Raw genomic sequence first — 52,725 nt, forward strand, 5'->3', positions numbered from 1 at the left:
CCGTCCATGTCGCTGATGTCGTCGGTGGCCACGTTGCCGGTGACCAGCTTGGTCACCGCCAGGTTCACGCCCTGCAGGATCAGGAAGGTGCCCAGGGTGATCAGGAAGCTGGGCAGGCCGGTTTTGACCACCATCCAGCCGTTGAAGAACCCGATCGCGAGCGAGACGACCAGGGCGACGATCACACCGACCCAGACGTTCAGGGTCAGCTGGTAGCTGAGCATGCTCGCGGTCAGTGCGGAGGTGATCACGGCGACACCGGCGGAGAGGTCGAACTCGCCGCCGATCATCAGCAGGGCCACCGGCAGGGCCATGATCCCGATGGTCGAGGACTGGTACAGGATCGTCGCCATCGAGCTGCCCTGGCGGACCGTGGGCGCGACGATCAGGAAGAAGACCAGTACGGCGGCGGCGCCGAGGAAGACGCCCACCTCGGGGCGGGCCAGCAGCCGCAGCGCCAGCGGGCGGCGCGCGGTGCGGCCGTCGCTGTGCCCGGGACCGGACGCCGGCGGCCTGCCGAGGGCCGGTTCAGCCTGCTGGGCCATGCTCATCACCGGGTGCCCTTCGCGGCGAACTCGGCGACCTTGTCGACGTTGGACTTGTCGACGAAGGCCGGGCCGGTCAGGACCGGCTGGACCCCGCCGCCGCTGTAGTTGCCGTTGTTCTTGTAGAGCCACAGCGCGTCGACCGCCAGGTAGCCCTGCAGATAGGGCTGCTGGTCGACGGCGAACTCGATCGAGCCGTTCTGGACGGCCTTCACCAGGTCTTTGTTCAGGTCGAAGGTGGCCACCTTGGCCTTGCTGCCCGCGTCGCCCACCGACTGCACCGCCGTGAGGGCGAAGGGGGCGCCGAGGGTGACGACCGTGTCGATGGAGCCGTCCTGCTTGAGCTTGGCCGTGATGGTCGACTTCACCGACGGCATGTCGGTGCCGTTCACATACAGCGTCTCAGTGGTGCCCTTGAACGTCTTCTTCACCCCGTCGCAGCGCTGGGTGAGGCCCACGTTGCCCTGCTCCTGGATCACGCAGACGACCTTCTTGGCGCCGGTGGTGTTCAGCTTGTCGCCGAACGCCTCGCCCGCCACGCTCTCGTCCTGCCCGAAGAACTCCAGCAGCCCGAGCTTCCGCCAGTCGCTCAGACCCGAGTTCAGGCCCACCACGGGTATGCCGGACTGCTCCGCCTTGCCGATGACGCTCTTCATCGCGTCCGGCTTGGCCAGGGTGACCGCGATGCCGTCGACCTTCTGGTCGATCGCGTTCTGCACCAGGTTCGCCTGGTTGCCGGCGTTGGGGTCGGCGGAGTAGACGAGCTTGACGTTGTCCTTGGCGGCGGCGGCCTCGGCGCCCTTGCGGACGGTGTCCCAGAAGGTGTCGCCGGGCGCCTGGTGGGTGACCAGCGCGACGGTCATGCGCGGGGTGTTGGCCTTGCCCGCCGAGGCGTTCTGCGCCGCCTCCTCGGCCTTCTTGCCGCCGTGGCTGCTGGCGCAGCCGGCGAGGGTCAGGGCCGCCGCGGCGGCGACCGCCACGACCGGGGCCAGTCTCCGGGAGCGGGAGGGGGAAGAGCGGTCCATCTTTCCTGCACCTCACTGTGCGTGCGACGGGGGAAGGGACGCTGTTGCGTTGGGACGCGATCCAAGTCCCTGGGACGCCCGCTGTCAATACTTTGTTAAGACATCATTTCACAAGCAGGTTCGAATGTAAGTACAAACCATTGACACTTGCGGCTTCCGGGACCTACACCTGAGAGGCATGAGCCCAGTACACCGCACCCCGCAGCGAACGGCACCGGGTGATCGCGCGGTCGACGCCCTCAGCTTCGCCCTGGACCGCACGAGCCCGGTGCCGCTGTACTACCAGCTCGCCCAGCAGTTGGAGGCGGCCATCGAACACGGCGCGCTGGCCCCGGGCAACCTCCTGGGCAACGAGGTCGACCTGTCCGTGCGCCTCGGGCTGTCCCGGCCCACCGTGCGCCAGGCGATCCAGTCCCTGGTCGACAAGGGACTGCTGGTGCGCCGCCGCGGAGTGGGCACGCAGGTCGTGCACAGCAAGGTCAGACGGCCGCTGGAGCTCAGCAGCCTCTACGACGACCTGGAGTCGGCCGGCCAGGGCCCGACCACCCGGGTGCTGCGCAACGAACAGGTCCCGGCGAGCGCGGAGGTGGCCGCCGCCCTCGGGATCGCGGAGGGCGCCGAGGTCACCGTGCTGGAGCGGCTGCGCAGCACCCACGGCCAACCGGTGGCGTTCCTGTGCAACTACCTGCCGGCCTCACTCCTCGAACTCCCCACGCAGCAACTGGAGTCGACGGGTCTGTACCGGATGATGCGATCCGCCGGAATCGTCCTGCACAGCGCCCGCCAGTCCATCGGCGCCCGCAGCGCGACGGCCGAGGAGGGCGCCCTGCTGGACGAGAAGGAGGGCGCGGCCCTGCTCACCATGCGGCGCACCGCGTACGACGTCACGGGCCGCCCGGTGGAGTACGGCAGCCATGTGTACCGGGCGTCGCGCTACGCCTTCGACTTCCAACTGCTGGTCCGCACCTGAAGCGCTGGTCAGCACCCGAAGCGGAACCACCCGTGTTCACACAGCCCCCACGGCCGCACGCGCCCTGGGGGCTGTCGGCTCTACGCCCCGGTGAACACGCAGGTAACGGTGACGATTACGTTTCGGGCAAGAGACAGCTCAAGAGGAGCCGACCTATTGACTCATGAGCGGACATGGGGCTGTTATTACGCCCACGATGTTCGGTCGAGTTGATTTCTGATCGGTTTCGAAGACCTTCGGGGATCAACTCATCCCCTTGACCGAGCCCTGTATTCCTCAGGAGCCGCCATGCGCCTCTCGCCCTCCGGTCTCTCCGTCCCGGGTCCCAGCCGTCGTTCGGTGCTGCGCGGTGCAGGCAGTGCCGCCGTGCTCGCCGGTGCCGGCATACCCCTGCTGTCCGCCTGCGGAGGCAGCAGTTCCGCCTCGGACCCGAAGACCGTCACCCTCGGCTCCAACGCCTCGGACGCCGTGCCGAAGAAGGCCTTCGAAGCCGTGTACGCCGACTTCAAGAAGCAGTCCGGCATCACGGTCGATGTGAACACCAAGGACCACAACACCTTCCAGGAGCAGATCAACTCGTATCTGCAGGGCACGCCGGACGACGTGTTCAACTGGTTCGCCGGGTACCGCATGCAGTTCTTCGCGGCGAAGGGTCTGGCCTCGCCGATCGACGACGTGTGGGCCAAGATCGGGGACAACTTCCCGGACGCGATGAAGAAGCTCAGCAAGGGCGAGGACGGCAAGTACTACTTCGTGCCGCTGACGACGTACCCCTGGGCGATCTTCTACCGCAAGAGCGTCTTCCAGCAGCACGGCTACAAGGTCCCCGCCACCTGGGACGACCTCGTCGCCCTGTGCAAGCAGATGAAGAAGGACGGGCTGGTCCCGATCGCCTTCGGCGACAAGGACGCCTGGCCGGCGATGGGCACCTTCGACCAGATCAACTTCCGCCTCAACGGCTACGACTTCCACGTCCAGTTGATGGCGGGCAAGGCCTCCTGGACCGACGCCAAGGTGAAGGCCGTCTTCGACCACTGGAGCGAGATCCTCCCCTACCACCAGGACGGCTTCATGGGCCGTACCTGGCAGGACGCCGCGCAGTCGCTGGTGTCCAAGAAGGCTGGCATGTACCTCCTCGGCTCCTTCGTGGCCCAGCAGTTCACCAACAAGGCCGACCTGGACGACCTCGACTTCTTCCCCTTCCCGGTCATCAACTCCGCGTACGGCCAGGACACCGTCGAGGCGCCGACCGACGGCTTCATGGCGAGCAAGTCCCCGAAGAACCACGACGGCGTGGTGAAGCTGCTGGAGTACCTGGGCACCCCGGCGGCCGAGGAGATGTACCTCAAGACAGACCCGAGCGTGGTGGCCGCCTCCAGCAAGGCGAGCACCTCCGCCTACTCGGCGCTGCAGAAGAAGGCGTTCGACATGATCAGCAACGCCAAGACGCTCACCCAGTTCATGGACCGCGACTCCCGGCCCGACTTCACCTCCACGGTGATGCAGCCCGGCCTGCAGAAGTTCCTGCAGAACCCCAAGGGCGTGGACAGCCTGCTGTCGTCCATCGAGCGCCAGAAGAAGACGATCTTCGCGTCCCAGTGAGCGGCCCGATGACGACCGATACGACCACGAAGAGCCCGGAGGCGGCCGCCGTGCCGCCTTCGGGCGCCTCGCCCGCGCGTACGCGGGCCACGCACGGCCATCGCCGTCTGCTGACCCGCCGTGACCGGTTCACGCTCGCCCTGATGGCGGGCGTGCCGACGATCCTGCACGTGCTCCTGGTGTGGGTCACGGCCATCGCCTCGATCTTCCTCGCCTTCACCACCTGGGACGGCATCGGGTTCGACTCGATCAAATGGGTGGGCCTGGACAACTTCAAGCAACTCTTCAACGACAACCCGCAGTTCTGGCCCGCCGTCCAGCACAACATCATCTGGTTCGTCGTCCTGATCCTGATCCCGACGCCGTTCGGCCTGTTCCTGGCCGTGCAGCTGGACAAGCGGATCCGTTTCAGCCGGGTCTACCAGACCGCGTTCTTCCTGCCGGTCGTCATCTCGATGGCCTGCATCGGCTTCGTCTGGCAGCTGGTCTACAACCCGGACACCGGCCTGATCAACAGCATCATCGGGGCCAACAAGCCCGGCCACTACATCGACTGGATCGGCGACCCGCACCTGAACCTGTGGGCGGTCCTCATCGCCGCTTCCTGGCGGCACACCGGCTACATGATGATCCTGTACCTGGCCGGCCTGAAGAGCGTCGACCCGTCGCTCAGGGAGGCCTCCGCGCTGGACGGCGCCAACGAGTGGCAGACGTTCAAGAGCGTCATCTTCCCGACCCTGCGCCCGACCAACACCGTCGTGCTGGTCGTCACGATCATCGAGGCACTGCGCGCCTTCGACCTGGTCTTCGTCTTCAACAAGGGCGCCCAGGGCACCGAGTTGCTGTCGATCCTGGTCACCAACAACATCATCGGCGAGTCCAGCCGCATCGGTTACGGCTCCGCCATCGCCGTCGTCCTGCTGGTGATCTCCCTCGCGGTGATCATCCCGTACCTGATCGCCACCTTCCGGAAGGAGCGGCGCGCATGAGCAGCACCACTCTGCCGCTGAAGCGGCGCGCCCCGATCCGCCCGGCCCGGGTCCTGCTGCACGTCTTCCTGGCCGGTACGGCGCTGGCGTGGCTGGCGCCGCTGCTGTGGGCGATCTTCTCGGCCATGCGGCCGTACAGCGAGACCAGCGCCAAGGGCTATGTCTCCTGGCCGGACAAGCTGACGTTCGAGAACTTCACGAACGCCTTCAAGCAGTCCGACATGCTCCACTACTTCGGCAACACGCTGGTCATCGCGATCCCGGCCGTGCTGCTGACGCTGTTCCTGTCCTCCTGCGTGGCGTTCTACGTCGCCCGGTTCGACTTCCGGCTCAATCTGGCCCTGCTGCTGGTGTTCACGGCCGGCAACCTGCTCCCGCAGCAGGTCATCATCACCCCGCTGTACCGGCTGTACCTGCTGACGAACCTGCCGGGCATCACGGCCAGCGGCAAGCTGTACGACTCCGCCCTCGGCCTGGTCCTCATCCATGTGGCGTTCCAGTCCGGGTTCTGCGCGTTCGTGCTGAGCAACTACATGCGCTCGCTGCCGCACGAGCTGACGGAGGCCGCGCTGGTCGACGGCGCCTCGGTGTGGCGGCTGTACTGGCAGATCACCCTGCCGCTGTGCAAGCCGGCGATGGCGGCTCTGGCGACCCTGTTGTCGATCTGGATCTACAACGACTTCTTCTGGGCGCTGGTGCTGATCTCGACGGGCCAGAACATGCCGATCACCTCGGCCCTGAACAACCTCTCCGGCCAGTACTTCACCGACCCCAACCTGGTCGCCGCGGGCTCCCTGCTGACCGCGATCCCGACCCTGGTCGTGTACTTCGCGCTCCAGCGCCAGTTCGTCAGCGGCCTGACCCTGGGCTCCAACAAGGGCTGAGACGCCCGCACGTGAAAGAGAACGACGTGAAGCGCACCCTGTCCGTCCCCGGCCTCGCCTACGGCGGCGACTACAACCCCGAGCAGTGGCCCGAGGAGGTGTGGGCCGAGGACATGCGCCTGATGCGCGAGGCCGGGGTGAACCTGGTCAGCGTCGGCATCTTCTCCTGGGCGCTGCTGGAGCCGGCCGAGGGCGTGTACGACTTCTCGCGCCTGGACAAGGTCCTCGGTCTGCTGCACGAGAACGGCATCGCCGCCGACCTGGCCACGCCCACGGCGGCGCCTCCGGCGTGGTTCTTCCGCGCCCACCCGGAGGCGCTGCCGGTCGAGCGCGACGGCCGGATCCTCTCCTACGGCAGCCGGCAGACCTTCTGCCCGTCCTCGCCCGCCTACCGTGAGGCCGCGCTGCGGATCGCGGGCGCGCTCGCCGAGCGGTACGCGGACCACCCCTCGTTGCGCATGTGGCACGTGCACAACGAGTACGGCTGCCACAACGCGGCCTGCTACTGCGACACCAGCGCGGCATCCTTCCGGCGCTGGCTCCGGGCCCGCTACGGCGACGACCTGGCGGCGCTCAACGACGCCTGGGGGACACGGTTCTGGAGCCAGTGGTACTACGACTGGGAGGAGATCCTGCCGCCGCGCGCCACCGGCGCCGTACCCAACCCCACCCACCAGCTGGACTGGCGCCGGTTCTGCTCCGAGGAGCTGCTGTCGCTGTGCACGGCGGAGCGGGACGTGCTGCGGGCGGCGGCGCCGTCGATCCCGGCCACCACCAACTTCATGGTGATGTTCAACTTCGACGCGCTCGACTACTGGCGCTGGGCGCCGGAGCTCGACATCGTCTCCAACGACCACTACCTGATGTCCGCGGACCCCGAGTCGGAGATCGACATCGCGCTCAGCGGCGACCTGACCCGTTCCCTCGCGGGTGGCCCGTGGCTGCTGATGGAGCACTCCACCGGCGCGGTGAACTGGCAGCCGGTCAACCGGGCGAAGAAACCAGGTGAGTTGCGCCGCAACGCCCTCGCGCACGTGGCACGCGGCGCGGACGGGATCGCGTACTTCCAGTGGCGGCAGTCGAAGGCGGGTGCGGAGCAGTGGCACTCCGCGATGGTGCCGCACGCGGGCACCGACAGCCGGATCTGGCGGGACGTGGTCCGACTGGGCGCGGACCTGCGGGCGTTGGCGGAAGTGCGCGGCAGCACCTCGCCCGCCGAGGTGGCGATCGTCTGGGACTGGGACGCCCGCTGGGCCCTGGAACTGCCCTCGCAGCCCAGCGGCGAGCTGCGCTACGCGGACCTGGTCCGGGCCTGGTACGAGCCGCTGTGGCGGACGGGCGTGGCGGCGGACTTCGTACGTCCGGGGGCCGACCTGTCCGCGTACCGCCTGGTGCTGGTCCCGAACCTCTACCTGGTCGACGACGAGGGAGCGGCGAACCTGTCGTCGTTCGCCGAGCGCGGCGGCACCCTCGCCGTGGGCTTCCACAGCGGGGCCGTGGACGAGAACGGCCATGTGCGGCTGGGCGGTTACCCGGGCGCGTTCCGCGAGGTGCTCGGCGTCCGCTCGGACGAACCGTTTCCGCTGCTGCCCGGTGAGCAGGTCGCGCTCTCCGGCGCGGTGCCGGAGGGGGCGGCGGGCACGCTGTGGTCGGAGCGGCTGCGGCTGGAGGGCGCCGAGGCGGTCGCGTCGTACGCCGACGGCCCCCTGGCCGGCGTCCCCGCGGTGACCCGCCGCCCGCACGGCACGGGCGCCGCCTGGTACCTGGCCACGCTCCCGGACCCGGCCACCCTGGCCGCGCTGCTGGACCGCGTCCGCAGCGAGGCGGGCGTGGAGCCGGTGCGCACGGCCCCGCCCGGCGTGGAGGTGGTCCGCCGGCGCGGCCCGGAGGCGGACTACCTGTTCGTCATCGACCACGCCGGCCGGGGCGCCGAACTCCCCGTGGCTGCGGGCTCCTCGGAGCTTCTGACCGGCAAGGAGACGGCAGGCACGGTCGTCGTCGCACCGGGCGACGTGGCGGTCGTACGGGAACCCCGGTGACCTTCACCGGGACTCCGCTTCCGTGAGCAGGACCGCCAGGTGGTCGGCGAGGGCGATGAGCCGATCGAGCCGCACCCCCTGGCGGGCCCTGCGAAATCCATCGGGGCCGCGGGCATCCGGAAACAATCGAGAGCCCTGTCTCGCTGATGCGAAACAGGGCTCTGACCTGCGACTACGAAGCAGGCTTCGTGTCGGGACGACAGGATTTGAACCTGCGACCCCTTGACCCCCAGTCAAGTGCGCTACCAAGCTGCGCCACGTCCCGATGCGCTCACTCGCGGTGACCCGCTTGATCGCGCGGACAGCACTTTACCCCACCTTCGGGGGTGGGCCGAAGAGGGCCCGGGGTGAGCCGGGGACAATCGGTCGTATGACGAACGCGGGCGCATCGGATGCCAGGGACCGGGACCCGGAGGGGCGGGCACGCAACGCGCGCCCCCGGGACGGGCTCGGCCGGCCGCTGCCCTACGGCACGGAGGGGGTCCCCCGGCAGCCGGAGGGTGTCGTACGGCGGCCGCAGGAGACGGTCGCCGAGGCGCAGGCCCTGCTGGACGCCGGAAAGCCGTTCCATGCGCACGAGGTGTTCGAGGACGCCTGGAAGTCGGGGCCCGAGGAGGAGCGCGCGCTGTGGCGGGGGCTGGCCCAGCTGGCGGTGGGCCTCACGCACGCGGCGCGCGGGAACGCCGTCGGCGGGGCACGGCTGCTGCGGCGGGGTGCGGCGGCGCTCGGGGACTGGGAGACGGAGCAGGGCGAGGACCGGCCGTACGACATCGATCTCGCCGGCCTCGCCCGGTGGGCGCGGGAGCTGGCGGGACGGGTGGAGAGCGGGGACGGGGGCGGGCCCGTGGACGCGACGGTCGAGGCGCCCCGGCTCCGGTCCTGACGGGTCCGAGTGCCGTCGCAGGGTGTGCGGACGCGGTGCACCCACTGTCAGTGGCATGCGGCAGACTCGGGGCGTGCGAAAGATTCATGTCATCGGTATCGGCGCGGGCGACCCCGACCAGCTGACCCTGCAGGCGGTCAAGGCGCTGCGGAGCACGGACGTGTTCTTCCTGCTCGACAAGGGCGAGGTGAAGGGCGATCTCACCCAGCTCCGCCGGGACATGCTGGACGCGCATCTGCCCGAGGGCTCGTACCGGGTGGTGGAGGCCCGCGATCCGGAGCGGGACCGGAAGGCGGGCGGGCCGGCGTACTCGCCGGCGGTGGAGGACTGGCGCAGCGCCCGCGCCGGGATCTACGAGCGGCTGATCGCCGAGGAGCTGGGCGAGGACGGCACCGGCGCCTTCCTGGTGTGGGGCGATCCGGCGTTGTACGACAGCACGCTCGGGATTCTGCAGGAGGTGCTGGAGCGCGGCGCGGTCGCGTTCGAGTACGACGTGATACCCGGTATCAGCAGTGTCTCCGCCCTGGTCGCCCGGCACCGCACGGGCCTGAACCGGGTGGCCCGCCCCGTGCAGATCACCACCGGGCGGCGGCTGGCCGAAGGGTTCCCGGAGGGCGTGGACGACGTGGTGGTGATGCTGGACGCCCATCAGGCCTTCCGGCAGTACGCCGAGCAGGACATCGACATCTACTGGGGCGCGTACATCGGCACCCCGGACGAGCTCCTCGTCTCCGGCCCGATCGCCGAGGCCGGTCCACGCATCGAGCGGGTGCGGGCGGAGGCGCGCGAGCGCAAGGGCTGGATCATGGATACGTATCTGCTGCGCAGAAACCCCGGCGATCAGTAGCTGCGCCGGCCCCCGGCCGGGGACGCGGTCGTATGAGGCCGGAAACCGGGTGAGCCGGGCACTGGGTGCCGGTCATACTCAGGCCATGTCCGGCTCTCCCGTCCGTTTCCGCGATCCGCGCTGTAGGGAGTACGACTTCCTGGACTCGCTCCTGGTCCACTGCCCGCGCTGCGACCGCATCGCCCGCGTCCAGCGGCAGCCGGATCCCGGAGAGCGGCCGCTGTTCGCGCCCCGGCGACTGATCTGCCGGTCGTGCGGTCTGTCCCGGACCTGGACCGGCCGGGGCGTCGGACTGCGGGCCGGTTCGGGGGGACCCGCGGTGGACCCGTACTTCGGTGTCCGTCTGTGGCTCCAGCGGGAAACCCGGCACGGCCGGCTGTGGGCCTACGACCTGCGGCACCTCGACCTGATCCGCCGCTACGCCGCCGCCGGTCTGCGCGAGCGCGCCCCCTGGTACGACACCGGGCAGAAGACGATCCTGGTCGCCCGGCTGCCGGTGTGGATCAAGTCCGCCAAGAACCGGGACGAAGTGCTGCGTACCGTCGACCGGCTCCGGAAGTCGGTCCTCACGCAGGGCTGAGGCCCAGCCACCGCAGTACGCCCGTCACGTCGGACACCGCCGCCACGCCCCGCGGGAGCGGGGGGCGCCTCACCACGACGACGGGCAGGGCGAGTTCCCGTGCCGCCGTCAGCTTCGCGGCCGTGGCCTCGCCGCCGCTGTCCTTGGTCACCAGCACCTCGATGCGGTGGGTGCGTAGCAGCTCTGTCTCGTCGGCGACGGTGAACGGGCCGCGCGCGAGGACCAGTTCGGTGTCCGGGGGCATGGGCGGCTCGGGCGGGTCGACGGACCGTACGACGAAGTGCAGATCCGTCAGGTGGGCGAACGCGGCCAGGCCCAGGCGTCCGGTGCTGAGGAAGACCCGGCGGCCGAGGCCGGGCAGCGCCGCGGCGGCGCCGGCCAGGGACGGGACGTCGTGCCAGCGGTCGCCGGGGCCCGGCCGCCAGCCGGGGCGGCGCAGGACGACCAGGGGAACCTCCGTGGCCGCCGCCGCGTGGGCCGCGTTGGCCGTGATCGTCTCGGCGAAGGGGTGGGTGGCGTCGACCAGGGCGTCCACGTGGTGCACGCGCAGCCAGTCGGCCAGGCCCTGAGCACCGCCGAAGCCGCCGATCCGTACCTCGCCCGCCACCGCTGCCGGCCGCGCGACCCGGCCGGCCAGGGACGTGGTCACCCGGACGCCGGTTCGGGCGGCGAGGCCGGCGGCGAGGCGGCGGGCCTCGGTGGTGCCGCCGAGGATCAGGACGTGCGCGGGCATAGGGGTGAGCGTACGAGGTCGTACGGGACGGTCCGCGGTGCGGGTCGCTACCGTCGAGCCATGCAATCCGTGCAGTCCGTACGTGCCGTGCTGATCGACATCGACGGTGTCCTCACCGTCTCCTGGAAGCCGCTGCCGGGCGCGGTGGAGGCGCTGCGCGCGATCCGCGCGGCGGGGCTCGGCGTGGCCCTGGTGACCAACACGACGTCCCGGACGCGGGCGTCGATCGCCGGGACGCTGAGCGACGCCGGTTTCGAGGTGCGTGCCGAGGACGTCCTCACCGCGCCCTCCGTCACCGCCGCCCATCTGGCCGAGCACTTCCCGGGCGCCCGCTGCGCGCTGCTCAACAGCGGGGACATCGCGGAGGACCTCGGCGATGTCACCCTGGTGGACGACGATCCCGAGGTGGTCGTGTTCGGCGGTGCCGGGCCGGAGTTCGACTACGCCTCGCTCAACCGGGCGTTCGGGTTCCTCCAGCGGGGTGCGCGGCTGGTCGCCATGCACCGGAACCTGTACTGGCGGACCGATGCCGGGCTGCAGCTGGACTCCGGTGCCTTTCTGCTCGGGCTGGAGCAGGCGGCGCGCACAGAGGCGGAGGTGACGGGCAAGCCGTCCCGGGCGTTCTTCGAGGCGGCGCTGGCCCGGCTGGCGGTGGACGGCGGGCAGGCGCTGATGGTGGGCGACGACGTGGAGTCGGACGTGCTCGCGGCCCAACGGGCGGGGCTCACCGGGGTGCTGGTGCGCACCGGGAAGTTCCAGCAGGAGACCCTGGACGGCGCGAGCGGCACCCCGCACCACGTCCTGGACTCCTTCGCGGACCTCCCGGCGCTGCTGGGCCTCACCCGGGACACCGGGAGCTAAGAGCCATCACGTAGTGCGGGCCGGGGCCTGCTGACCCGCGAGGGGTGCTTCGTTTACTGGATGTCGATCTTGAGGTTGTGGAGTGCGGCGACGCCAGCGACGGCGTGGTTGACCGCCTCACCCCGACGCCTGCATTGGCGGAGGATCTGGTGGTCTTTGAGCCGGGCGATGGCACCTTCGACCCCGCCGACGGCGATGTAGAGGCAACTCGAATAGAGCCCAGCGACGCGGAGCTTGCCGCGCTGGCGAAAGCCCGCCGCAAGTGCCGCGGCCGAAAGCGTGCCCTCGACCGCTCCCGCCGAGCGTCCAACTCCGGCCAGTACCGGCCGTCGAAACGCCAACAAGCCCGGGCCGAACGGCGCCAGGCCGCGGGCCTGCCCGCACGGACCATCGAAACGCCCGGCGGGGCGAGGGCAGCGAACAAGGGCGGGGTGCCCAAGCAGGCCTACCGCCGGGACAGCCTGATCGAAACGCCCGGCGGGGCGAGGGCAGCGAACAAGGGCGGGGTGCCCAAGCAGGCCTACCGCCGGGACAGCCTGTCGGCCGGCTATCGGCTCAACCGGGCTCGGCTCGCCGAAGCCGCCGCCACCGCCGCCGCGGCCAAAGACCACCGCGCCAGGCGGATAGCCGAGGAGATCATCACAGGCCACGGCGCGAACCTCGTCGTCGAGGACTGCGACATCCGCACCTGGTACCGCAGGTGGGGCAAAGCACTGCAAGCCACCACGCCCGGACGGCTCATAACTGCCATCGGACGGGAGTGTGAGAAGACCGGCGGGCGGATGCTCCGGGCCTCCACCTTCACCACCAAACTGTCCCAGAGGTGCTTCTGCGGCGAGAAGGTCGTGAAAACCCTCGCCGACCGCATCCATGTCTGCACCGCCTGCGGGCTGACCGGCGACAGGGACGAGGTCTCCGGCGCCCTCTGCGCCCACGTCCACCTCACCGACCCCGACAATCCCAGCACCGCACGCCTGGACACCGTCCAGGCGCGGCATACACAGATTCTGTTCCATGAAGGGCTGCAAGAAGCCCTGTCGAGTCAACCGCAGCGCGGTGCCCGCCCCACCCGGGGCCGCACCCACGCGGCAGCCCACAAGCCGGATGCTTCCGGCCGCGGGCCTCTGCTCGACAAAACACCACCATCCAGTACCGGACTTACCCCGAATGAGACCCGACCCGCGAACAAGCGGCACAAAACCCACGTCGGAACAGCCAGCTGCACGGAGCCGACACGCCGCCCAGGCACGCCGGCCCCGTACAGGCACCGGGTGGGCATCACCTCATTACGTGATGACTCTTAGCGCAGGAGCAGTTGCACTCCGCCCACGATCGTCGCCGCGATCACGAGTTGTTCGAAGAGTCGCTGATTGATCCTGTTCACAGCCCACTTGCCGAACAACGCACCGGGCACGACGAACACCGCGAGCGCCGCGTCAAGGAGCAGCGAACGGCCGTCGATCAGCCCCAGACCCGCGCTGAACGGCACCTTCGAGACGTTCACGATGAGGAAGAAGAACGCCGAGGTGCCGAGGAAGCCGAGCTTGCGGAAGCCCGCCGACAGCAGGTACATCGACATCACCGGCCCGCCCGCGTTGGCGACCATCGTGGTGAACCCGCCGAGCACCCCGTAGGAGCGGGCTTTGGCGCGGCCGGCGCGCGAGGTGACCTCCGCCGGTGCCTTTCCGGCGTCCGCCGTGCGCCGCCGCCACAGCGTCACCCCCGCCATCAGCAGCAGGATCGCGCCGATCGAGGTCCGTACGATCCCGTCGTCGGCCCACACCAGGAACAGCGTGCCGACCACCACCCCGGCCGCGACGGCCGGGAACAGCCGCCACAGGGTGGGCCAGTGGGCGTGCCGCCGGTAGGTGAGGACGGCGAGCACGTCACCGGCGATCAGGACGGGCAGCAGGATCCCGGTGGAGGCGCGGGCGGGCAGGACCGCGGCGAAGATCGCGAGGCTGACCGTGTTGGCCCCGCTCACCGCGGTCTTGGAGAAGCCGACGAGCAGGGACGCGAAGGCGAGCGCCGCGAACCCCCAGCCGGATATGTGCCAGAGCGTCATCGTGTTCATGCGGGGACCGATGCTATGTCCGGACAAGTCTCCGGCGTAAGGACCGTCTCGCCAGGTGGCCCCTGCCGCGGCCTGTTCCGCCCGCTATGACCGTTGCGCGTACTGCGCCCGCAGCTCCCGCTTGAGCACCTTCAGGCTGGGCCCGAGCGGCATCGTGTCCGTGAACTCCACGCGCCGCGGGTACTTGTGCCGGCCGAGGTGCTCCTTCGACCACGCGGTGATCCCGGCGGCGTCGGGCGCGGTGCCCGGTGCCGGTACGACGACGGCGCAGACCTCCTCGCCGTGCAGCTCGTCGGGCAGGCCGATGACCGCCACCTGGGCGATGCCGGGATGGCGCATCAGCACCTCCTCGACCTCCCGCGGGTACACGTTGTAGCCGCCGCGGATGATGACGTCCTTCTTGCGGTCGACGATCCGCAGGAAGCCCTCGTCGTCCTTGGTGCCGAGGTCGCCGGTGCGGAACCAGCCGTCGACCAGGGCCTCGGCGGTGGCCTCGGGCCGGCCGAGGTAGCCGGAGAAGACGTTGTGGCCGCGGATGACGACCTCGCCCAGCTCGCCGGGCGGCAGCAGCTCGATGCGGCCCTCCAGCTCGGCGCGGGCGATCTCCACGTCGACGCCCCACAGCGGGTGGCCGATGGTGCCGGCCTTCGTGCCGAACAGCGGCTGGTTGACGGTGGCCGCCGGCGAGGTCTCCGACAGCCCGTAGCCCTCGTAGATCTTCGCCCCGAACGCCTCCTCGAACCGCTCCAGCACGGCGACCGGGAGGGAGGCCCCGCCGGAGACGCACACGCGCAGGGCGGGCAGCGCGTCGGCGTCCGGGGCCGCCGCCACGAGGGCGACGAACATGGTCGGCACGCCGTGGAAGGTGTTCACGCCCTCCTTCACCATCAGCTCGATGGCGCGGGCCGCGTCGAAGCGGGGCAGCAGCACGAGCGTGGCGCCCGCCCGCCAGGTGGAGTTCAGCGACACCGTCTGGCCGAAGGCGTGGAACAGCGGCAGCGCGCCGAGGGCGATGTCGTCGGCGCGGATGTCGTTGGCGTCGAAGGCGTTGACGGTCGCGTTCATCACGACGTTGAAGTGGCTGAGCACGGCGCCCTTGGGGACGCCCGTCGTGCCGCTCGTGTAGAAGATCACCGCCGGGTCGTCGGCGGTCCGGGTGACGTACGACGGCAGGGGCTCGGCCTCGGCGGCGAGCTTGTCGAACTCCTCGCCGAGCACGGCCACCCGGACTCCGGTGGCCTCGGCGGCGGCCCGGCCGGTCTCCGCCTGGGCCGGGTGGACGAGCAGCAGGGTCGCCCCGCTGTCCGCCAGCACGTGCTCGACCTCGCCGGCCGACAGCAGCAGATGTACGGGGACGACGACTCCGCCCGCCGCGGCGATCGCGTAGTAGGCGACCGGGAACTCGGCGGTGTTGGGGGCCATCAGCGCCACCCGGTCGCCGGGCCGGACACCGAGCCCGGTGAGCGCTCCCGCCCGGGCCAGGGCCTTCCGCCACACCTGGGCGAACGTGAGCCGCAGGTCCCCTTCGACGAGCGCGGTCTTGTCGGGGCGACGCCTGGCGTTCTCGGCGAGAATGGCGGCGACGGACAGGGTTGCCATGGAGTGCTGCTCCGTTTCCTTGCTGCGGCTCGACTGACCAGATCCCCCCGTCGGAAAAGCGCTAGTGCCTCTCGACCAGCACCGCGCTCCCCTGCCCGACGCCCACGCACATGGTCGCGAGGCCCCGCTCGGCGCCCGTGCGGCGCATCCGGTGCAGCAGCGTCGTCAGGATGCGGGCGCCCGAGCAGCCGAGGGGATGGCCGAGGGCGATGGCCCCGCCGGTGGGGTTGACCAGGTCGGGATCGATGCCCAGTTGGTCGACGCAGGCGAGGGCCTGGGCGGCGAACGCCTCGTTGAACTCGGCCTCCTGGACGTCGGTGACGTCCCAGCCGACCCGGGCCAGTGCCTTGCGGGTGGCGGGGACCGGGCCGATGCCCATCACATCGGGGTGGACGCCGGCGGAGGCGCCCGCGACATAGCGGCCCAGGGACTCGAGGCCCAGCTCGTTCAGGGCCTCCTCGCTGACCAGGAGCAGCCCGGCCGCGCCGTCGTTCATCGGCGAGGCGTTGCCCGCGGTGACCGTACCGCCCTGGCGGAAGACCGGCTTGAGGCGGGACAGCTTCTCCAGCGAGGTGCCCTCGCGGACGCACTCGTCCTGCTCGACCACGATGCCGTCCGGCCGCTGAACGGGCAGGAGTTCGTCGTCGAAGTGCCCGTTCTTGCGTGCGGCGGCGGCGAGTTGGTGGCTGCGCAGGGCGAACTCGTCCTGGCGCGCGCGGGAGACGCCGTAGCGCTCGGCGACCTCCTCGGCGGTCTCGCCCATGGACAGCAGGCCGTGCAGGTCCTTCATCGCGGGGTTGACCAGGCGCCAGCCGAGGCGGGTGTCGTGGGTCTCGATGCGCTGCGGCAGGGCCTCGTCGGGGCGGGGCAGCACGAACGGGGCGCGGCTCATGGACTCGGAGCCGCCCGCGATCACGATGTCGGCCTCGCCGGCGGCGATGGTGCGGGCGGCGGCGGTGACGGCTTCGAGGCCGGAGGCGCACAGCCGGTTGACGGTGGCGCCGGGCACGGTCTCGGGCAGCCCGGCGAGCAGAGCGGCCATACGGGCCACGTTGCGGTTGTCCTCGCCGGCCTGGTTGGCCGCGCCCCAGTAGACGTCGTCGATCCGGGCCGGGTCGAGGGCGGGCACGTCGGCCACCAGGTGGCGGATCACGGTCGCCGCCAGGTCGTCGGGCCGGACGCAGGAGAGGGCTCCACGCAGCTTGCCGATGGGGGTGCGGCGGGCGGCCGCGAAGTGGACGGGACGCACGGCTTCGACTCCTGACCTACGACCGATCGACGGCACTGTCGATCAGCGGACCACACGGGAACACTTAATTAGCACTGCTAGTTTTTGACTATAGACCGCCGACCGGCCCCCTGGGAAGATCCTCCCGAGGCTTCACCGACGTATCCGGAGGAGACATGCGCCACGTCCGCGGGCACACCCTCGACGGCACCCACGGTCAGGTCGCCGTACGCGAGTGGCCGCACCCGGCACCGCGGTATCTGGCTCTGGTGGTGCACGGCTACGGCGAGCACGCGGGCCGGTACGACGAGCTGGCCGCCGTACTGACCGGGCACGGGGCGGCCGTGTACGCGCCCGATCACATGGGCCACGGCAGGTCGGCCGGGGAGCGGGTGCTGATCGAGGACTTCGAGGACGTGGTCACCGATGTGCACTCGGTGGCGGACCTCGCCCGGGCGGCGCACCCCGGCCTGCCGCTCGTCCTGGTCGGCCACTCCATGGGCGGACTGATCGCGGCCCGCTACGCCCAGCGGTACGGCGCCGAGCTGAGCGCGCTGATCCTGTCCGGGCCGGTGATCGGTGCCTGGGAGCTGCCCGGGCGGTTGCTGGCCCTGCCGGAGATCCCGGACACCCCGGTGAGCCCGGCCGCGCTCTCCCGGGACCCGGCCGTCGGCGCCGCCTACGCCGCCGACCCGCTGGTGTGGCACGGGCCGATGAAGCGGCCGACGGTGGAGGCGTTCGCCCGGACCCTGCGCACCGTCGACCTGGCCGGTGACATCGGCCCGCTGCCGCTGCTGTGGCTGCACGGGGACGACGACCGGCTCGTGCCGCTGCCCGGCAGCCGCGTCGGCGTGGAGCGGCTGGCCGGCTCCGGGCTGACCGAGCGGATCTTCGCCGGGGCGCGGCACGAGGTGTTCCACGAGACGGACAAGAAGGAGGTCTTCGCCGAGGTGACCCGCTTCCTGGACCGGTCGCTGCCCCGTTGATCAGGCTTGTTTTGCTCCGCCGAGCGCTGGGCACCCGCCCCTTCGGACAGGACCGTGCACAGCCGATGAAAGGGGACGGACGCACCATGACGGTGATGAAGAGCACGCTGCCCGAGGAGGCACTCCGCGTCACCGGGACCGCCCTGCAGGAGACCCTCGTGGACCTGCTCGGACTGTCGCTGATCGGGAAGCAGGCGCACTGGAACATCGTGGGCCCGCGGTTCCGGTCGATCCACCTCCAGCTCGACGAGGTGGTGGCGACGGCCCGCGCCCACTCCGACACGGTCGCCGAGCGCGCCGCCGCACTGGGCGTGCCCCCGGACGGCCGGCCCGAGACCGTCGCCGCGACCTTCGCGCTGCCCGGCACCAAGGACGGCTGGCTGCGCGACACCGAGGTGGTGGAGCTGATGGTGTCGGCGCTCGAAGGGGCCGTGGGCCGGCTGCGCGAGCGGATCGCCGCCACGGAGAGGCCCGACCCGGTCACTCAGGACCTCCTGATCTCCGTCACCGCCGACCTGGAGAAGCAGCGCTGGATGTTCGAGGCCGAGAACCACCCGCGCGAGACCGCCTCCAGCTAGCACGACACCCCCGCACGGAAGGGGAGACCCATGGCCGACTCCCTCGAAACCGAAGCGCTGTGGCAGGACTTCCACCGCGTGGTGAACATGACCTCGGCGGAACTCGCGGCCTGGCTGCGGGTCCGGGACTCCGACGAGGACACCGAGCCGCTGCCCGACGAGGCGGGCACGGAGACCGGACAGCATGTCCTCGCCATCCTCCAGAAGCGCCGCACCGACCTCACCGACGACGACATCCGCGTGATGCACAAGGTCGTCGACACCGTCGGAGACCTGGTCGACATGGCGGACGAGCCGGAACCGGAGACGGCACCGGAGGACACCCGCCGCCGGCACCGGCTGATGACTCTGGGGCACGACCCGCTCAAGCCGTAGCCATGAACCGCGACGAGAAGGTCCTGCGCGAGCTGTTGTCCGCCCACGGGCAGACCTACGCCGAAGAGGCGGGCATCAAGCTGAAGGACAGCCCGCAGTCCCTCTACCGGCTGCTGGTGCTGGCCCTGCTGCTCAGCGCCCGGATCCGCGCCTCGGTCGCGGTGGCCGCCGCGCAGGCCCTGCACGAGGACCACCTGGACAGCCCGCGCCGCATGGCCGACGCGGACTGGCAGCAGCGGGTGGACGCGCTCGGCCGCGGCGGCTACCGGCGCTACGACGAGCGCACCGCCACCCAGCTCGGCGACGGCGCCGAGCTGTTGCTGGACCGCTGGTCCGGCGACCTGCGCCGGCTGCACGAGGAGGCGCACGGCGACACCGGGGAACTCAAGCGGCTGCTCCAGGAGGAGCCGGGGGTCGGTCCGGCCGGCGCCGACATCTTTCTGCGCGAGGCCCAGCGCGTCTGGCCCGAAGTGGCGCCCTACCTGGACGGCAAGGCGCTCTCCGGGGCACAGCGGCTCGGCCTGCCGAAGGACCCGGACAAGCTCACCGAGCTCGCCGGGAAGACCGAACCGGCCGTGCTGGCCGCCGCGTTGGTGCGAGCCGCGCTCGACAAGGAGGTGGCCGAAGACTGTCTGCGCCGCGCATCATGATCGTGTCAGACTGTTGCTCGCACCTCGGCGGGAGTGTAGGAGCAGCACGTGACGGGGACCGAGCCCGCCGCACAGTACATCGACACCACCCGGCCGCATCCGGCCAGGGTGTACGACTGGTTCCTCGGCGGCAAGGACAACTACCCCGTCGACGAGCGGCTCGGCCGGGAGATCGCGGCCCTGGACGGGGCGGCGCGCCGCGGGCCGCGCGCGCCAACCGGGCGTTCATGCGCCGGGCCACACGCGCACTCGCCGAGGACGGCATCCGCCAGTTCCTCGACATCGGCACCGGCATTCCGACCGAGCCGAACCTGCACCAGATCGCCCAGTCCGTGGCACCCGACGCACGGGTGGTCTACGTCGACAACGACCCGATCGTGCTGGCCCACGCCGGCGCGCTGCTGCGCGGCACCCCCGAGGGCGTGACGGAGTATGTGCAGGCCGACGCCCGCGATCCGCGCGCCATCCTCGAAGAGGCCGCCCACGTCCTGGACTTCGGCCGTCCGGTGGCCCTGTCCCTGATCGCGCTGCTGCACTTCGTCGCCGATGAGGAAGGCGCCCACGAGGTGGTGTCGACCCTGGTCGACACGCTGGCGCCGGGCAGCTGCCTGGTGCTGACGACGATGACGGCCGACTTCGAGCCGGAGAGCGTCGAGAAGGGCATCGCCGCGTACGCCGCCGGCGGAGTGACCCTGGTCGCGCGTACCCGCGACGAGGTGGCCGCCTTCTTCAAGGGCCTCGACCTGCTGGAGCCGGGCGTCGCACCGGTCGACGCCTGGCGCAGCGAGCGGTCACCGGAGGACGGGGGCCCGGTCTCGCTGTACGGCGCGGTGGGCCGCAAGCCCTGACGTGGCCAACGGTGCGCCCGGCCCCGGCGGGCGGGCGTTACAGGCCGAGCACGCGGGAGATGGTCCGCAGGACGCCGTTGTCGTTGTTGGACGGGGCGAGGTGGCGGGCCCGGCGGACGACTTGGGGGTGGGCGTTGGCCATGGCGAAGGACCACTCGGCGGCGTCGAGCATCTCCAGATCGTTGAGGTAGTCGCCGAAGACCATGGTCTGCGCCGGGGTGATGCCGAGCGCCCGCTGGAGACCGCGCAGCGCGGTGCCCTTGTTGGCGGTGCGGTTCATGACGTCCACCCAGTGCGCGCCGGAGACGACGACCTGGTGGGTGGCGGCGAACTCCGCGAGGGCCGGGGCGGTGGAGTGCTCGGCGGAGCCGAAGTCGAACAGCGCGACCTTGATCACGTCGTCCTCGACGGCGGTGACGTCCTCGACGATCCGGTGCTCGACGTAGTACTTGCGCACCTCCGCCAGGAACGCCTCGTCCGTCCGCTCGACGTACGCCGACCGCTTGCCGCACACCACGGCGCCGACGTCGACCCCGTCCGCGACCAGCCGTCGTACCGTGTGCGCCACCCCGGCGGCGACGGCCCCGTCCATCGGGTCGGAGCTCAGCTCCACGCCGTCGCGGACCACGTACGTGCCGTTCTCCGCGATGAACACCATGCCCTCGGCGACCTCGGCGAACTGCCGGGCCAGCGTGGCGTACTGGCGGCCGCTCGCCGGGCTGAAGAGCACGTCCCGCCGGCGCAGTTCGGCGAGCATCGGCCACAGCCCGTCGGGGATCCGCTTGGCGTCGTTCAGCAGCGTGCCGTCCATGTCGGTGACGATCAGCCGGATGTCGGCGGGGCCCGCGGGCAGACCGGGGACGGCGAGAAGGGGCATGGGCGTGGCGGGCATGTGCTGCTTCCGGTCGGGGGGCGGCGTACCGGACCAGTGTTCCTCATGCGCCGAAACGTCCCGGAACCGGCTCCTCTTACGCCGGAACGTCCCGAAATCGTCCCCTCGTGTACCGAAACGTCCCGGAGCCGCCGCGAACCGCCCACGGTGCGCGTTTCCCGGGACAGCGCGATCACCGGGCGGCACAATGACGGCGGAGAACCGAGAACCGGAGAAGGGCGGCGACGTGACCGAGGGCCACTCCCCGACGGCCGGACCGGAGAAGCTGAACACCTCCGTGGCGCACAACGCCCGGGTGTGGAACTACTGGATCGGCGGCAAGGACAACTACGAGGTCGACCAGCGGGTCGGTGACCACGTCGCCGGGATGTTCCCGGTGATCAGGGCGGTGGCCCGCGCGGACCGGGAGTTCCTGGCCCGGGCGGTGCGGTTCCTGGCCGCCGAGCGCGGGATGCGGCAGTACCTGGACATCGGCACCGGTCTGCCGACCGTCGAGAACACCCACGAGATCGCGCAGCGGATCGCCCCCGAGTCACGGATCGTGTACGTCGACAACGACCCGATCGTGCTCGTGCACGCCCGCTCGCTGCTCACCAGCTCACCGGAGGGCGTCACCGACTACGTCGACGCTGATGTGCACGACCCGGACGGCATCCTGCAGCGCGCCGCCGAGACCCTGGACCTGGGCCGGCCGGTCGCGCTGATGATGCTGGGCATCCTGAACTTCGTCCTGGACACCGACGAGGCCCGGGACATCGTTCGGCGGCTCATGGCGGCGCTGCCCTCGGGCAGCCACCTGGTCCTCACCCACCCGACCCACGACGCCGACGTGGGCGGCGAGGGCAACCGGGCCGCGATGGAGTTCTGGAACACCAACGCCACCCCGCCGATCACCGCCCGCAGCCGCGCCGAGATCGCCGGCTTCCTCGACGGCCTGGAGCTGATCGAGCCGGGTCTGGTGCCCTGCTCGCAGTGGCGCGCGGAGGCGGAGTCCGCGGCCGCGGTGCCGCAGTTCGGCGCCGTGGCCGTGAAACCCTGACGCCGGCACGGGCGGGCGGCCCGACGCGGGCACGGACGGACCGACGCCGAGGAGGACGCATGGCCGAGGAGGACGTATGACCACCCTTGCCGACCCGGTGCCCGGCGGGCGTCCGGAGGACCTGCGCCGGGTCGCGGGGCTCACCGCCGACCTCGCCGCGCGGGGCGTGCGCGGGATCGTGCTGGCCTATGTGGACACCGCGGGCGTCTGCCGGGTGAAGACGATCCCGACGGCGCGGCTGGAGGCCGCGGTCTCCTGGGGCGTGGGCATGTCCCCGGTGTTCGACACCTTCCTCGCCGGCGACTCGATCGTCACCACCGACGTCCTCGGCTCCCCGGACGGTGACCTGCGGCTCTATCCGGACCTGGACCAGCTGGTGGAGCTGGCCGGGCAGCCGGGCTGGGCATGGGCGCCGGTGGACCGGATCACCCAGGAGGGAGAGCGACACCCCGGCTGTGCCCGGACCTTTCTGCGCCGGATCGTCGCCGACGCCGCCGACCGGCACGGCCTCGCCTTCAAGGCGGCGATCGAGGTCGAGTGGGCGGTCGGGCTCGGCTCGGCACCGCCCGGGGAGTTCGTGCCGGCGGTGTCTGGACCGGCGTACGGCGCGATCCGGCAGGTCGAGCTGAGCGACTACACCGCCGATCTGCTGGCCGCGTTCGCCGCCCAGGACGTGCCCGTCGACCAGCTGCATCCCGAGTACGCGGCCGGGCAGTTCGAGGTGTCGGCGGGCGCGCTGGATCCGGTGGCGGCGGCCGACCGCAGCGTGCTGGTCCGGCAGACGATCCGGGCGGTCGCGCAGCGGCACGGCCTCAGGGTGTCGTTCTCGCCCGCGGTGTCCGCCGAGGGCGTCGGCAACGGCGGCCATGTCCATGTGTCCTGCTGGCGGGACGGCGTGAACCTGCACGCGGGCGGGGAGCGCCGGTACGGCATGACGCCCGAGGCGGAGTCCTTCGCGGCCGGGATCCTGGCCCGCCTGCCCGCGCTGACGGCGGTCACCGCGCCGAGTCCCGCCAGCTATCTGCGGCTCAAACCCTCCCAGTGGGCGGGGGTGTTCACCGCCTGGGGCCGGGAGACCCGCGAGACCGCGCTGCGGATGATCACCGGCTCGGCGGGCCGCCGGGACCAGGAGGCCAACCTGGAGGTGAAACCGGTCGACCTGGCCGCCAACCCCTATCTCGCCCTCGGCTGTGTCCTCGCCGCCGGCCTGGACGGGCTCGACTCGTCCCTCGCCCTCCCCGAGGAGATCACCGGCGACCCGGCCCGGTACGGCCCGGACGAGGCGGCGGCTCTCGGCGTACGACGGCTGCCGCGGTCGCTGCCCGAGGCCGTCCGGGAGTTCCGGGCGGACGAGGTGCTGCGGGCGGCGCTGGGCCCGGTCCTCGCGGACGCGGCGACCGCCGTACGGCTCGGGGAGGCGGCGGCCGTCCAGGGTCTGGACGACGCGCGGGTGGCGGCGGCCTACCGCTGGGTGTACTGACCGTGGCCGCGCCGGGACCGGTCCACGAGGCCCTCGCCGCGCTGGAGCTGGTGGACCACCACTGCCACGGCGCCGTGACGGCCGACCTCGCGCCCGAGGAGTTCGCCCCGCTGCTGACCGAGGGCGAGGCCTGGCCCGGCGTCTCGCCCTTCGACACCCCCGCCGGTGTGGCCGTACGCCGGCACTGCGCGCCCCTGCTGGACCTCCCCCGGCACGCGCCGCCCGCCGAGTATGCGGCCCGCCGCGCGGAGCTGGGCTGGCGGGAGGCCAACCGCCGCTTCCTGCGGGCCGCGGGAGCGGGGGTGTTCCTCGTGGACACCGGTTACGCCCCGCACCCGCTCACCTCCCCGGCCGAGCTGGCGCAGGCCTCCGGCGCCGCCGCCTTCGAGGTCGTACGCCTGGAGCAGGTGGCGGAGGCGGTGGCCGCGCGGGGCGTCGAGCCGGGCGAGTACGCGGCCCGCTTCCGCGCCGCCGCCGAGGAGGCCGTACGCCGGCCGGGCGTGGTGGCGGTGAAGTCGGTGGCCGCCTACCGCACCGGCTTCGCCCTGGACCCGGCGCGCCCGGCGGACGCCGAGGTCACCGGGGCCGCCCGGCACTGGCTCGCGGACGGCGGCCGGCTCACGGACCCGGTGCTGGTACGGCAGCTGCTGTGGATGGCCGTCGACCTCGGCCTGCCGCTGCAGCTGCACACCGGCTTCGGCGACGCCGACCTGCGGCTGCACCACGCCGACCCGGCGCTGCTGACCGACTGGCTGCGGCTGACGTCCGGCACGGTCCCGGTGCTGCTGCTGCACTGCTGGCCGTACCACCGCCAGGCCGCCTATCTCGCCGCGGTGTTCGAGCAGGTGTACCTGGACGTGGGCCTCGCCCTGCACCACACCGGCCCGGCCCGCTGCCGGGCGGTCCTGGAGGAGGCGCTGGAGATCACCCCGTTCCGCAAACTGCTGTACAGCTCCGACGCCTACGGGGTGGCCGAATTCCACCACCTCGGCGCCCTGTGCTTCCGGCAGGGGCTCGCCGATCTGCTCCAAACCCGCGTGGACGCCGACGAGTTGAGCCTGCCCGACGCCCTGCGGATCGCGTCCTGGACCGGCCGCGGCAACGCCCTGCGCCTCTACGGACCGCCCGTATCCGACCCGGCCCGCGATCCCAGCGGGCGCCCCACCCGGAAAGTATGATCAAGCAATGTCTGACATGACCGAGACGACTCCCGGCTGGCTGTCCACGGACGAGCTGGAAATGGCCAGGGCCCGGATGCCGATCCTGTACGTCGAGGCCGTACCCGTGCGCGTGGACGACAGCGGCGAAGTCACCAGCATCGGACTGCTGCTGCGGATCGGCCCGGACGGGACGGTCAGCCGGGCCCTGGTCTCCGGCCGCGTCCTGCACCACGAGCGGGTCCGCGACGCCCTGCTGCGCCACCTGGAGAAGGACCTCGGACCGGTGGCCCTCCCCCGTGTCCCCGCCTCCCTGCAGCCCTTCACGGTCGCGGAGTACTTCCCGACGGCGGGCATCACGCCGTACCACGACCCACGCCAGCACGCGGTGTCCCTCGCCTACATCGTGCCGGTCACCGGCGACTGCCGCCCCCGGCAGGACGCGCTGGACCTGGTGTGGTTCAGCCCGCAGGAGGCCGCCTCCCCGGCGGTGCAGAGCGAGATGCCGGGCGGGCACGGGGTGCTGCTGAAGCAGGCGCTCGCGCACGTGGGCCTGGCCTTCTGACGCCGGCGGCCGCCTGACCCGCCTGTGTATCAGGCCGGTCAGGCCGCCGACCAGGGGTTTCCCCGATGCGTTCAGGTTGCTTTCAGGTTCGCGACGGCCCGTGGCAACAGCTGCACCAGAAGCCCCAAAACAATGGCAAAGGGGGCTGGGGAAAAGCGAGTTGGGCGTGCGAGGGTGCGGGCCATGAGCACAGAGCACGTCCTGGACGACCGGCCCCGCGCTGACGCACGCGCGCGCATACGTGAGAGCGCGAACAAGGTGCCGGAGGTCACCGTCTACTTCTGGATCATCAAGGTCCTCACCACCGGCATGGGCGAGACCGCCTCCGACTTCCTCGCCCATCTGCTGGGCCCGATCCCGGCGGTGGGCCTCGGCGGCCTCGCGTTCACGGCGTCGCTCGTGCTCCAGTTCGCCGTCCGCCGGTACGTGGCCTGGATCTACTGGACGGCCGTCGTCATGGTCAGTGTGTTCGGCACGATGGCCGCGGACGTGCTCCACGTCGGCCTCGGCGTCCCGTACACCCTGTCCACCCCGCTGTTCCTGATCGCCCTGACCGCCGTCTTCGTCCTGTGGTACGCGTCCGAGCGCACCCTGTCCATCCACTCCATCCGCACACGGCGCCGCGAGTCCTTCTACTGGGCGGCCGTCCTCGCCACCTTCGCCCTAGGCACCGCCGCGGGCGACCTCACCGCGACGATCGGCCTCGGCTACCTGGGCTCCGTCGTCCTGTTCGCCGTGGCGATCTGCGTCCCGGCCGTCGCCCACCGCGCCCGCCTGCTGGGCGCGGTGACCGCGTTCTGGACGGCGTACGTCATCACGCGCCCGCTCGGCGCCTCCCTCGCCGACTGGATGGCCCTGCCGGGCACCCGCGGCGGCCTGGACTGGGGCCTGGGCCCGGTGACCCTGGCCTGGACGGTGGCCATTCTCGCGTTGGTCGGCTACCTCGCCGCGTCGCGTCAGGACGTGCGCACCGCCTGAAGCCACTCGCGGCGCGGGAAGCCGCCCGCGGCACGGGAAAGGGCCTCGCCCGGCAGCGCCGGCGAGGCCCTTCACCCGCGCTGCCGGCCGCCGTGGGCCGCCTGACCAGGGCGCCGATGCCACAATCGAAGGTGATGCCGCCGTCCCGCACCGACCGGGCCCGCGCCAGGAGGCCGCAATCGCGGGAGACGAGGCAGGAGGCCGCGATGGCGGGAGAGAAGGCAGGGAGACAGCCCAGCCGGCCGTACCTCCCCGACCTGCACATGCGTCTGCGGTCCGAGCTGGGCCGGATCGACGACCAGCTGCGCGCCCTGCTGTCCTCCATGGACCGGCTGCAGGGTCTGCTGGACGCGGTGGTCGCCATCAGCCGTGAGGTGGAACTGCCGGCGGTGCTGCACCGTATCGTGACGACCGCCATGGACCTGGTCGGCGCCCGCTACGGAGCCCTGGGGGTGCTCGACGAGTCCGGGCAACGGCTGGAGCAGTTCATCGCGGCCGGGCTGTCGGAACGGGAACGGGCCTCTCTGGCCGAGGCCGGACTGCCGCGTGGTCTGGGCGTCCTCGGCCATCTCATCCGCTACCCCGACCCCCTGCGGATCGACGACATCCCGGGCCATCCCGCCTCCGCCGGATTCCCGGCCGGCCACCCGCGCCTGCGCACCCTGCTCGGCGTCGCCATCACCGTGCGCGGCGAGATCTACGGCGACCTCTACCTCTCCTCGCGCTGGGGCCGTCGCTCCCGGCCGTGCTCGCCATCGCGGCGGGCAACACCGTCGCACCCGTCTGCTCCTACCTGCTGCTGCGCCGTACGGGATTCCATACGGACCTGGACCGGCTACGGGACGCGCTCGCGCTGATCTTTCTCGGTGCGTTCACCGGGATGCTGGTCAGCGCGACGACAGGCAGCGGGACCCTGTTCCTCGCCGGCGCACTGAGCCCACGCGACTTCTGGCCGACGTGGTCGGTGTGGTGGACCGGCGACGCGATGGGCGTCCTGGTGGTCACGCCGGTCCTGCTCGTCCTGCGCTCGGCACGCCCGCCCAGGCACGCGCGGCCCGCCCGATGGGCAGAGGCGCTGCTGCTCGTGGCGGCCACAGCCGCTGTGGGACTCCTCGTGACCAGTCACGTTCCGCTGCTGTTCGTCGGGTTCCCGCTGCTGATCTGGGCGGCCTTCCGCTTCCAGCTGGCCGGGGCCGCGCCGTGCGCACTGGCGGTGTCGATCTTCGCCGTCATCGCGGGGGCGAGAGATCAGGCCCGTTCGCCGGTCACGACCTGCTCACCAAGATGATCACCCTGCAGGCCTTCAACGGTTCCGCCGCGCTGACCGCGCTGCTGCTCTCGGCCGTCGTCAGCGAGCGGAACCAGGCCCAGCGGGAGATCGCCCGGGCCTGCGGGCAGCTCGCCACGATGGCGGCCAGGATCGCCGTCGGCGACCGCCTGCCGGCGCTTTCCGACGCGGAACGCGAGAACGAGGCCGACGCTCCGCACGCTCGGCAGACACGGCAGCACACACGACGGCAGACACGACAAAGGTCGTCTCCTCATCGCTGAGGAGACGACCTCCGACCGGCCGTAAAGCTGGTCGGGACGACAGGATTTGAACCTGCGACCCCTTGACCCCCAGTCAAGTGCGCTACCAAGCTGCGCCACGTCCCGGTGCCGTTTGACCTGGGGTTTCCCCGATCGAAACGCGCAGGGAAACAATACCGCACTCCGCTCGGTGATCGCGTATCCGTTTTCCGGTTGACCTCGAGTTTGGTTGAGGTTGCACGATCGTCGGCATGACGATCGCAACGGACGAGAACCGCGCGTACGGGTACGACGACCTGCCCGGTCTGATGAGCCTGATGACCGGCGACGAGAAGCACGGACCGGCGGCCACCTCCACCCTCGACGTGCTGTGGGTGCTCTACGACCGCGTGCTCCGGGTGACGCCGCAGCGGCGGGACGATCCGGCCCGCGACCGGTTCCTGCTGAGCAAGGGGCACGGGCCGATGGCGTACTACGCGGTGCTGGCCGCGAAGGGGTTCGTGCCGGTGGACTGGCTGCCCGGGTTCGGGTCGTACGACTCCCCGCTCGGGCATCACCCGGACCGGGTGCTGGTGCCGGGCGCCGAGATCGGCAGCGGCTCGCTCGGGCACGGGCTGCCGATCGCGGTGGGCAGCGCGCTGGGGCTGCGGGCGCAGGGGCTGCACGATCCGGCGGTCTGGGTGCTGATCGGGGACGCCGAGCTGGACGAGGGCAGCAACCACGAGGCGATCGCCTTCGCGGGGCCCGCCGGCCTGGAGCGGCTGCACACGGTCGTGGTCGACAACTCCTCCGCCAGCCACGCCCTGCCCGGCGGCATCGCCGCCCGGTTCGAGGCGGCGGGCTGGTCGGTGGTGACCGTCGACGGGCGCGATCACGAGGCGCTGTACGCCGCGTTCACCGCGCCGCATCCCGGGCGGCCGCATGTGGTCGTGGCCCGCGTCGAGCCCAAGAACGCCTGACTCCCGCCTCCTGGAAAGGCAGATCCTGATGGACACCATGCGTGACCGTTTCGCCCCCGTCGTCTCCCGGCTGCTGGACGAGGATCCGCGCGTCGCGGTGGTCCTGGCCGAGATCGGCAAGGACGGCTTCGACGAGGCCATGGCCCGGCATCCCGACCGGGTCGTCAATGTCGGCATCCGCGAGCAGCTGCTCGTCGGGGCGGCGGCGGGGCTGGCGCTGACCGGGCTGCGGCCCGTGGTGCACACCTTCGCCAGCTTCCTCGTGGAGCGGCCGTTCGAGCAGGTCAAGCTGGATCTCGGGCACCAGAACACCGGGGCGGTGCTGGTGAGCGCGGCCGCCTCCTTCGACTGGCCGGCCGGCGGCTACACGCACATGGCCCCGGGCGATGTGGCGCTGCTCGACACACTGGACGGCTGGACCGTGCACGTGCCCGGGCACCCGGACGAGGCCGAGACACTGCTGCGCCGCGCGGTCGCCGCCAGCGACGACAAGGTGTACGTACGGCTGTCCGTGCAGGCCAACCGGCAGGGGCGGCTGATCGACGGCGAGCGCTTCGCCGCGGTCCGCGAGGGCCGCGGCGGTGTGGTGCTCGCCGTGGGCCCGGTGCTGGACCCGGTCCTCGCCGCCACGGAGGGCCTGGACGTGACGGTCCTGTACGCGACGACGGTGCGGCCCTTCGACGCGGCGGGCCTACGCCGGGCCACGGAGTCGGCGGGCACCGATGTCGTGCTGGTCGAGCCGTATCTCGCGGGCACCTCGACGACCGCGGTGAGCGAGGCGCTCGCGGACGTGCCGCACCGCGTCCTGGGCCTCGGCGTCGGCCGCGGCGAGCTGCGCCGCTACGGGACGGTTGAGGAGCATGTGGCCGCGCACGGGCTGGACGCGGTGAGCCTGCGGGAGCGGATCGGGCGATTCGTGGAGCGCGCGTAGCTGCGGGCAGTCGTGCCGTTGGGCGGCACGGGGGCGCAGCGGCACCCTGCCAGCGCCGGTGAGCGACCCGGCCCCCGGACGGGACCGGCGCAGGGCGCAGGCGGCCTGCACGGATGTGCGCTCACCGCGCGGGCGCGTCCGCTCGGACCAGGTCGCGTATCGCGGGAACCGCGAGCAGTGCCGCAGCCACCGCCAGGCTGGTCGCGGCGGAGATCAGCAGGACGTGCCCGGCGCCGACCGCGTCGGCCGCGGGGCCCGCGAGGGCCTGGCCCACCGGCATCATGGCGAGGGAGCCGGCCACGTCGTAGGCGTGGATCCGGTTGAGGACGTCCGGCGGGACCTGGGTCTGCACGCTGGTCGCCCACATCACGCCCCAGAACGACATTCCGGCGCCCGCCACGGCCGCCCCGATCGCCATCGCCGGCACGCCGAGGCCCGCGCCGACGGCCGCGGGGAGGCCGAAGAAGGCGAACAGGGAGATCGCGCCGGCGCGGAGCATGCGGCGGGGCCGCAGCCGCAGGGCGAGCAGGCCGCCGACCACCGTGCCCGCGCCGAGGGCGGAGTTGACCAGGCCGTAGGCGCGCGGGCCGTGTTGCTGGACGACCTCCGTGGCCACGAGCGGGACGGTCGGCCCCCAGACCGCGATCATGTACAGGCACCAGACGGCGATCACGGCCCACAGCCAGGTCCGGGACCGGAACTCCCGCCAGCCCTGGACCAGATCGGCCCGGAAGGCACGCATCCCCCGGCCGGTGGCGGCACCGCTGCCCTCGGGGAGCGGGGGCAGCCGGAGCAGCAGCAGGCACAGGGCGCTCGTCGCGTAGGTGGCCGCGTGCGCGGCGAACACGGCGCCGGGCGAGGCGAAGCCGACCAGGAGACCGGCGACGGCCGGGCCGGCGAGCTGGGCGGCGGACTCGGCGATGCGGATCGCGCCGTTGGCGCCCTGGATGTCGGCGGCCAGCCGGGGCACCGTACTGGCCACGCCCGGCTGGAAGACCGCCCCCGCCACGCCGTTGACGAAGCCGATCGCGCAGATCTGCCACAGCACCACATGCCCGGCGAAGAACAGTCCTGCGGCGAGGGACTGGGTGACGAGCCGGACAAGGTCGGCGCCGATCATCAGCCTGCGGGTGCTGAACCGGTCGGCGATGACCCCGCCGAAGACGACGAGACCGGCGAACGCCGCCGCCGTCGAGGCCATGGCGAGACCGACCGCGCCCGCGCCGTACCCGTGCTCCAGCAGGCCGGCGGCGAGCGCCACGGGCAGCATGGTGTCGCCGAGCCGGGCGACGGCCCTGGCCACGAAGAACAGGGCGAAGTCCCGTGACCAGACGGCCCGCCCGCCGGCCTCGGCCCTGCCCGCCCCGCGCGTGCCGACGTCGTGCCGTGAGTCCGTGCCCGTCATCCCGGATGCTCCCTCCCCGCCGCGCCCTCGCGGTGCCGCGCCCGTCTGCGCCGCGCGGGATCATGCCACGCCCGGCTCGCGCGCACGGGTTATTTCCACTCCCCGGGCGGCAGCCCCAACTCGGGGTGGGCGTCGAGGAGTCGGGGCGGTGCGGCCTGCCGCCAGGAGTCGGCGAGGACGGCGCGTAGCTCGTCCTCGTCCTCCAGTGCGGCGAGTCTCGCTCTGACCCAGGCGAACTGGGCCTCGTGGTCGGCGATCCAGAACTTCTCCGGCTCGGCCAGCACCAGTTCGTCGCGCTCCTCCTTGGGGCAGCGCACGGCGATGGACGTCTCGTCCTCGGGCAGGGTCGCGAACATCTTCCCGGCCACCCGGAACGTGGGCATGCTCCAGGCGATCTTCTCCGTGGTGTCCGGCAGGGACAGGGCGATACGGCGTACGTCTTCGGCATCCGGCATGCAACGCACGGTAGCTCCTGCCACTGACAGTCACCCGGCCGGCGGCTCCAGGCGCTTGTAGTACAGGCTCGTCGGGCGCAGCTCGCCGCCCGGGCTCTCCGCGTAGTCGGGGATGACGCCGGCCCGGGTCCAGCCGGCCGAGCGGTAGAGGTGCTCGGCGGGGCTGCCGGTCTCGGTGTCGAGGTGGAGCAGGGTGATGCCGGCGGCCGCGGCGGCGTCCTCGGCGGTGGTGAGGAGCCGGCGGCCGAGTCCCTGCCCGCGCGCGCAGCGGTGCACCATCAGCTTCACCAGTTCCGCGCGGTGGCGGCTGTTCGGCTTGTCGGGGTGGACCAGGCTCACGGTTCCGGCCGGGCGGCCGGTGCCGTCCAGTGCCGCCCAGACGGCGAGCCGGCCCGCCGCGCTCGCCTCGGCCCGCTCCCGCCACCAGGCGGTGGCCTCCTCGTGCGTGAGCGCCGCGAGGAAGCCGACCGAGGCGCCACCGGCCACGGTGTCGGTCAGCAGATCCGCCAACTCGCCCGCGTGGTCCCGCAGTTGCGCGGCGTTCCAGCGCTCCACCCTCACGGCCGCACCACCGCCAGCACATACCGTGCCTCGACGGGGCCGGCGCAGCGGAACCGGGTGGGGCCGAAGACGCGCATCCGCAGGCAGTCTCCGGGGTCCAGGTGGTGGACCTGCTCCCCGTCGGTCACCTCCAGGGCGCCGTCGAGCACCCACAGATGCTGTTCCAGACCGGTCACGGGCGGGCGGTCGTAGGCGATGTCGGCACCCGGTGCGAGCCGGCCCTCGACCAGTTCGCCGCGGAGCCCGGCGTGCGGCGGGGACACCGACCGCCGGACGAATCCCGAGTCACGGTCCTCCCAGATCTGCTGGTCGGCGGCCCGGACCAGCGGCGCGGGTGCCGCCTCCACCTCGCTGAGCAGCTGGGACATGGTGCGGCCGTAGACATGGCAGAGCCGGTTCAGCAGGGAGGCGGTGGGGCTGATCTCCGCCCGTTCGGCGCGCGAGAGGGTGGACCGGCTCACCCCGCTGCGCTCGGCCAGCTCCCCCAGGGACCAGCCGTGCCCGGCGCGCAGCTCGGCGAGGCGGGCGCCGAGCCGGGCGTCGACGGGCTCCGGAGCCGGTGCGACCTCGCCCTGTTTCATATCAGGGATGTTATGCCATATCTGAGACAGACTCCAGGGCTCCGGAGTTCTCTTCACTGCCGCCCGCCGAACGCCGCGAGCGTCCGCTCCAGCATCGGCAGCGCCCGCACCACCCGGCGCGAGCGGATCAGCAGGTCCCAGGCGGGCTCGAACTTCTTCCAGCCGCCCGCGTAGGCAAGGTGCCGCAGCCGCTCGTGCCGGCCCGGCTGCGCCGCCGAGCCGCGCCAGATGCTGGACCAGCGGTAGAAGTCGCGGTAGGCCCGCCAGTAGCCGTCCTCCAGCTGACGCGGTGTCATGCCCTTGGGCTGGTAGACGACATGGCGGGTGTCGTACAGGTCCCAGTCGCGGTGCGTGATGCGTCCCTCGGACTCCAGCTGCCTCCACAGCCCGGTCGACGGATACGGCGTCATGATGTGGAAGGTCGCCGTCTCGATGCCCTGCTCGACGGCCCACTCCACGGTGCGGTCGAAGACGTCGGGGCCGTCCTGGTCGAGCCCGAAGACGAAGCTGGCGTTGACCATCACCCCGGCGTCGTGCAGGCGTCGTACCGCGGCCGCGTAGTCGGTGCCGATGTTCTGGTTCTTGCGCCGTTCGGCGAGGTTGGCGTCGTTGACCGTCTCGAACCCGACGAACAGGCTGCGCAGGCCCGCCTCCACCGCCCGCTCCAGCAGGTCCGGTTTGAGCACGGAGTCGACCGTGCCCGCCGCCTGCCACAGCCGGCCCATCCCCTGCATCCCGTCGAACAGGGCCTCGGCGAAGCGCCGGTTGCCCAGCAGGTGGTCGTCGAGGAAGTAGAGGTGACGGCCGGGCAGGCGGTCGATCTCGGCCAGGGCGTCGTCGACGGCCTGGGTGTAGAAGGACTTGCCGCCCTCGAAGAAGGCGTCCTTGTAGCAGAAGTCGCAGTGGTGGGGGCAGCCCCGGGACACCACGATCGAGTTGGGCACGAGGTAGAGGTGCCGCTTGATCAGGTCGCGGCGCACCGGAGGCAGTCCGGCGAGGGTGCGCCGGGTGGAGTCGTAGCGGCGGGCCGGTACGCCGTCGCGGAAGTCCTTCAGGAACAGCGGCCAGGTGTCCTCGCCGGGCCCGGTGAAGACGGTGTCGGCGTGGGCCGCGGCCTCGTCGGGCAGCGAGGTGACGTGCAGACCGCCCATGGCGACATGGACGCCCCGGGCCCGGAAGTGGTCGGCTATCTCGTAGCTGCGCCGGGCCGAGGTGATGTACGGCTGCACCACCAGGAGGTCGGGGGTGTCCAGGGCCGCCGGGTCGATGCGCTCCACGTGTTCGTCGTAGAGCGTGACCTCGTCGTCCGGGTCGAGGTAGCCGGCCAGGGTGGCCAGGCCCAGCGGCGGGAACAGCGAGTACTTGATGGGCCTGAACAGCGGGCTGGTCGCTTCGGTCAGGGCCGGGAGGATCATCGTCACACGCATGACCTCCCAGACTGCGTGCGGCCGATGGCCGGTTCCCTACGCCAGGGCCGCCTTCCGCAGCGCGTCCAGCACCGGGCGGATCAGCGGGTGCCCCTCGGCGCCGCGTCGTACGGCGGCGAAGACGCGGCGGGTCGGGGCCACGCCGTCGACGGGGCGTACGACGACGCCGGTGAGGTCCATGCCGTTCAGCGCGGAGCGCGGTACGAGCGCCACGCCGGCGTCGGCCGAGGCGAGCGCGACGACGGCGCGGAAGTCGTCCGAGGAGTGCTCCAGGCGGGGCTGGAAACCGGCGCTCTCGCAGGCCAGGACGACCACGTCGTGGCAGGGGTTGCCGGGGTACGGGCCGATCCAGGGGTCCTTGGCCAGCTCGGCGAGGGGAACCTCGGCGGCGTCCGCGAGGCGGTGGCCGACGGGTACGACCGCGTCGAACGGCTCGGCGTAGAGCGAGACGTGGGTGAGCCGGGGGTCGTCGGCGGGCGGGGCGCCCCGGTACTCCACGGCCACCGCCACGTCGACCTGCCGGTCCAGCACCATGGGCAGGCTCTCGTCGCCCTCGGCGTCCTGCACGCGGATGCGGATGCCGGGCGCGGAGTGGGCGAGCCGGGCCACGGCCGGGGCCACGACCTGCGCGATGCCGGTCGCGAAGGCCGCCACGGTGACCGTGCCCGCCTCGCCCGAGCCGTAGGCGGCCAGCTCGGCCTCGGCACGCTCCAGCTGGGCGAGGACCGCGTTGGTGTGGCCGAGCAGGATCTCGCCGGCCGGGGTGAGCCGTACGCCCTTGGCGCTGCGCTCGACCAGGCGGTGGCCGGTCTCCTGCTCCAGCGCCGTCAGCTGCTGGGACACCGCCGACGGCGTGAGGTACAGCGCGGCGGCCGCCGCGGTGACCGTGCGGTGGTCGGCCACCGCACGGAGGATGTGGAGCCGCCGTGCCTCGATCATGCGGTCAATTATCGCAAGGCGTCCGCCCCGCTCAGGCCGTCAGCTCGGCGCGGGCCGCGACGAAGGCGTCGACCGCGCGGTTGACGTCCTCGGTGGAGTGCGCGGCGGACAGCTGGACGCGGATGCGGGCCTGGCCCTGCGGGACGACCGGGTAGGAGAAGCCGATCACGTACACACCCCGCTCCAGCAGCAGCTCGGCCATGCGGCCCGCCTCGGCCGCGTCGCCGATCATCACGGGGGCGATGGCGTGGTCGCCGGGGAGGACGTCGAAGCCCTCCTCGGTCATCCGGCGGCGGAACAGCGCGGTGTTCTCGCGCAGCCGGACGCGCAGGTCGTCGGCGGACTCCAGCAGGTCGAGGACCTTCAGGGAGGCGGCGGCGATCACCGGGGCGAGGGTGTTGGAGAACAGGTACGGCCGGGAGCGCTGGCGCAGCAGGGCGACGATCTCGGCGCGGGCGGCGACATAGCCGCCGGAGGCGCCGCCGAGGGCCTTGCCGAGGGTGCCGGTGATGATGTCGACGCGGTCCATGACGCCGTGCAGCTCGGGGGTGCCGCGGCCGGTCGGGCCGACGAAGCCGACGGCGTGCGAGTCGTCGACCATGACCATCGCGTCGTAGCGGTCGGCGAGGTCGCAGATCTCGCGCAGCGGGGCGACGTAGCCGTCCATGGAGAACACGCCGTCGGTGACGATCAGGCGGCGCCGGGCGTCGGACGCCTCCTTCAGCTTCGCCTCCAGGTCGGCGAGGTCGCGGTTGGCGTAGCGGAAGCGGCGGGCCTTGGACAGGCGGATGCCGTCGATGATGGAGGCGTGGTTGAGGGCATCGGAGATCACCGCGTCCTCCTCGCCGAGCAGCGTCTCGAAGACACCGCCGTTGGCGTCGAAGCAGGAGGAGTACAGGATCGTGTCCTCCTGGCCGAGGAACGCCGAGAGCCGGGCCTCCAGCTCCTTGTGCACCTCCTGGGTGCCGCAGATGAAGCGGACCGAGGCCATGCCGTAGCCCCAGCGGTCGAGGGCCTCGTGGGCGGCGGCGATCACCTCGGGGTGGTCGGCGAGGCCGAGGTAGTTGTTGGCGCAGAAGTTGAGGACCTCGCCGGGACGGCCGCCGGCGGTGACGTTCACGGTCGCGGACTGCGGGGTGCCGATGACCCGCTCGGGCTTGTGCAGACCGGCGGCGCGGATCTCGTCGAGGGTGGCGCGCAGGTCGTCGCGGACGGTGTCGAACATGGGGAAGCTCCTGAAAGTGCTGGCGCGGCTGGGGATTGACGTCGCTTACGCGGTCCAGTCGAGGATGACCTTGCCGCCCTTGCCGCTCGCGGCGTCGGCGAAGGCCGCCTCGAAGTCGCGGTAGCCGTACCTGCCGGTGATCACGGGGGCGAGGTCCAGGCCGCCCTCCAGCAGCACCGACATCGCGTACCAGGTCTCGAACATCTCACGGCCGTAGATGCCCTTGATGGTGATCATCGAGGTGACGATCCGGGACCAGTCGACCGGGAACTCCTGGGCGGGCAGGCCCAGCATGGCGATACGGCCGCCGTGCGTCATGTTGGCGATCATGTCCCGCATGGCCTCGGGACGGCCGGACATCTCCAGGCCGATGTCGAAGCCCTCGCGCAGGCCCAGCTCCCGCTGTCCGTCGGCGATGGTGGACTCGGCGACGTTCAGGGCGAGGCTCACACCGATCTTGCGGGCCAGGTCCAGGCGCTCCTCGCTGACGTCGGTGATGACGACGTTGCGGGCGCCCGCGTGCCGGGCCACGGCGGCGGCCATCAGGCCGATCGGGCCGGCGCCGGTGATCAGCACGTCCTCGCCGACCAGCGGGAAGGACAGCGCGGTGTGCACGGCGTTGCCGAACGGGTCGAAGATCGCGGCGACGTCGAGGTCGACGGGGACCCGGTGCACCCAGACGTTGCCCGCGGGCAGGGCGACGTACTCGGCGAAGGCACCGTCCCGGCCGACGCCGAGGCCGACGGTGGCCCGGCACAGATGGCGGCGGCCGGCCAGGCAGTTGCGGCACTTGCCGCACACCAGATGGCCCTCGCCGCTGACCCGGTCGCCGATGCGGATGTCGCTCACGTCCCGGCCGGTCTCGACGACCTGCCCGACGAACTCGTGCCCGAGCACGAGCGGGGTCCGGATCGCCTGCTGCGCCCAGCCGTCCCAGGCCCGGATGTGCAGGTCGGTGCCGCAGATACCGGTCCGCATGACCTTGATCAGTACGTCACCCGGGCCGATCTCGGGCTCCGGGACGTCCGTCAGCCAGAGCCCGGGCTCCGCCTTCTCCTTGACCAGCGCCTTCACGCGTGCGGCTCCTGTGGGTGAGGTCCCGGCCCGCGGGCATGCGTAAGGAGCCCGCACCGGGTCAGAGGGGTGGAATCACCCTGCAATCTGCCGTATGCGCGGGCCGCGGGTCCATCGAGCTTTTCTTAACCGCCGCCTCAGCTTTCCTTCACGCCCCAGGTGCCGGCGGCGATGGCAGGCCCCGGCCCGTCACAGGGGCAGCCCGTCCTCGGCGCTCCGTTCGAGTCGTACGACGAGGTCGGCGGCCAGCGCCTTGACGGTCTCCAGTACCGATCGGCCCCAGACCCGGGGCTCGGTGTCGGCCGCGCACACGGTGCCGAGCACCATGCCGGAGCTGTCGATGAGCGGGGCGCCCAGATAGGACCGGATGCCGTACTCGTCCACGACGGGGTTCCCGGCGAACCGCGGATAGTCGCGGACGTCCTCGAGCACCAGTGCCTTGCGGCGGACCACCACATGGGGGCAGAACCCGTGCTCGCGCGGCAGGACCCGGCCGAACTCCGGCCTGCTGCCGTCCTCCCTGAGCAGGGGGGCCACGGGGACGCACAGGCCCGCGAAGAACTGGTGGTCCTCGCCGACGAAGTTGACCATGGCGTAGGGCGCGCCGGTGAGCCGGGCGAGATGGTCCGCGAAGGCGTCGAGCGCCGGGTCGGGACGGTCCGCCAGGCCGAGCAGGCGCAGTCGGTGGACGCGGGCGGGGGCCTCCTTGTCCTCGGGGGTGAGCAGCAGACCCCGGACCGGCCGGGGCGGCTCGTAGGTCATGGCCGGGCTCCAGCGCTGTGGGCGTACCTCATGGGGGAACTCCGTGGGCGATAGTGCGGGATCACATGTGGGCGCCGTGGCTCGGCGCGGTCGCCGGGGCGTGGGCGAGGAGGTGGCGTACGAGGGTGAGCAGGGTCTGCACGCCGGAGGAGGAGATCCGGGCGTCGCAGCGGACGACGGGGATCTCGGGGTCCAGGTCGATGGCGGCACGCACCTCCTCGGGGTCGTAGCGGTAGCCGCCGTCGAACTCGTTGATGGCGACGATGAAGCCGAGTCCGCGTTCCTCGAAGAAGTCCACGGCCGCGAAGCAGTCCTGGAGCCGGCGGGTGTCGGCGAGGATCACCGCGCCGAGCGCGCCCTCGGACAGCTCGTCCCACATGAACCAGAACCGCTCCTGCCCCGGGGTGCCGAACAGGTACAGCACATGGTCCGGATCGAGGGTGATCCGGCCGAAGTCCATGGCGACCGTCGTCTCCATCTTGTTCTCGACGCCGTCGAGACTGTCCGTGCCGACGCTGACCGTGGTGAGCAGCTCCTCCGTGCTGAGCGGCGCGATCTCGCTGACCGCTCCCACGAAGGTCGTCTTGCCGACCCCGAACCCGCCCGCCACCAGGATCTTCAGCGCGGTCGGGAACGGGTCAGAGCTGTCGTCGTAGTCCATCGAGCACTGCCTCCAGCAGAGACCGGTCAGTGGGTGTGTGGTGGAAAACGGGGGGCTTGGTGGTCAGCGCCTGGCAGTCGACGAGGTCCGAGAGCAGCACCTTGGTGACCACCGCGGGCAGCTTCAGATGCGCGGCGACCTCGGCGACCGAGACGGGGGCCCGGCACAGGTCGAGCGCCTGGGCGTGCTCGGGGCCGAGATAGCCGAGCGGGGTGACGCCGGTGGCCATCACCTGTGACATCAGGTCCAGGGCCACGCTGGGCTCGGTGCGTCCGTTGCTGACCGTGAACGGGCGCACCAGCCGTCCGGCCGCGTCGTCCAGCCAGGGCCCGTCGCCGGCTGCGGCCACGCTCAAGGCCTCGTCGCCGTGGGTTCGACGGCTTGCTGCCGGGGGGCGGTCACCAGGTAGGGGCGGACGCTCTTGACGAGCATCGCCATCTCGTAGCCGAGCACGGCGGCGTCGGCCTCCCGGCCCGCGAGCACGGCGAGGCAGGTGCCGGAGCCGGCGGTGGTGACGAACAGCAGGGTCGAGTCGAGCTCGACGACGACCTGGCGGACGTCCCCGCCGTCGCCGAACCGGACGCCCGCGCTGCGGCCGAGGGAGTACAGGCCGGAGGCCAGGGCCGCCATGTGGTCGGCGCTGTCGATGTCGAGGCCGTGCACGGACTTCACCAGCCCGTCGCAGGACAGGAGCACCGCGCTGGTGGTGTGCGGTACGCGCTGCACGAGGCCGCTCAGCAGCCAGTCGAGGTCGGATGCGTGGGCGGTCGGCGCATCGCTCGCCATGGTGGATCGACTCCTTGGGGTACGAAGGTCTGCGGGAGCGCTGGCGGTTGAGGGTGCGTGGTCGGAGGTGGGGGGTGGGCACGGTGCGGGCGTCAGCCGGCCGGGGCGCTCCCGTCGGGCCGGCCGGCGCCACGGGCACCGTCGGATGTGGGCGCGTGGGTGCGCCCCTGGGATATCGGGGTGGGGTCTCTGTGGTCGGAGGCCATGTGGTCTGAGCCCATGTGGTCCAAGCCCACGTGAGCCGAGCCCATGTGCGCCGAGCTCGTATGGTCTGAGCCCATGTGGTTGGGCGGCGCAAGCGGTGGGTCGGTGAACTCCGCTGCGGCGGGCAGAAGGTGATGGTCCGTCATAGGCGTGGTATAGGCGGCGTCCTGGGCCTCCATGTGCTGCTGCGCCTCGGCGAGTCCGATCCCGCGCTGGAAGGCCGCCATCAGCCCCGGGTCGTGGCCCGCGACGGCGTCGCCGTCCTGGCGGGGTGCGGGACCGCCGCGCAGTTGGGGGACGATGTGCTCCTGGGCGCGGCGGCGGGGCAGTCGGGGCTTGTTCATGGTGCCGCGCACGGTGTCGGCGCGCGGTGTGGGCAGGATGCCCGCGTGCGCCTCGACCGCCGCCCGGTCCCCGGCGCCGATGCCGGGCAGGGCCTCGGAGGGGTTGGGCCGGTCCTGCCGGGCGCCCCGCACGGGCAGCGGCGCGAGGCCGCCTCCACTCTGACCAGCATCACCGCTCTCGGTGCCGCGCCGTACGACCTCGCTCCCGGCGCCGCTCCCCCCGCCACCGTGCTGGGCGTGCCGCCGCGGCCCCGTCACCTGGGCGTGTCCGCCTCCGGAGCCGGCCTCGCCCGCGGAGGCCACCAGCGCGCCTCGCCCCGCCACCGCCCCGGAGTCGGCCGTGGCGTCGGCCTCCGGCCCGGTACCGCCGTACACGGGGCCGGCACCCGCGGGTCGCGGTCCCGGCACAGGAACCGGCCCGGATGCGGGCGCCGGCACAGATCCCGGCACCTGCCCCAGCCCGGACCCGTGCCCCTGGCCCTGCACCGGCCCACCGGTCTGGCCCTGAAGACGCACCCGCGGCGAGGCACCGGTGTCCGCCGGATCCTGCGGCGGCCGGTGCACGCCCGCCCCGTCGGCCGCGCCGGCCACCCCGGGTGCCGTACCCAACAACGCCTGCGGGACGACGAGTACGGCCTGCACACCGCCGTAGATGTTGGTCTGCAGCCGCACATGGATGCCGTGCCGCCGCGCGAGCTGGGAGACGACGTAGAGGCCGATGCGCCCGTCTGCCAGCAGGCTGGCGACGTTGACCTGGTCGGGGTCGGCGAGCAGGGCGTTCATCCGGTTCTGTTCGCCGACCGGCATGCCGAGCCCGCGGTCCTCGACCTCCACGGCGAGCCCGGAGGTGACGAGGTTGGCGCGGAGCAGCACCTGGGTGTGCGGGGCGGAGAACACCGAGGCGTTCTCGATGAGTTCGGCGAGCAGATGGATGACGTCGGCGACGGCGTGGCCGCGCAGTTCGCCGTCGATCGGCGGCACCAGCTTGATCCGGGAGTACTGCTCGACCTCGGCGATGGCGGAGCGCAGCACCTCGGTCATGCTGACCGGGTTGCTCCACTGGCGCCGGGAGACGGCGCCGCCGAGCACGGCGAGGTTCTCGGCGTGCCGCCGGATGCGGGTGGCCAGGTGGTCGACGTGGAACAGGCCCTTGAGCAGGCCGGGGTCCTCGATCTCGTTCTCCAGGTCGTCGAGGATCGAGATCTCCCGGTGCACCAGCGACTGCAGCCGGCGCGCGAGGTTGACGAAGACCTCCAGCTTCTGCTCGCTGCCCGCCTGGCTGGAGAGCTGGGCGGGGGGGGGGGGGGGGGGGGGGGGGGGGCGGGGGGGGGCGGGCGGGGGGGGGGCGCCCCCCCCCCCCCCCCCCGGGCCAGGTCGGCGGCGAGCAGGTCGAAGTCGTCGGCGTCCTCGGGCGGCCGGCGGCGCGGTGCGCGCTGCGGCGGGGCCTCGCCCTGGCGCAGCGCGTCGACCAGGGCGTGCAGGTCCGCCTCGCCGCGCGCGGCGGTACGGCACAGCGCGTCGACGCGGTCGGAGACCGAGCGGGCGGCCCGGTCGGCGGCCACGGCGGCGATCAGGACGCCGGCGACGGCCACGGTGACCGCTCCGCCGACCACACCCCACAGGACGGGGCCGGTGCGGGCGCCAGTGGCGCGGATGCTGTACAGGACGGCGGCGGTGGCGCTGAGGGCGACCGCGAGCGGCGGCAGCACGGCGAGCCGCATGAGCTGGGGCCGTATGTGCGTCTCGGGCAGTGCGGGAGCGGGTCGGGCGCCCGGTCGCCCGTGCCTGCCGCCCTCTCGGCGGTCGGCACGGGTGGCCGGTGCTCGGAGGTGAGACATCTGCGTCCTCGTACTTGTCCGTCGGGCTGCCATCCGGCCACCGACGGTAGTCGCCTCCCCATCATGTGCGGGGGGCAGTTGACAAAGTCCCGCAGGATTGGTCCCGCTCTGGTATGAGCTCTCGCACGACAGACCGATTAGCCAGTCATGCAAGGGAATTGAACTCGAAACACATCGATACGAGTCGCGCAGAATCGATCAGGGCGGCGTGATCACCATCTGGACATTCCGCACATCCGACGACCTGGGCCGCCTGCGGATCAGGCGGGCGGATTGTTACAGAGAGTATCTGCTTTGGCCTTGACTGAGTCGTGTCACGCAGGCCTTCCGTGCCGTCGGCGCGGCGGCGTCACCGCTTGGCGGGCGGCTCCGCCACGAACGCGCCGACCGAGCGCCAGGTGCGCCGCAGCTCCCCCGAAACGCCGCGCCACCACGCCTCCGCCGGGAGCTTGCCCGCCGGCTCGAACGGCTCACCCGGGCGGGGCAGGGCCACCGCCTGGCCGGCCTCCTCGGCCGCCTCCTTGGTCCACTCGCCCGGCTCGGCCCAGGCGTGCGGGGCCAGGTTGAAGGTGCCCCAGTGGATCGGCAGCAGCGCGCCGTGGGGTGCCCCGCCCTGCAGGTCGATGTGGGCGCGCAGGCCCTCCTCGGGGGTCATGTGGATGTCGGGCCAGAACTCGCTGTACGCGCCGATCTGGATCATCGTGGCGTCGAACGGGCCGTGGTCCGCGCCGATGTCCTTGAAGCCCTCGAAATAGCCCGTGTCACCGCTGTGGTAGATCCGGTGCTCCTCGCCGGCGACGACCCAGGACGCCCAGAGGGTGTGCTGGGTGTTGCGCAGGGCGCGGCCGCAGAAGTGGCGGGCGGGGGTGGCGGTGAGGGTGAGTCCGCCGACCCGGGTCGACTCGTGCCAGTCCAGCTCGCGCAGCCGGTCCGGGGAGACGCCCCAGTGCTCCAGGTGGGCGCCGACGCCGAGCGGCACGGCGAACAGGGTGTCCGTGCCGGCCAGCGCCTTGATGCTGGGCAGGTCCAGGTGGTCGTAGTGGTCGTGCGAGATGACGACCACGTCGACCTCGCCGAGCGCGGCCAGCGGCAGCGGCACGGGGTGCAGCCGCTTGGGTCCGGCGAAGGGGAACGGGGAGCAGCGCTCGCCCCAGACGGGGTCGAACAGGATCCGGTGGCCGTCGATCTCTGCGAGGACGCTGGAGTGGCCCATCCAGGTCAGCCGCAGTCCGGTGGCGGGCGGCTTGGCCAGGTCGGCGAAGGTGGTGGGATGCACCGGGACGGTGCCCCTCGGGGCGCGCAGGGGCCGGGTGTCCTTGTCGAGGAACACCTTCGCGAGGTCCAGCGTGGAGCCGGAGGGCCGGGTGCGCGCGGTGCCGCCCGGGTTCTGGAAGACGCCGTCCTTGAAGTGGGGGGAGCGGCGGATGCGTGCCAGGCGCTCACCGCCCGGTTCCGCGCCGAAGGCCGCGGGCCGCAGGGCGCGGAGCCCGGAGCTCGAGGAACGCAGTCCGGTCACGGATACCTCCCGGTGAAGTGGGTGAGGCTCCCCATTATGGTCGGCGCCTCCGACAGCCCGGTCCGGCCGGGGTACCACCCGCGGGCCCGGGAGCACGCTACTGAACCTCCGTTCAGCACGTTGACAGGGCGCGGACCGGCTCCGGATACTGACTCACGATTCAGTAGAGCCCTGTCCGGCGCCCTTCGCCGACCACCGTCCGCGGCCGCCTTGGAGGCACCATGTCCGACCTCCCCACCGAGCTGGTCCCGCTCCGCCCCGAACAGCGAGACGTCGTCGATCTCGCCCGAGCCTTCGCCCGCGAGGAGATACGGCCACGCGCGCGTGCCGTGGACGAGGCGGACGTGGAGACGCCCTGGGATCTGTGGCGCAAGGCCGCCGGGGTCGGCATCACCGGCTTCATGCTGCCGGAGGAGTACGGCGGGGGCGGCTTCACGGACGTCTTCACCCAGTGCCTGGTCCAGGAGGAGCTGTGCGTGGGCGACCTCGGCATCGGCAACCTGCTGTGCTCCAACGGCTTCTTCGCCGACCCGGTCCTCGAACTCGGCACCAAGGAGCAGAAGCAGGAGTGGCTGACGCCGCTCACCGGCCCGGACACCCCGATGACGGCCCTGGCGACGACCGAGCCCGGCGCCGGATCCGACGCCGCGTCGATCGTCACCACCGCGCACCGCACCGCGGGCGGCTACCGGCTGCGCGGCCAGAAGGCGTGGATCTCGAACGCGGGCGAGGCCGACAGCTATGTGGTCTTCGCCAAGACCGACCCCACCCGGCGCTCGCGCGGAGTCAGCGCGTTCCTGCTGCGCAAGGGCACCGAGGGCATGACCTTCGGCGAGCCGATGCGCAAGATGGGGCAGCGGGCGATCGTCTGCCGGGAGATCTTCTTCGAGGACGCGTTCGTGCCCGAGGAGCACCGGCTCGGCGCCGAGGGCGAGGGCTTCGTCGGGCTGATGCGGACCTTCGACATCTCCCGTACGGTGCTGGGCGCGGCGGCGACGGGAGTGGCCCGGGCGGCGTACGAGTACGCGCGCGACTACGCCCGTGAGCGGCGGCAGTTCGGCAAGCCGATCATCGAGCACCAGGCGGTCGCCTTCCGCCTCGCCGACATGCGCACGCGCGTGGAGCAGGCACGGCTGATGACCTGGCGGGCGGCCCGCCGGCTGGACGCGGGTCTGGAGGCGACCGCCGAGGCCGCGATGGCCAAGCTGACGGCGTCGGAGACGGCCGCGTACTGCACCTGGGCGGCCGTGCAGACGCTCGGCGGCTGGGGCTACTCGCGGGAGTTCCCGGTGGAGCAGTGGATGCGGGACGCCAAGCTGGAGGAGATCGAGGAGGGCACCTCCGACATCATGCGGCTCATCATCGCGCGGAGCCTGTGATGGGCGCTGCCGCCCGGCCGGGCCCCCAGGACGCCTCCGGCGGCCTCCTGACCGGCGGACAGGCCCTCGTACGGGCCCTGCGGGCGCACGGCGTGAGCCGGGTCTTCGGCATCCCGGGCACACACAACCTGGAGGTGTACCGGCACCTTCCGGCCTACGGCATCGAGCATGTGGCGCCCCGCCATGAGCAGGGTGCCGGGTACGCGGCCGACGGGTACGCGCGCGTGACGGGCCGTCCGGGTGTCGTGCTCACGACGACCGGGCCCGCCCTGCTGAACGCGGCGGCCGCCGTCGGCGAGGCCTACGCGGACAGCGTGCCGCTGCTGGTCGTCTCGCCGGGCATGCCGCTCGGCCATCCCCGGCTGGCCACCGGCGCGCTGCACGAGATGCGCAGTCAGACCGAGGCCCTGCGCGGCGTCGCCGCGTTCAGTCACCGGGTCTCGTCGGTCGCGGAGATCGACGCGGCCGTGGCCCGGGCGTTCACCCTGTTCCGCACCCGGCGCCCGCGCCCCGCGCACATCGAGGTGCCGCTGGATCTGCTGACGGCCGCTCAGGTGCTGGGGCCCGTCCGGCGTGCCCCGCGCACCCCACCCCCCGCGCCCGAACCGGAGGCCGTACGGCAGGCCGTCACGGCCCTGTGCGGGGCCCGTCGCCCCGCGCTGGTGCTCGGCGGCGGAGCCGTCGGCGCGCGGGCGCAGTGCCGAGCCCTCGCCGAGCGCCTTGCCGCGCCCGTCGTGACCACGGCGGCCGGCAAGGGCACCGTCGCGGAGACCCATCCGCTGTCCCTCGGCGTGTCGCTGCACAGCCCCGCTGTGCAGCGGTGGCTCGCCGCACGGGACGTCGTCCTCGCGGTCGGCACGGAGCTGTCCGAGTCCGACTTCTGGACCGTCCCACCGCCGCTGGACGGCACGCTCGTACGCGTCGATCTCGATCCGGACCAGATGTACGCGGGCGCGGCGGTGGACGTACCCCTCGTGGCGGACGCGCGGCTCGCCCTGGAGGCGCTGCTGGCGGAACTGCAGGGCGACCGTCACGCACGCGTACCCGTGAACACGCCGCACACGCGCGTGGCCGACGAGGTGGCCGCGCTGCGCGCCGCGCGGGACGCCGAGACCGCCGCGCGGGACGCCCGCTGGATCCCGTATCTGCGGGCGGTGCGCGAGGTGCTGGCGGCCGACGCCGTCATCACCTCCGACAGCGCCCAGTGCTGCTACTACGGCGCCCTCCCCCACCTCCCCGTCGGCCCCGAGGGCCGGTATCTGCACCCCACCGGCTTCGGCACCCTCGGCTACGCGCTGCCCGCCGCGCTGGGCGCCAAGGTCGCCGAGCCGCGCCGGCAGGTGCTCGCGCTGAGCGGGGACGGCGGACTGCAGTTCACGGTGCAGGAACTGGCGACCGCCGTACAGCTCCGACTGCCGTTGCCCATAGTGGTCTTCGACAACGGCGGCTACGGCGAGATCCGTGACGAGATGCGGGCGCGCGGCGACGTGCCGGCCGCCGTGGACCTGGCACCGGTCGACCTGCCCGCCCTGGCCCGCGCCTACGGTGGACACGGCACGCGCGCGTGCGACCCGGCCGCACTGGCGCGCGCCCTCACCGAGGCCCTCGACCGGCCCGGCCCCACCCTGATCACCGTCCCCGAGGAGACCCCATGACCGCTCCCGCTCCCCTGCTGTCGCTCGTCTGGACCGACCACGTCACCGGCCGCCAGGGCTTCCTGGTGGTGGACCGGCTGGTGCGCGGCGTGGCCAGCGGCGGGCTGCGGATGCGCCCCGGCTGCACGCTCGAGGAGGTGGCGGGGCTCGCCCGCGGCATGACGATGAAGGAGGCCCTGCACTACGACCCCGAGGCGCGCTATGTACCCCTCGGCGGGGCCAAGGGCGGCATCGACTGCGATCCCCAGGATCCGCAGGCGTACGGGCTGCTGGTGCGCTATCTGCGCGCCATGCGGCCCTACATCGAGAGTTTCTGGACCACCGGCGAGGATCTCGGTCTCACCCAGGACCTGGTCGACCGCGCGGCGGCCGAGGCGGGTCTGGTCTCCTCCATCCAGGCCGTGTACCCGCTGCTGGACGACGAGGCGGCGGCCCGCGAGCGACTCGCGGACGCCTTCGCGGTCGAGGTGGACGGCATCGGCCTGGACGAGCTGGCGGGTGGCTGCGGGGTCGCCGAGTCGGTGCTCGCGGCGCTGGACCGGGCGGACGTGCCGTACGCGGGCGCCCGGGTGGCGGTGCAGGGGCTCGGCACGATGGGCGGGGCCACCGCGTGGTTCCTCGCCCGCGCGGGGCTGACGGTGGTGGCGGTCGCCGACATCAAGGGCACCATCGCCAATCCCGCCGGGCTGGACGTCGAGGCCCTGCTGGCCGCACGGGACGGCTACGGCACCGTCGACCGCCGTGTGCTACGCCCCGGCGACCGCGAACTGCCCGGCGACGCCTGGCTGTCCGCCGACGCGGAGGTGCTCGTGCCGGCGGCGGTGTCGTACGCGATCGACACCGCCAACCAGGACCGGATCCGCGCCCGCTGGATCGTGGAGGCCGCCAACATGCCCGTGCTGCCGCAGGCGGAGGAACTGCTGGCCGCGCGCGGGGTCACCGTGCTGCCGGACGTGGTGGTCAACTCCGGGACCAACGCCTGGTGGTGGTGGACGCTGTTCGGCGACATCGGCGCGGACGCCGAGGAGGCCTTCGCGTACATCCGGCGCTCGATGCGCGCCCTGATCGAGCTGGTGCTCGCCCGCGCGGAGGCCGACGGCACGACTCCGCGTGCGGCCGCCCACGCGCTGGTGACCGACCGCCTGCCGGTGATCGCGGACCGCTTCGGGTGGTACCGGTGACGGGGCCCGGCGGGCCTTCCCCGGCCGCGGGCGCCGGCGGGCCGCGCACGGACGCGCTCTTCGACCCCGCCTCGGTCGCCGTCGTCGGCGCCTCCGCGCAGCCCGGGAAGTGGGGCTACTGGCTGGCCAAGGGGGCGCTGGCGGGGCGGGGGCGGCGTGAGGTGCACCTGGTGAACCGGCGGGGCGGGAGCCTGGACGGCGTGCCGTTCCGCGCCGGGCTCACCGGGCTCGCCTGCGAGCACGTCGTGGTGGCCGTGCCGCCCGCTCAGGTCCGGACCGTGGTGACCGAGGGCCTGGCGGCCGGTGCCCGCCACTTCACCGTCATCACCTCCGGCGGGGACCCGGCCGAGGAGCGCGCGCTGGCCCGCGAGATAACCGACCGGGGCGCCCGGCTGCTCGGGCCCAACTGCATGGGCCTGGTCGACACGGGCAGCGAACTGCGGCTCAGCTGGGGCGAGTTCCCGGTGGGCGCGGTGGGACTGGTGTCGCAGAGCGGGAACCTCGCCCTGGAGATCGGCCGGCTGCTCGCCCGCGCGGGACAGGGCTTCTCCCGGTTCGTCTCGCTCGGCAACCAGCGGGACCTCGACGCGGCGGAGGCCCTGGAGGCGCTCATCGGGCACGGGCCCACCCGGGTTCTCGCCGCCTACGTGGAGGACTTCCGCGACGGCCGCCGTCTCGCGCGGGTGCTGGAGGCCGCGCACGCGGCGGGCAAACCGGTGCTGCTGCTCACGGTCGGCCGCAGCCCCGCCGCCGCGGGCGCCGCCGCCTCCCACACGGGCGCGCTGGTCAGTTCGTACGACACGGTGGCGGCCGTCTGCCGGGACAGCGGTGCGCTGCTGGTGGACTCGGCGGGCGAACTGGTGGACACGGCAGTGTGTTTGCTGGCCGCGCCGGGGTGGTTGACCGGTCGGGGCGAGCGGGGGCGGAACCATGCCGGTGGGCAGACAGCCGGTGGCAAACACCTGTTGGCCGACAGTGGTGGGCAGGAGCAGCAGGCGGGGGCCGGCGCTGGTGGGCCGACGGGCGGGGGCGAACGCCTGTTGGCCAACGCCCGTTGGCGAGGCGGCGCGGACCAGAAGCGTCCGCCAGGAGTCAACACCCGTCGGCAAACGCCCGGTGACCAACACCCGTTGGCCGACATTCGTTGGCACGCGCCGGCCCGCGTCGCCGTAGTAGGGGACAGCGGCGGTCAAGGAGCACTCGCCGCCGATGCGTTCACCGTGCGCGGGGCCGAGGTGCCGGCGTTGTCGGCAGCCACCGTACGCCGCCTCGCCGAGGTACTGCCGCCCGGTGCCGGCTGCCGCAACCCCGTCGACCTGGCCGGTGCGGGCGAGGCCGATCTCGGCAGCTACGCGCGCGTGGCCGGGACACTGCTGGACAGCGGGGAGGCCGACGCGGTCGTCCTGACCGGCTACTTCGGCGACTACGCGAGCGCCGACCCCCAGCGCACGGCCCACGAGTGCGAGGTGGCCGGCGCGCTCGCCGACGCCGCCGCCCGTACCGGACGCCCGCTGCTGGTGCACACCATGGCCCGCGACACCCCCGCCCTCGCCGTCCTGCGGGAGCGCGGGACACCGGTGTACGAGCGCATCGAGCAGGCGGCCACAGCCCTCACCGGCGCCGTACGGCTCGCCGCCGCGGCGCCGACCGACCCGCCGCCTCTGCCCCGCCCCGCGCCACCCGCCCCCGACGGCGGTTACGAGACCGTCCGCGCCCTGCTCGCCGCCCATGGACTGGACTTTCCCCAGGCGGAGTTCGTGACGGATTCCGAGGAGGAGGCGGTCGCGGCGGCGCGGCGCGTGGGCTTCCCGGTCGTGCTCAAGGCGATGGGCCTCGCGCACAAGACGGAGGCCGGCGGGGTCGCGCTGGCGCTCGCCGACGAGGACGCCGTACGCGCGGCTCTGGCCCGGATGCGCGCGTCCACCGGCGCCGCGCGCTACGCCGTCGAGGCCATGGCGGCGCCGGCGCACGCCCACGAGCTGATCGCCGGTGTCCGGCACGACCCGGCGTTCGGCCCGGTCGCCCTGGCCGGCATCGGCGGCGTCACCGCGGAGCTGCACGCCGACACCGCACTCGCCCTGGCCCCGCTCACCCCAGCACGCGCGCGTGCGCTGCTGCTCGGGCTGCGCCACGCGCCCTTGCTGACCGGCTGGCGCGGCGCCCCGCCCGTCGACCTGGAGGCCGCCGCGGCCGCCCTGTGCGCCATCGCCCAGGTCGCCGCCGCCCACCCGGAGTTCACCGAGCTGGAGGTCAACCCGCTGCTGGTGCACCCGGGCGGGGCCCTCGCCCTGGACGCGCACGCGGTCGTTCGGGGCACATGAGAACCCATCGGCCTATAATGGACTGACCAGTCCACTTTATGGAGGCCGACATGGGCGGGAAGCTGACCGCGAAGGGGAGGGCGACGCGGAACCGGATCGTCGAGGGTGCCGCCGCGGTGCTCCGGGAGCGGGGTGTCGCCTCGGTGACGCTGGACGACGTCATGGCGCGGACGAGCACCAGCAAGAGCCAGCTGTTCCACTACTTCCCGGCCGGCAAGGACGAACTGCTCCTCGCGGTGGCCCGGTTCGAGGCCGACCAGGTCATCGAGGACCAGCAGCCCTACCTCGGCTGCCTCGACTCGTGGGGGGCCTGGGAGCGGTGGCGGGACGTGGTCGTCGAGCGGTACGAGGCGCAGGGGGACCAGTGCCCGCTCGGGTCGCTGTTCCTTCAGATCGGGCGCTCCACCCCCGGAGCGCGGGCGATCGTGATCGAACTCATGCGCCGCTGGCAGGAGAGCCTGGCCGCGGGCATCCGGGCGCTGCAGGCCACCGGCAGGCTCCCCGCCGATCTCGATGTCGACGTCAGGGCCGCGGCACTGCTGGCCGCGATCCAGGGGGGTGTGTCGATCCTGCTGTCCACGGGCGGGTCGGCCCATTTGCGCGCCGCCCTCGACCAGGGGATCGCGGACCTGCGCAGCGCGGGCCGCACCGCGGGGTGAGAGGCGTACCGGTCCCGGATGTCAGCCGGCGATGACGGCGGTCGTGGTGCGCCCGCCGTCGACGTCCAGGACGATGCCGTGCACGAAGGAGGACTCGTCGCCGGCCAGGTACACGGCCGCGTCGGCGATGGCCTCGGGGGTGCCCATGCGCCCCGCCGGAGTGCCCTTCATCATCACCTCGGCGGGGTGCGTCGTTCCCGGTTCGGGCGTCAGCACCACCCCCGGGGAGATCGCGTTCACCCGCACGCCCCGCGGCCCGAACTCCGCCGCCCACGCCCGCGTCAGCGTCTCCATGGCCCCCTTGGTGGAGCTGTAGAGGGCGCCGATCGGCACGCCCAGGCGCGCGATCCAGGACCCCAGGTTGACGATCGCTCCGCCGCCGGCCTCCACCATGGCCGGTGCGACGGCCGCGGTCAGGAAGAACGGGGCCTTCACATTGACCGCGTAGACCTGGTCGAAGGTCTTCTCGTCGGTCTCCGCCGTGGTGTCACCGGGGTAGATGCCGGCGTTGTTGACCAGGACGTCGATACGGCCGCCGAGGACCCGTGTCGCCTCCTCGGCCAGCCCCTGCGAGGCGGCGGCGCTTCCGTCCAGGTCGGCCCGGACGAAGTCGGCGCGGCCGCCACGGGCGCGGATTCCGTCGACCACCTCCTTGCCGCGCCCGGCGCTGCGGCCCGAGACGACGACATGCGCCCCCTCGGCCGCGAAGGCCTCCGCGATCGCCCGCCCAATGTTGCTGGTCGCTCCGGTCACCAGTGCTGTCCTGCCCGTGAGCCGCTTCGGCATGGTCCACTCCGTCGCCAGTCGATCCTGTTGAACCCGAACGACCGGACGGCATGCGGCCGCCGGCCGGACGGGGCCCCGGACTGCCGGGGCAGGTGCCACTGTGCGGCGGCAAAAATGGACTGGCAAGTCCAAAAATGGCGAGCGGAGGCCGGTCCACAAGGCGTGGTGCGGGCCGCTACCCCTTCTCCCTGCGGGTTCGCGCCCCCGCCGCGTAGAACCCCAGCCCGATGGCCACGAAGAGCACCAGCGGAACGACCTGGCTGAGGGTGTAGGCCGCGCGTTGCCCGGCGAAGGACTGCGGCAGCGAGTCCGCGGGGTTGCCGCCAGTGCCGAACCAGCCGACCCCGAAGCCCGGCCAGATCAGCACCACGACCGTGAAGGCCACGAAGGCGGTGGCGAGGCCGCTGACGAGACGGGCGCCGAGCAGCCCGCCGGGGACGGCGTAGGGGCGAGGCACGTCCGGGTGCTTGCGGCGCAGGACGGCGAGGCTCGGGAAGGTGATGACGTATGAGATGAACGTGGTGCAGATGGTCAGGCCGAGGCCCGCCGCGAAGTACTTCTCGCCGTCGCCGCCGGTGAGGTTGAGGGCGGTCACGAACAGCGCGGAGGCGAGGACGGCGGAGAGCAGGTTCACCCGCACCGGGGTGCCGTGCCTGGCGGAGATGCGGCCGAGCCAGGCGGGACCGGCGCCGTCCGCGCAGGCCACGGCCTGGGCACGGTGGGCGCCCATGGCCCAGGTGACGCCCGAGGTGAGCAGCCCGACGATGAGTCCGGCGGCCGCGATCCCGCCGCACACCGAGCCGAAGCCGGTGAGGGTGACCGTGCCGTCCGCGGCGATCGAGCCGCCGTAGACCGTGAAGACGGCCTTGCAGGCGTCGATGAACCCGCCGAGGCTGCCGATGCGTTCACCGGGCAGGACGAACAGGATGCCGAGGATCGGGCCGCCGTAGAGCACGAGCGCGGCGAGGCCCGAGCGGAGGATGGACAGCGGGATGTCCCGGCGCGGGTTGCGCATCTCCTCGGCGGCGGAGCTGGGGAGTTCGAAGCGTCTCTAATCAGCTAAGTGGACCTATGCGAACCGTAAGGTCTGGCAAGGGTTCTGCCCATCTGGGCGGGGATGCGTGAGCGTGGAGGTGGAA

Annotated in this window: 50 protein-coding genes, 2 tRNA genes and 3 pseudogenes; 30 read left to right on the forward strand and 25 right to left on the reverse strand. The window is 72.3% G+C overall.

Going from position 1 to position 52,725, the window contains the following annotated elements:
* Nucleotides 1-551, reverse strand: a 551-nt coding sequence (locus tag ACIBJF_RS37380; protein WP_399180677.1) for an ABC transporter permease, incomplete at its 3' end; no start/stop codon positions are given.
* The gene (locus ACIBJF_RS37385; RefSeq protein ID WP_399180678.1) at nucleotides 551-1,570 is read right to left on the reverse strand and encodes a sugar ABC transporter substrate-binding protein; all 1,020 of its coding nucleotides are present in this window, start codon (nucleotides 1,568-1,570) and stop codon (nucleotides 551-553) included. The genes ACIBJF_RS37380 and ACIBJF_RS37385, both read right to left, overlap by 1 nt.
* Before the next feature lie 178 nt (nucleotides 1,571-1,748).
* Here ACIBJF_RS37385 and ACIBJF_RS37390 point away from each other — a divergent pair, with 178 nt between their 5' ends.
* The 5 genes from ACIBJF_RS37390 (at nucleotide 1,749) to ACIBJF_RS37410 (ending at nucleotide 8,054) form a co-directional block, all read left to right on the forward strand.
* Nucleotides 1,749-2,540 carry a GntR family transcriptional regulator gene (locus tag ACIBJF_RS37390; RefSeq protein WP_399180680.1) on the forward strand — a complete coding sequence of 264 codons (792 nt, stop codon included), beginning with the start codon at nucleotides 1,749-1,751 and terminating at the stop codon, nucleotides 2,538-2,540.
* Between the two features lie 288 nt (nucleotides 2,541-2,828).
* Nucleotides 2,829-4,142 carry an ABC transporter substrate-binding protein gene (locus ACIBJF_RS37395; protein WP_399180682.1) on the forward strand — a complete coding sequence of 438 codons (1,314 nt, stop codon included), beginning with the start codon at nucleotides 2,829-2,831 and terminating at the stop codon, nucleotides 4,140-4,142.
* An 8-nt stretch (nucleotides 4,143-4,150) separates the two neighbouring features.
* Complete coding sequence (locus tag ACIBJF_RS37400; protein WP_399180684.1) at nucleotides 4,151-5,131, forward strand: carbohydrate ABC transporter permease; 981 nt, start codon at nucleotides 4,151-4,153, stop codon at nucleotides 5,129-5,131.
* Nucleotides 5,128-6,015, forward strand: coding sequence for a carbohydrate ABC transporter permease (locus ACIBJF_RS37405; protein ID WP_356311230.1), 888 nt, complete (start codon nucleotides 5,128-5,130; stop codon nucleotides 6,013-6,015). Before ACIBJF_RS37400 ends, ACIBJF_RS37405 begins: the two co-directional genes overlap by 4 nt.
* Before the next feature lie 26 nt (nucleotides 6,016-6,041).
* Complete coding sequence (locus ACIBJF_RS37410; RefSeq protein ID WP_399180686.1) at nucleotides 6,042-8,054, forward strand: beta-galactosidase; 2,013 nt, start codon at nucleotides 6,042-6,044, stop codon at nucleotides 8,052-8,054.
* 191 nt (nucleotides 8,055-8,245) lie between these two features.
* Here the strand turns inward: ACIBJF_RS37410 and ACIBJF_RS37415 are convergent.
* Nucleotides 8,246-8,319: transfer RNA gene (locus tag ACIBJF_RS37415), tRNA-Pro, on the reverse strand.
* Nucleotides 8,320-8,424: 105 nt separating this feature from the next.
* On the opposite strand from ACIBJF_RS37415, the gene ACIBJF_RS37420 reads away from it, so the two are divergent.
* The 3 genes from ACIBJF_RS37420 to ACIBJF_RS37430 all read left to right on the forward strand — a co-directional run bounded on the left by ACIBJF_RS37420 (nucleotide 8,425) and on the right by ACIBJF_RS37430 (nucleotide 10,364).
* Nucleotides 8,425-8,937, forward strand: coding sequence for a DUF309 domain-containing protein (locus ACIBJF_RS37420; protein ID WP_399180687.1), 513 nt, complete (start codon nucleotides 8,425-8,427; stop codon nucleotides 8,935-8,937).
* Nucleotides 8,938-9,010: 73 nt separating this feature from the next.
* Nucleotides 9,011-9,784 (forward strand): precorrin-6A synthase (deacetylating), encoded by a 774-nt coding sequence (cobF, locus tag ACIBJF_RS37425; RefSeq protein ID WP_399180689.1) that lies wholly within the window; start codon nucleotides 9,011-9,013, stop codon nucleotides 9,782-9,784.
* 85 nt (nucleotides 9,785-9,869) lie between these two features.
* Nucleotides 9,870-10,364: a hypothetical protein gene (locus tag ACIBJF_RS37430; RefSeq protein ID WP_399180691.1), complete on the forward strand. Its 495-nt coding sequence runs from the start codon at nucleotides 9,870-9,872 to the stop codon at nucleotides 10,362-10,364.
* Here ACIBJF_RS37430 and ACIBJF_RS37435 read toward each other — a convergent pair.
* A complete protein-coding gene (locus ACIBJF_RS37435; RefSeq protein WP_399180693.1) occupies nucleotides 10,351-11,097 on the reverse strand; it encodes a cobalt-precorrin-6A reductase in 747 nt (248 codons plus the stop codon). The genes ACIBJF_RS37430 and ACIBJF_RS37435 overlap by 14 nt on opposite strands.
* A gap of 69 nt (nucleotides 11,098-11,166) precedes the next feature.
* Here ACIBJF_RS37435 and ACIBJF_RS37440 point away from each other — a divergent pair, with 69 nt between their 5' ends.
* Nucleotides 11,167-11,958, forward strand: coding sequence for an HAD-IIA family hydrolase (locus tag ACIBJF_RS37440; protein ID WP_399180755.1), 792 nt, complete (start codon nucleotides 11,167-11,169; stop codon nucleotides 11,956-11,958).
* A 44-nt stretch (nucleotides 11,959-12,002) separates the two neighbouring features.
* Nucleotides 12,003-13,262, forward strand: coding sequence for a hypothetical protein (locus tag ACIBJF_RS37445; protein ID WP_399180695.1), 1,260 nt, complete (start codon nucleotides 12,003-12,005; stop codon nucleotides 13,260-13,262).
* On the opposite strand, the gene ACIBJF_RS37450 is transcribed toward ACIBJF_RS37445, so the two are convergent.
* The 3 genes from ACIBJF_RS37450 to ACIBJF_RS37460 form a co-directional block, all read right to left on the reverse strand.
* A complete protein-coding gene (locus ACIBJF_RS37450) occupies nucleotides 13,259-14,032 on the reverse strand; it encodes a sulfite exporter TauE/SafE family protein (protein WP_399180697.1) in 774 nt (257 codons plus the stop codon). The genes ACIBJF_RS37445 and ACIBJF_RS37450 overlap by 4 nt on opposite strands.
* Nucleotides 14,033-14,116: 84 nt before the next feature.
* Nucleotides 14,117-15,631: a long-chain fatty acid--CoA ligase gene (locus ACIBJF_RS37455; RefSeq protein WP_399180699.1), complete on the reverse strand. Its 1,515-nt coding sequence runs from the start codon at nucleotides 15,629-15,631 to the stop codon at nucleotides 14,117-14,119.
* A 61-nt stretch (nucleotides 15,632-15,692) separates the two neighbouring features.
* On the reverse strand, nucleotides 15,693-16,880 hold the full coding sequence (locus ACIBJF_RS37460) for a thiolase family protein (RefSeq protein WP_399180701.1): 1,188 nt from the start codon (nucleotides 16,878-16,880) through the stop codon (nucleotides 15,693-15,695).
* Between the two features lie 155 nt (nucleotides 16,881-17,035).
* Here ACIBJF_RS37460 and ACIBJF_RS37465 point away from each other — a divergent pair, with 155 nt between their 5' ends.
* The 5 genes and pseudogenes from ACIBJF_RS37465 to ACIBJF_RS37485 all read left to right on the forward strand — a co-directional run bounded on the left by ACIBJF_RS37465 (nucleotide 17,036) and on the right by ACIBJF_RS37485 (nucleotide 20,296).
* Nucleotides 17,036-17,845, forward strand: a complete 810-nt coding sequence (locus ACIBJF_RS37465; RefSeq protein ID WP_399180702.1) for a lysophospholipase — start codon at nucleotides 17,036-17,038, stop codon at nucleotides 17,843-17,845.
* A gap of 86 nt (nucleotides 17,846-17,931) precedes the next feature.
* The gene (locus ACIBJF_RS37470; protein WP_399180704.1) at nucleotides 17,932-18,423 is read left to right on the forward strand and encodes a Dps family protein; all 492 of its coding nucleotides are present in this window, start codon (nucleotides 17,932-17,934) and stop codon (nucleotides 18,421-18,423) included.
* 30 nt (nucleotides 18,424-18,453) lie between these two features.
* Nucleotides 18,454-18,798 (forward strand): DUF3140 domain-containing protein, encoded by a 345-nt coding sequence (locus ACIBJF_RS37475; RefSeq protein ID WP_351808050.1) that lies wholly within the window; start codon nucleotides 18,454-18,456, stop codon nucleotides 18,796-18,798.
* A gap of 2 nt (nucleotides 18,799-18,800) precedes the next feature.
* Nucleotides 18,801-19,448, forward strand: a complete 648-nt coding sequence (locus ACIBJF_RS37480) for an endonuclease (protein WP_399180706.1) — start codon at nucleotides 18,801-18,803, stop codon at nucleotides 19,446-19,448.
* A gap of 48 nt (nucleotides 19,449-19,496) precedes the next feature.
* A pseudogene (locus tag ACIBJF_RS37485) lies at nucleotides 19,497-20,296 on the forward strand (SAM-dependent methyltransferase).
* A 37-nt stretch (nucleotides 20,297-20,333) separates the two neighbouring features.
* Here ACIBJF_RS37485 and ACIBJF_RS37490 read toward each other — a convergent pair.
* Nucleotides 20,334-21,188 carry a Cof-type HAD-IIB family hydrolase gene (locus ACIBJF_RS37490; RefSeq protein WP_399180708.1) on the reverse strand — a complete coding sequence of 285 codons (855 nt, stop codon included), beginning with the start codon at nucleotides 21,186-21,188 and terminating at the stop codon, nucleotides 20,334-20,336.
* Between the two features lie 226 nt (nucleotides 21,189-21,414).
* Between ACIBJF_RS37490 and ACIBJF_RS37495 the strand changes: the two genes are divergently transcribed.
* The 8 genes and pseudogenes from ACIBJF_RS37495 to ACIBJF_RS37530 all read left to right on the forward strand — a co-directional run bounded on the left by ACIBJF_RS37495 (nucleotide 21,415) and on the right by ACIBJF_RS37530 (nucleotide 27,958).
* On the forward strand, nucleotides 21,415-22,227 hold the full coding sequence (locus ACIBJF_RS37495) for an SAM-dependent methyltransferase (protein ID WP_399180757.1): 813 nt from the start codon (nucleotides 21,415-21,417) through the stop codon (nucleotides 22,225-22,227).
* Between the two features lie 76 nt (nucleotides 22,228-22,303).
* Nucleotides 22,304-23,707: a glutamine synthetase family protein gene (locus tag ACIBJF_RS37500; RefSeq protein ID WP_399180710.1), complete on the forward strand. Its 1,404-nt coding sequence runs from the start codon at nucleotides 22,304-22,306 to the stop codon at nucleotides 23,705-23,707.
* Nucleotides 23,708-23,709: 2 nt separating this feature from the next.
* Nucleotides 23,710-24,885 carry an amidohydrolase family protein gene (locus tag ACIBJF_RS37505; RefSeq protein WP_399180712.1) on the forward strand — a complete coding sequence of 392 codons (1,176 nt, stop codon included), beginning with the start codon at nucleotides 23,710-23,712 and terminating at the stop codon, nucleotides 24,883-24,885.
* A 16-nt stretch (nucleotides 24,886-24,901) separates the two neighbouring features.
* The gene (locus tag ACIBJF_RS37510; RefSeq protein WP_399180759.1) at nucleotides 24,902-25,429 is read left to right on the forward strand and encodes an NUDIX hydrolase family protein; all 528 of its coding nucleotides are present in this window, start codon (nucleotides 24,902-24,904) and stop codon (nucleotides 25,427-25,429) included.
* Nucleotides 25,430-25,612: 183 nt separating this feature from the next.
* The gene (locus tag ACIBJF_RS37515; protein WP_399180714.1) at nucleotides 25,613-26,407 is read left to right on the forward strand and encodes a hypothetical protein; all 795 of its coding nucleotides are present in this window, start codon (nucleotides 25,613-25,615) and stop codon (nucleotides 26,405-26,407) included.
* A 263-nt stretch (nucleotides 26,408-26,670) separates the two neighbouring features.
* Nucleotides 26,671-27,132: pseudogene (locus ACIBJF_RS37520) on the forward strand (GAF domain-containing protein); the annotation flags it as partial.
* A 20-nt stretch (nucleotides 27,133-27,152) separates the two neighbouring features.
* Nucleotides 27,153-27,695 (forward strand): MASE1 domain-containing protein, encoded by a 543-nt coding sequence (locus ACIBJF_RS37525; protein ID WP_399180716.1) that lies wholly within the window; start codon nucleotides 27,153-27,155, stop codon nucleotides 27,693-27,695.
* Nucleotides 27,692-27,958, forward strand: a complete 267-nt coding sequence (locus ACIBJF_RS37530; RefSeq protein WP_399180717.1) for a hypothetical protein — start codon at nucleotides 27,692-27,694, stop codon at nucleotides 27,956-27,958. Before ACIBJF_RS37525 ends, ACIBJF_RS37530 begins: the two co-directional genes overlap by 4 nt.
* 28 nt (nucleotides 27,959-27,986) lie before the next feature.
* Here the strand turns inward: ACIBJF_RS37530 and ACIBJF_RS37535 are convergent.
* A tRNA-Pro gene (locus ACIBJF_RS37535) sits at nucleotides 27,987-28,063 on the reverse strand.
* A 125-nt stretch (nucleotides 28,064-28,188) separates the two neighbouring features.
* Here ACIBJF_RS37535 and ACIBJF_RS37540 point away from each other — a divergent pair.
* Both ACIBJF_RS37540 and ACIBJF_RS37545 read left to right on the forward strand, forming a co-directional pair.
* Nucleotides 28,189-28,896, forward strand: a complete 708-nt coding sequence (locus ACIBJF_RS37540) for a transketolase (RefSeq protein ID WP_399180719.1) — start codon at nucleotides 28,189-28,191, stop codon at nucleotides 28,894-28,896.
* A gap of 28 nt (nucleotides 28,897-28,924) precedes the next feature.
* On the forward strand, nucleotides 28,925-29,827 hold the full coding sequence (locus ACIBJF_RS37545; RefSeq protein WP_399180721.1) for a transketolase family protein: 903 nt from the start codon (nucleotides 28,925-28,927) through the stop codon (nucleotides 29,825-29,827).
* A gap of 121 nt (nucleotides 29,828-29,948) precedes the next feature.
* Here ACIBJF_RS37545 and ACIBJF_RS37550 read toward each other — a convergent pair whose 3' ends face one another.
* The 14 genes from ACIBJF_RS37550 to ACIBJF_RS37615 form a co-directional block, all read right to left on the reverse strand.
* Entirely contained in the window at nucleotides 29,949-31,232 is a 1,284-nt protein-coding gene (locus tag ACIBJF_RS37550; protein WP_399180723.1) for an MFS transporter, read from the reverse strand.
* Nucleotides 31,233-31,321: 89 nt separating this feature from the next.
* The gene (locus tag ACIBJF_RS37555; RefSeq protein WP_399180725.1) at nucleotides 31,322-31,687 is read right to left on the reverse strand and encodes an MmcQ/YjbR family DNA-binding protein; all 366 of its coding nucleotides are present in this window, start codon (nucleotides 31,685-31,687) and stop codon (nucleotides 31,322-31,324) included.
* Between the two features lie 30 nt (nucleotides 31,688-31,717).
* On the reverse strand, nucleotides 31,718-32,248 hold the full coding sequence (locus tag ACIBJF_RS37560) for a GNAT family N-acetyltransferase (RefSeq protein ID WP_399180726.1): 531 nt from the start codon (nucleotides 32,246-32,248) through the stop codon (nucleotides 31,718-31,720).
* Nucleotides 32,245-32,829 (reverse strand): helix-turn-helix domain-containing protein, encoded by a 585-nt coding sequence (locus ACIBJF_RS37565; protein WP_399180728.1) that lies wholly within the window; start codon nucleotides 32,827-32,829, stop codon nucleotides 32,245-32,247. Before ACIBJF_RS37565 ends, ACIBJF_RS37560 begins: the two co-directional genes overlap by 4 nt.
* Before the next feature lie 53 nt (nucleotides 32,830-32,882).
* On the reverse strand, nucleotides 32,883-34,256 hold the full coding sequence (locus ACIBJF_RS37570) for a B12-binding domain-containing radical SAM protein (protein ID WP_399180730.1): 1,374 nt from the start codon (nucleotides 34,254-34,256) through the stop codon (nucleotides 32,883-32,885).
* 36 nt (nucleotides 34,257-34,292) lie between these two features.
* Nucleotides 34,293-35,195, reverse strand: a complete 903-nt coding sequence (locus tag ACIBJF_RS37575) for a LysR family transcriptional regulator (RefSeq protein WP_399180732.1) — start codon at nucleotides 35,193-35,195, stop codon at nucleotides 34,293-34,295.
* Between the two features lie 31 nt (nucleotides 35,196-35,226).
* The gene (locus tag ACIBJF_RS37580) at nucleotides 35,227-36,420 is read right to left on the reverse strand and encodes a glycine C-acetyltransferase (protein ID WP_399180734.1); all 1,194 of its coding nucleotides are present in this window, start codon (nucleotides 36,418-36,420) and stop codon (nucleotides 35,227-35,229) included.
* Nucleotides 36,421-36,465: 45 nt separating this feature from the next.
* Entirely contained in the window at nucleotides 36,466-37,494 is a 1,029-nt protein-coding gene (gene tdh, locus ACIBJF_RS37585) for an L-threonine 3-dehydrogenase (RefSeq protein WP_399180735.1), read from the reverse strand.
* Between the two features lie 189 nt (nucleotides 37,495-37,683).
* Entirely contained in the window at nucleotides 37,684-38,256 is a 573-nt protein-coding gene (locus ACIBJF_RS37590; protein WP_399180738.1) for a GAF domain-containing protein, read from the reverse strand.
* 61 nt (nucleotides 38,257-38,317) lie between these two features.
* Nucleotides 38,318-38,917, reverse strand: a complete 600-nt coding sequence (locus ACIBJF_RS37595; RefSeq protein ID WP_399180739.1) for a GTP-binding protein — start codon at nucleotides 38,915-38,917, stop codon at nucleotides 38,318-38,320.
* Nucleotides 38,895-39,266 carry a DUF742 domain-containing protein gene (locus ACIBJF_RS37600; RefSeq protein ID WP_356311176.1) on the reverse strand — a complete coding sequence of 124 codons (372 nt, stop codon included), beginning with the start codon at nucleotides 39,264-39,266 and terminating at the stop codon, nucleotides 38,895-38,897. Before ACIBJF_RS37600 ends, ACIBJF_RS37595 begins: the two co-directional genes overlap by 23 nt.
* Nucleotides 39,267-39,268: 2 nt before the next feature.
* Nucleotides 39,269-39,703, reverse strand: coding sequence for a roadblock/LC7 domain-containing protein (locus ACIBJF_RS37605; protein ID WP_351808030.1), 435 nt, complete (start codon nucleotides 39,701-39,703; stop codon nucleotides 39,269-39,271).
* A gap of 92 nt (nucleotides 39,704-39,795) precedes the next feature.
* The gene (locus tag ACIBJF_RS37610) at nucleotides 39,796-41,466 is read right to left on the reverse strand and encodes a sensor histidine kinase (protein ID WP_399180741.1); all 1,671 of its coding nucleotides are present in this window, start codon (nucleotides 41,464-41,466) and stop codon (nucleotides 39,796-39,798) included.
* A 972-nt stretch (nucleotides 41,467-42,438) separates the two neighbouring features.
* Nucleotides 42,439-43,605 carry an MBL fold metallo-hydrolase gene (locus ACIBJF_RS37615; RefSeq protein WP_399180742.1) on the reverse strand — a complete coding sequence of 389 codons (1,167 nt, stop codon included), beginning with the start codon at nucleotides 43,603-43,605 and terminating at the stop codon, nucleotides 42,439-42,441.
* A 221-nt stretch (nucleotides 43,606-43,826) separates the two neighbouring features.
* Between ACIBJF_RS37615 and ACIBJF_RS37620 the strand changes: the two genes are divergently transcribed.
* Genes ACIBJF_RS37620 through ACIBJF_RS37640 form a run of 5 tightly spaced genes read left to right on the forward strand, consistent with a single transcriptional unit; the run spans nucleotide 43,827 to nucleotide 50,800 of the window.
* Entirely contained in the window at nucleotides 43,827-44,984 is a 1,158-nt protein-coding gene (locus ACIBJF_RS37620; RefSeq protein ID WP_399180743.1) for an acyl-CoA dehydrogenase family protein, read from the forward strand.
* Nucleotides 44,984-46,639, forward strand: coding sequence for a 5-guanidino-2-oxopentanoate decarboxylase (locus tag ACIBJF_RS37625; protein WP_399180745.1), 1,656 nt, complete (start codon nucleotides 44,984-44,986; stop codon nucleotides 46,637-46,639). Before ACIBJF_RS37620 ends, ACIBJF_RS37625 begins: the two co-directional genes overlap by 1 nt.
* A complete protein-coding gene (locus tag ACIBJF_RS37630) occupies nucleotides 46,636-47,820 on the forward strand; it encodes a Glu/Leu/Phe/Val dehydrogenase dimerization domain-containing protein (RefSeq protein ID WP_399180747.1) in 1,185 nt (394 codons plus the stop codon). Before ACIBJF_RS37625 ends, ACIBJF_RS37630 begins: the two co-directional genes overlap by 4 nt.
* Complete coding sequence (locus tag ACIBJF_RS37635) at nucleotides 47,817-50,141, forward strand: acetate--CoA ligase family protein (protein ID WP_399180749.1); 2,325 nt, start codon at nucleotides 47,817-47,819, stop codon at nucleotides 50,139-50,141. The genes ACIBJF_RS37630 and ACIBJF_RS37635 overlap by 4 nt, the downstream gene beginning before the upstream one ends.
* 50 nt (nucleotides 50,142-50,191) lie before the next feature.
* Entirely contained in the window at nucleotides 50,192-50,800 is a 609-nt protein-coding gene (locus tag ACIBJF_RS37640; protein WP_399180751.1) for a TetR/AcrR family transcriptional regulator, read from the forward strand.
* A 21-nt stretch (nucleotides 50,801-50,821) separates the two neighbouring features.
* Here ACIBJF_RS37640 and ACIBJF_RS37645 read toward each other — a convergent pair whose 3' ends face one another.
* Both ACIBJF_RS37645 and ACIBJF_RS37650 read right to left on the reverse strand, forming a co-directional pair.
* On the reverse strand, nucleotides 50,822-51,586 hold the full coding sequence (locus ACIBJF_RS37645) for an SDR family NAD(P)-dependent oxidoreductase (protein WP_399180753.1): 765 nt from the start codon (nucleotides 51,584-51,586) through the stop codon (nucleotides 50,822-50,824).
* 175 nt (nucleotides 51,587-51,761) lie between these two features.
* A pseudogene (locus ACIBJF_RS37650) lies at nucleotides 51,762-52,619 on the reverse strand (APC family permease); the annotation flags it as partial.
* Nucleotides 52,620-52,725 lie beyond the last annotated feature (106 nt).

The sequence above is a fragment of the Streptomyces sp. NPDC050743 genome (assembly GCF_044456925.1).
Classification (GTDB): domain Bacteria; phylum Actinomycetota; class Actinomycetes; order Streptomycetales; family Streptomycetaceae; genus Streptomyces.

What these genes read in the sequence shown, in the direction of transcription:
- ACIBJF_RS37385 (WP_399180678.1), bottom strand. Translation starts at nt 1,570, where the DNA reads ATGGACCGCTCTTCCCCCTCCCGCTCCCGGAGACTGGCCCCGGTCGTG.
- ACIBJF_RS37390 (WP_399180680.1), top strand. Translation starts at nt 1,749, where the DNA reads ATGAGCCCAGTACACCGCACCCCGCAGCGAACGGCACCGGGTGATCGC.
- ACIBJF_RS37395 (WP_399180682.1), top strand. Translation starts at nt 2,829, where the DNA reads ATGCGCCTCTCGCCCTCCGGTCTCTCCGTCCCGGGTCCCAGCCGTCGT.
- ACIBJF_RS37400 (WP_399180684.1), top strand. Translation starts at nt 4,151, where the DNA reads ATGACGACCGATACGACCACGAAGAGCCCGGAGGCGGCCGCCGTGCCG.
- ACIBJF_RS37405 (WP_356311230.1), top strand. Translation starts at nt 5,128, where the DNA reads ATGAGCAGCACCACTCTGCCGCTGAAGCGGCGCGCCCCGATCCGCCCG.
- ACIBJF_RS37420 (WP_399180687.1), top strand. Translation starts at nt 8,425, where the DNA reads ATGACGAACGCGGGCGCATCGGATGCCAGGGACCGGGACCCGGAGGGG.
- ACIBJF_RS37430 (WP_399180691.1), top strand. Translation starts at nt 9,870, where the DNA reads ATGTCCGGCTCTCCCGTCCGTTTCCGCGATCCGCGCTGTAGGGAGTAC.
- ACIBJF_RS37435 (WP_399180693.1), bottom strand. Translation starts at nt 11,097, where the DNA reads ATGCCCGCGCACGTCCTGATCCTCGGCGGCACCACCGAGGCCCGCCGC.
- ACIBJF_RS37450 (WP_399180697.1), bottom strand. Translation starts at nt 14,032, where the DNA reads ATGAACACGATGACGCTCTGGCACATATCCGGCTGGGGGTTCGCGGCG.
- ACIBJF_RS37455 (WP_399180699.1), bottom strand. Translation starts at nt 15,631, where the DNA reads ATGGCAACCCTGTCCGTCGCCGCCATTCTCGCCGAGAACGCCAGGCGT.
- ACIBJF_RS37465 (WP_399180702.1), top strand. Translation starts at nt 17,036, where the DNA reads ATGCGCCACGTCCGCGGGCACACCCTCGACGGCACCCACGGTCAGGTC.
- ACIBJF_RS37470 (WP_399180704.1), top strand. Translation starts at nt 17,932, where the DNA reads ATGACGGTGATGAAGAGCACGCTGCCCGAGGAGGCACTCCGCGTCACC.
- ACIBJF_RS37475 (WP_351808050.1), top strand. Translation starts at nt 18,454, where the DNA reads ATGGCCGACTCCCTCGAAACCGAAGCGCTGTGGCAGGACTTCCACCGC.
- ACIBJF_RS37480 (WP_399180706.1), top strand. Translation starts at nt 18,801, where the DNA reads ATGAACCGCGACGAGAAGGTCCTGCGCGAGCTGTTGTCCGCCCACGGG.
- ACIBJF_RS37490 (WP_399180708.1), bottom strand. Translation starts at nt 21,188, where the DNA reads ATGCCCGCCACGCCCATGCCCCTTCTCGCCGTCCCCGGTCTGCCCGCG.
- ACIBJF_RS37500 (WP_399180710.1), top strand. Translation starts at nt 22,304, where the DNA reads ATGACCACCCTTGCCGACCCGGTGCCCGGCGGGCGTCCGGAGGACCTG.
- ACIBJF_RS37510 (WP_399180759.1), top strand. Translation starts at nt 24,902, where the DNA reads ATGACCGAGACGACTCCCGGCTGGCTGTCCACGGACGAGCTGGAAATG.
- ACIBJF_RS37515 (WP_399180714.1), top strand. Translation starts at nt 25,613, where the DNA reads ATGAGCACAGAGCACGTCCTGGACGACCGGCCCCGCGCTGACGCACGC.
- ACIBJF_RS37530 (WP_399180717.1), top strand. Translation starts at nt 27,692, where the DNA reads ATGATCACCCTGCAGGCCTTCAACGGTTCCGCCGCGCTGACCGCGCTG.
- ACIBJF_RS37540 (WP_399180719.1), top strand. Translation starts at nt 28,189, where the DNA reads ATGACGATCGCAACGGACGAGAACCGCGCGTACGGGTACGACGACCTG.
- ACIBJF_RS37545 (WP_399180721.1), top strand. Translation starts at nt 28,925, where the DNA reads ATGGACACCATGCGTGACCGTTTCGCCCCCGTCGTCTCCCGGCTGCTG.
- ACIBJF_RS37550 (WP_399180723.1), bottom strand. Translation starts at nt 31,232, where the DNA reads ATGACGGGCACGGACTCACGGCACGACGTCGGCACGCGCGGGGCGGGC.
- ACIBJF_RS37555 (WP_399180725.1), bottom strand. Translation starts at nt 31,687, where the DNA reads ATGCCGGATGCCGAAGACGTACGCCGTATCGCCCTGTCCCTGCCGGAC.
- ACIBJF_RS37565 (WP_399180728.1), bottom strand. Translation starts at nt 32,829, where the DNA reads ATGAAACAGGGCGAGGTCGCACCGGCTCCGGAGCCCGTCGACGCCCGG.
- ACIBJF_RS37570 (WP_399180730.1), bottom strand. Translation starts at nt 34,256, where the DNA reads ATGCGTGTGACGATGATCCTCCCGGCCCTGACCGAAGCGACCAGCCCG.
- ACIBJF_RS37575 (WP_399180732.1), bottom strand. Translation starts at nt 35,195, where the DNA reads ATGATCGAGGCACGGCGGCTCCACATCCTCCGTGCGGTGGCCGACCAC.
- ACIBJF_RS37580 (WP_399180734.1), bottom strand. Translation starts at nt 36,420, where the DNA reads ATGTTCGACACCGTCCGCGACGACCTGCGCGCCACCCTCGACGAGATC.
- ACIBJF_RS37590 (WP_399180738.1), bottom strand. Translation starts at nt 38,256, where the DNA reads ATGACCTACGAGCCGCCCCGGCCGGTCCGGGGTCTGCTGCTCACCCCC.
- ACIBJF_RS37595 (WP_399180739.1), bottom strand. Translation starts at nt 38,917, where the DNA reads ATGGACTACGACGACAGCTCTGACCCGTTCCCGACCGCGCTGAAGATC.
- ACIBJF_RS37605 (WP_351808030.1), bottom strand. Translation starts at nt 39,703, where the DNA reads ATGGCGAGCGATGCGCCGACCGCCCACGCATCCGACCTCGACTGGCTG.
- ACIBJF_RS37620 (WP_399180743.1), top strand. Translation starts at nt 43,827, where the DNA reads ATGTCCGACCTCCCCACCGAGCTGGTCCCGCTCCGCCCCGAACAGCGA.
- ACIBJF_RS37625 (WP_399180745.1), top strand. Translation starts at nt 44,984, where the DNA reads ATGGGCGCTGCCGCCCGGCCGGGCCCCCAGGACGCCTCCGGCGGCCTC.
- ACIBJF_RS37630 (WP_399180747.1), top strand. Translation starts at nt 46,636, where the DNA reads ATGACCGCTCCCGCTCCCCTGCTGTCGCTCGTCTGGACCGACCACGTC.
- ACIBJF_RS37640 (WP_399180751.1), top strand. Translation starts at nt 50,192, where the DNA reads ATGGGCGGGAAGCTGACCGCGAAGGGGAGGGCGACGCGGAACCGGATC.
- ACIBJF_RS37645 (WP_399180753.1), bottom strand. Translation starts at nt 51,586, where the DNA reads ATGCCGAAGCGGCTCACGGGCAGGACAGCACTGGTGACCGGAGCGACC.